Consider the following 54,728-nt stretch of genomic DNA (forward strand, 5'->3'; position numbering starts at 1 on the left):
TTTTGGCGGTTATGTGAGTGCGCCCGGTGGCATTGCTGCTCCTATTACCGGTACACCGCTGATTATTCATGAGCAAAATGCCATTGCTGGCATGAGTAATCGTTATTTGGCGAAGATGGCGACCAAAGTCTTGCAAGCATTTGAGAATACTTTTGGCAATAGTCAGCTTGATCGTAAGCTTGAAACCGTCGGTAATCCAGTACGTAATGCTATTAGTGGCGTTGCTGAGCCAAGTGTACGCTACGATATAAATGACCTGTCACCTTTAAAATTATTGGTCGTCGGCGGCTCGCTTGGTGCTCAAGCGTTAAATAATACTGTGCCAAAAGCGCTGGCGTTAATAGCGCATCCTCTTGAGATACGTCATCAATGCGGACGTAATAATGAAGCGGCGACGCAAGCGGCCTATGCCAGCGAAGATTTAAGCGCTCATCAGTTTACGGTACAGCCATTTATCGATGATATGGCTGCTGCGTATAATTGGGCCGATATTATTGTTTGCCGTGCTGGCGCCTTAACGGTCACTGAAATTCAAAACGTCGGTATCGCAGCGATTTTTGTGCCGCTGCCGAGTGCAGTTGATGATCACCAAACGGCAAACACGCGCACCTTGACGCTACATAAAGCAGCGATTTTATTACCACAAAGCGAATTAACGCCAAAACGCTTGAGTGATGAGCTTAGTGTGCTTGATCGATCTGCTTGCCTAGAGATGGCAAAAAAAGGTCATGCACTTGCCAATCGTCAGGCCTGCCAGCACGTTGCTGATATTATCTGGCAAACACTATAAATAACAAACACCAATTATTTTTTAATTACATTTTATCAGTCTTCTATAAAGAGAAAATGCTATGCCTACCTCTGCTAAAGCCCTAACGAAACGTTTGATTGAAATACCAGAAATGCGCCGTATTCAGCATTTGCATTTTATCGGTATTGGCGGTTCGGGGATGTGCGGTATTGCTGAGGTAATGAAGAACCAAGGCTATGAAGTAAGTGGTTCCGATATTGCTGAGAGTCTCGTTACTAAACGATTAGAGCAGATTGGTATCGATATTAATATTGGGCATGACTCAAAGAATATCGCCAATGCTGATGTCATCGTGGTATCGTCTGCGATTGACCGTAGCAACCCTGAAGTAACAGCAGCACTAGAAGCGCGTCTTCCTGTGGTACGCCGTGCAGATATGCTCGGTGAGTTGATGCGTTACCGTCATGGTATCGCTATTGCTGGGGCGCATGGTAAAACCACCACCACCAGCTTACTGACTACCATGATGGCTGAAGGAAATTTTGACCCCACCTATGTGATTGGCGGCAAACTTAATGCATCAGGTAAAAATGCAGCCCTTGGTAGTAGTCGCTTTTTGATTGCAGAGGCCGATGAGTCTGATGCCTCATTTTTATCATTACGCCCGATGGCAGCGATTGTCACCAATATCGATCAAGATCATATGGAAACCTATGGCAATAGTTTTGATAAATTAAAAGCGGCTTATATCCAGTTTTTGCAAAATATGCCATTTTATGGTCTAGCAGTGGTCTGCGGTGATGATCCAGAACTATATGCGATGATTGACGATATTGGACGTCCAGTATTGACCTTTGGTCTTGAGCCGTTTAACGATGTACAAGCCGTTGATTTGGTCACCGAAGGCACAAAAACCCACTTTACCGTATTGCGCCGTGATCATGAGCCATTGCATCTGACCCTAAATATTCCGGGTGTGCATAATGTCTACAATGCGCTAGCAGCTATCACTATGGCAACCGACGAAGGCGTCGACGATGCGGCAATTACTCGTGCGCTGCAGAAATTTGAGGGCGTTGGTCGCCGTTTTGAGCAGCATGCTTCTGTCACTATCGATGATGGAGATGTTTTACTGATTGATGATTACGGTCATCATCCTAAAGAAGTCGATGCCACCATCAAAGCGGCGCGTCAAAGCTTCCCGGAGCGCCGTTTGGTCATGCTATTTCAGCCACATCGCTATAGTCGTACGCGTGACTGCTTTGATGATTTTGTCGAAGTACTCTCAAGTGTTGATGAATTATTATTATTGGATGTCTATTCAGCCGGTGAAAGTCCGATTGCTGGTGCAGATACCAAAGCTTTAGCACGCAGTATACGTTTGCGCGGTGCTGTTGAGCCAACGATAGTTGATAAAGACAATATTGCCCCTGTCATGCAGCGATTATTAAAAGCAAATGACATGCTGATTACCCAAGGTGCCGGTAATGTGGGGCAGATAGCTATCGAATTGGCTGCCAACAATCTATATATCAAATAAGTCTTAAAAGAATGGCTTCAAAAATATTAGGAATATTACTTATGACCACGAATAACCCTCAAAAAAACAGCGACGATTTCAATAAAAACGCAGATAGTGCTCAAGATCATACTGCCCCTATCCTAAATCCAGAACCAGCATTGGCAGCGGCTGCACAAGCAGAACAAGACAAAACACAGACTACTAATGAAAGCTCTGATGCGCCACCAAAGATAAAAGTTAGTAACGTAAAAGAGGCGAGTGAGTTTGGTAAGGTTGCTGTGATTTACGGTGGCAATAGTAATGAGCGGAGCGTCTCTTTAGACAGTGGCGCTGCTGTATTACAAGCGCTACAAAACCAAGGCGTTGATGCCACGCATTTTGATCCTAAGCATCAAGACATTACCGAGCTACGCCAGTATGACCGTGTATTTAACGTATTGCATGGTCGCGGCGGCGAAGATGGTTTGCTACAAGGCGTATTGCAGTGGTTTAATATTCCACAGACAGGTTCAGGCATTTTGGCATCGGCACTTGGCATGGATAAAGTACGTACCAAGCAATTGTGGCAAGGCTGCGGTTTATCGACCGCGCCGTTCTCTATTCTTACGGCTGAAACCGACTGGCAGCAAGTGGTTAATATGCTAGGTCTACCACTTATTATCAAACCTGTTCATGAAGGATCTAGTATTGGCATGACCAAGGTGAATAACCTTGACGAGTTGCCTGCGGCGTATGCAACGGCGGTACAATGCGGAGATGTAGTGATGGCAGAGCGCTGGATCACGGGTCGTGAATTCACCATTGTTATCATCGATGACGAAGCGTATCCTGTTATTCGCCTAGAGCCTGCTGATATCACCAATTTTTATGATTTTGAAGCTAAGTATAACCGTAACGACACCAGCTACTATATCCCTTGTGGTCTAAGCATTAGTGATGAAAAGCATCTGCAAGACTTAAGTTTATCAGCGTTTCGTGCTGTTGGGGCCACAGGTTGGGGACGTATTGATGCCATGCAAGATGAAGCTGGCAACTTTTGGTTACTTGAAATTAATACCGTGCCAGGTATGACCAGTCATAGCCTAGTGCCAATGGCAGCTAAAGCTCATGGCATGGATTTTGAGAGCTTGTGCTGGCATATCTTAGCGCAAACGGTATAAGGCTCTATCAAATAGCCGTCTCTTATCACTCGTAATGTATCGCTAGAGATGCTATACCACAGCTTCCTGTAAAATTGTGTAAATTCATTATGAGTAGTAGGGGTTAGGCTATTGTTTGAAGATAAAATGCGTTAATATTGTAACTATCTCGCGGTTTTGGTGATAATTATGCAACGCTTTGGTAAGTCATTCATTAAATAAGAGAAATGTTACATTTAAAGGCAAATAAGTTCAGTTTATATCGCCTTTTAAAGTAGCAAATTGCTAGCATATCTATTAAATGAATTTTTACAAATACTAAAGTAATCAGTATATTTACATAAATAAAAAACATCATCGATTTTACGTAAATATAAATCGAATGGACAAAATATATAGATTATATGGATAAATATAGGGACGAAGTTTAATATGGCTCAAACTGTCAATGACGTCGCTGACTTGATGAGTGATAAAACCCGTCATCCAAAATCAAACTTCCAAGTACCGACTGCGGTCAGGTATTTTTTTACCGTATTGGTGCTTGGATTGTTAGTGCTGATATTGCTAATGGGCGGTAAGGCTTTACGTGACGCACCTCCAGCAGCTATTCATGTCAATCATCAAGGATTGACGGGCGCCGAATATCGGGCGCTGCAATATGTCATGAATCAGCAGAGTGTGAGCAGCTTTTTTACCTCTGATTTGCAAGCGCTGCGAGATATCACCACTGGTTTGGCGTGGGTTGATCAGGTCAGTATCAGTCGTGACTGGCAAAAAGGTATTGTGGTTACGGTATTGCCTAAGCAAGCAGTGGCAAATTTTGGTACGGAGCGTTTAGTGGATGCAACAGGCAATGTGTTTGTCCCTGCCGATAGCAGAGATTTAACGCAAGAGGAGTTTGCAACTTTGCAAGGCAATATGACTCAAGCGCCGGTCATTATGCAGCAGATGCAGCAAGTCAATGATTGGTATGCACCGCTTGGCTTGCAAGTTGCAGATATTATTTTGTCGCCAAGAATGACTTGGCTGATTCGTTTTGATAACGGGTTGCGTATCATCGTTGATAATGAGAATACGGCGCAAAAGTTGCTGAATTTGAGTCAGCTGTTGGGTAATCAATTAAAAAACCGCCGTGATGAGATGCAATCGGTAGATCTTCGTTACAAAAATGGATTTACGATTACATGGAATATAGCATCGCCAAAAGATAATGAAATACCTCCAAACGAAAAACCCCAAAGTGACATACCTCTATAAGTAATATATAGAGTAGCCAACACGCTAAACTTGTCTACTTTATTTTTTATACAGAGTAAACATACGCTATTATCAGATGATAATAGACTTATTTTAATGATTTAATGGAGACATCATTTGTTCTCCTGTTTAGCGATAATTTGTCTGGTACCATGAAAAATACTGAAAATCTGGTTGTTGTCCATTTAAGTGCCACGGCAGTTTATGTCGTTATTGGTAGCGTTGTGTCTGCAAGAGACATCCGTATTATGGGTGTGGGACAAGTTAAAAACAGCGACTTTTATCAAGGTCAAATCAAGCACCGTGAACGTTTGCAAGGCGCTATCAAACAGGCTATTCAAGAAGCGGAAGATACCGCCAATTGCCGTGTGCATAGTCTATGGCTCACGATGGCCACTCCTGAGCTATTGAGTAAAAATAGTGCTGGCAATGTCAGAGTAGAAGATGAGTTTGTCCGTGCTAAAGACATGGTCCAAGCGCTATCAAACGCCAAGTCGCAAGATTTGTCATCTGAATATTATTTAATGCATTGTTGTCAGCAAGGTATTTATATCGATAACCAAGAGTTTATGGTTGATGATGCCATTGACATGGTGGCACACAATATTACTGTGATGTATCACATGATGATGATGCCGGTTGCAGGTCGTCAGAATATCCAAAAACTATTGCAAAGCTGTGATGTTGGTATCGATCATATTGTGTTCGATGCGGTAACCAGTGCAGAATACAGCTTGATGAGCGAAGAGCGCCAACAAGGTGTTTGCTTGGTGGATATAGGTGCCAGTACCACGAGTATTTGTGTTTATAAAGAAAACAAGCTGATTTTTACCCATTGTATCGCAACGGGCAGTCATGAAGTGACGATGGATATTTCAGCTGATGTTGGTATCTCAATGATAGAGGCTGAAAAGCTGAAAAAATCGCATGGTACAGTGGATGTCAACAGTGTAGATCCAAGCTCATTTTTCTTGTTTAAACCTCAAGGTTCAGGCGATGAAATCAATATTGGTATCTACAACCTTGCTCGTATTATTGAAGCCCGTTACGTACAGATTTTCACTGAAGTGGTTCGTCAATTGCATGAAGCGGACTTATTAGGCTATATTGATAAGGGCATTGTGCTCACAGGCGGCGGCAGTGCGATTAAAGGCATGATACCATTTGCGAAAAAATTATTAAAAATGCCGGTGGTATTGAGCAATACCCACCCTGCGATTAGTGCTTATAATCATTTTGATAATGATGAATCTTTTAAGCAGCTGAATCTTCAGGTTAATGATCGGGCTTATCAAACGGCATTTGGTACACTTTTATACAGTCAAAGCGAGCAGTTTCGCCGCAGTGAAAAAAGCGAGCCTGAAGCGATTCAAAAAAATCGCGTGACGGGTGTTTTTCAAAGTGCTGGTCAACGTTTTGCCAGTGTACTAAAAAAGATATTATAATCGCCCTATAATCCTGCTGATAACCTACTTACCGCGATCAGATAGAGTTTTGTCAGCAAGACCAAGCAACAATATGAACAGCAATACCCTGTATAATAACGGCATATCTTGGTTAAGCGTTACTATTTAGTTAAGCATTACTATTTAAGCCATTGCTCTGTTTTATTCAAATACATTTATATATAGTAAGTCGATAGCGTGCCATATGCGTGTGTTACCACGTATCGACCATCACGCTATCTGCAACTGGAGAAACTTTTTTATGTCAAAATACACCATGCCAGATGATAATCAGCTTCAAAATAATGGCCAGGCAAGCTTCACTGTATTCGGTGTAGGCGGCGGCGGCGGTAATGCAGTTGAACATATGGTACAGCAAGGGATTAGAGGTGTAACGTTCGTCTGTGCGAATACGGACAAACAGGCGCTTGATCGTTTGACTGCCCCTCATAAACTGCAACTTGGCGCAAAAACCAATCGTGGTCTTGGCGCAGGGGCGAATCCGGAAGTGGGTCGCGAAGCAGCAGAAAGCGACGAAGAAGCGATTCGTGCACTGCTTGAGCACTCAGATATGGTCTTTATCACTGCCGGAATGGGCGGAGGTACGGGTACGGGTGCTGCACCAGTGGTAGCGCGTATTGCTAAAGAGATGGAAGTATTGACCGTTGCTGTAGTCACCACGCCGTTTAAGTTTGAAGGCGGCAAACGTATCAAGGCTGCCAAAGCGGGCATCGAGCAGCTGACCAATTTTGTTGACTCTATTATCACGATTCCAAATGATAAGCTGATGAGTGTCTACGGCAACATCTCTATGCAAGATGCGTTCAAAAAAGCAGATGACGTGCTATTGCATGCGGTTCAAGGTATTGCAGAGACAATCGCTAGCGAAGGTATGATCAACATTGACTTTAACGATATCCGTACAGCCATGACCGCTAAGGGTCATGCTATGATGGGTATCGGTCGTGCCAGCGGTGATGATCGTGCGCGTCAAGCGACTGAAAAGGCCATCAGATCGCCATTACTTGATGATTTACGTCTAGAGAATGCCAAAGGCTTGCTCGTCAACGTGATATCGTCTGAATCGTTATCCCTAGATGAGATGAGCAAAATCAGTGTCATCGTCGAAGAAATTACTGATATCGATGAAGCGCATATCTTCTATGGCTCAGTGATTGATGAAAAAATGGGTGATGATTTGCATGTGACGGTTATTGCAACAGGTTTGACCCTGGATGAAAATGCCGGTGAAGAGCCTGAAGTAATTGAGCAGCCTGTGCCTTCTGTAAACAGCACACAACCTGTTGACCCAAATTTGCATACCAGTGCATTAAACAGTCAAAAACAGTCTCAAGCTCAGTATCAAGAAAATCCGATTCGCTCGAATACGGTCCCTGAACAGACCAAAACCAAGACCAATAGTATTCAAGATTATCTAAAGCGTCAGCAGAATAAATAGATATCATGCGTCTAAATATTGCTCATTAAAAAAGTCAGCGCTTAAACGCTGGCTTTTTTGTGCCTATTGATAACATCTGCTATTGACCAACTGGCTTATATAGTCAGTGAAAAGTAATATCAATACATCACGTACTGCTGGTATCAATTTATCCTTCTTGCTGTGCCTACGCAGACAGAGGATGCAAAAAATTTATACCAGCAGTACCGTAGCGTCTTTAGAATATTTTGACTATATATAGTCACTCCTATTATATAGTCACTCCTATTTATCAGAAAATGCTCGCTCAAAATATTGATCTATAAACTATTTTTAGAGGTTGAAAACTTTTAGAGCTCAGTATTTTATAGCAATCTATCAGTTATTTCGACTACACAGTCACCGATAACAATACCTTGATAAGTGTTATCAATCAAAGAGATAGGTAAATTAACGCTTTTTATCGCTAGCGAACAGGGTTCGGGTAATGCTACACTATGGCAATTGTAACAAAATATGTGAGAAGACAGCCATGAACCAACGAACCATAAAAACAGCAATTGCCGTTACAGGTACTGGTCTTCATAGTGGTCAACCTGTTGATTTAGAGTTTCATCCGCAGCCTATTGATACTGGAATCCTCTTTGAGCGTTCTGATATTGCTGGCAGCACACCCATCCCTGCCAGTGCGTTTTTGGTACAAGATACCATGATGTCATCCAATTTGGTGTTCGGTGGTACCCGTGTCGGTACGGTTGAGCATCTGCTCAGTGCGATAGCGGGACTTGGCGTTGATAATCTATTAATTCGTGTATCAGCATCAGAGATACCTATCATGGATGGCAGTGCTGCACCTTTTGTAGGGCTGTTACTACAAGCAGGTTTTTGCGAACAGGATGCTTTAAAGAAGTTCATCAGAATTGCACGTACTGTGCGTGTTAAAGTTGATGATAAATGGGCAGAGTTACGTCCTTATGATGGCTTTGAGCTTAATTTTGAGATTGATTTTGACCATCCTGCCATTGATAAAAATTTCCAGCATGCTCAATTGCAATTTTCAACTCAAAACTTCATTGAACAATTGAGCTCAGCACGTACTTTTGGCTTTTTACGTGATATTGAAGCTATGCGTCAGAACAATTTGGCATTAGGCGGTAGTATGGACAATGCAATTGTCATTGATGAAGCCAATATTTTGAATGAAGAAGGTCTACGCTTTAATGACGAATTTGTTCGTCATAAAATTTTAGATGCGCTTGGTGATCTATATCTCATTGGCTATCCGATTTTGGGTCGTTTTAATGCCTATAAATCTGGTCACGCTTTAAACAATTTAGTGGTGCGTGAGATTTTATCTGACCATAATAACTTTGAAATTGTAACTTTTGATGACAATGTAACGTGTCCTATCGAATATTTACCTTTGACTGCTATAACTGTCGAAGGATGAATACAGGAATATACACGAAGTATCGAAACATTTACGCAATATTACATAAAATGGTTATAGATAGGATAAATTAGTATTTATATAAGTGGATATATCGTTCTTTATATTATAATAAATTGCCTGTATAGTAGATGAAATAAAAGCTGTAGCGAATAGAAAAATCATCTGTTAGTGATGTTCACAATGTGAATGACACTAACAGATGATTTTTTTTATTTTTAAAATTACAAAAACCCAGCCTTAAACGGATCATTTACTGTATTAATTTACATAACTTTACATTGTATAAGGCGGATTTTTAGGAATTGACGAGACGTAATAGGGCCTTTTTGAGGTTTTCATCAGTGGTGACATGCTCTGCTGCCTGTGATATAGTCCGCTTTGTGTTTTGGCTAAGAGCCTGATTTTCATGGGCTTTAACGGACATTGAGCGTGATGCTGACAAGGCTGATGGTGATTTAGAATAATGATTATCAGCAGATTTATTGGCTACGACGACGCGAATTTGCTTGAGTTGTTTAAATGTAATTGACTGCTCTGTTAATACCTGCAAATACGCGCTTTGTAGATAGCGAATATGATTGGCGGCGGTTACCGACTCGACACTGAGTGTCAATTGCTCAGACGTTAAGCCTACGACCCAGCAGCTATTGAGGATTTCCTCAGGTAGACAATCTACCAAAAGCGCTTTTATTTCAGTGGTCGCTTGCACATATAAACGCATACTATCAGATAGGCTTTGAGGTAGCGCACTACCAGCAAACGCTTGATGATCGATGAGAGTGGCAAGGCGGTTAGGGTTTTTTTTGGACATCGTGCTGACTCATCTAATAGGTGAAAAATCGATATTCATAACAAACAGGCTCCAAACGCTCATTTTCAAAGCAAGGTATGACGTAGCAAACGATTTATATAGTAGATGATTAAGCTGCTAATGATATCAGCATCAGCTACTTAAGAAGTAAAAGAGCGATTGTACTAAAGATTTTATCATGTTTATTTCATGATTATATTCTCTAAACTAATTCATGCTTTGTCACGGATGATGAGCAATTCTGTTTTCACAATAGGTAGTAAATTTATGAAACAAGCTTTATTAATTTTATCAGTATTGGGAATGGGCGTAGCACAAACAAGTGGCGCTGCCGAAACAACCTTTCAATCAAATAATACCTTGAGTCATACCATCACCAATATCACTACTTCTGCGAATTACGGTTCGAGTCGTAACATTTACAGCACCAACAGCGGTGCATATGTTTCTAGCAATGATGAAATCAGCCAAGCCATCGACAATTTAAGCGCGCATGCAAAACAAAAAGAATATCAGCTTGCTTCGCTAACCAATCGTTTGTCTTATGAGCAGCGTCAGCAGAAAGTAAGTTCAGTGCCAGATCGTTATTCGGCGCCTGCTATTGCAGCAGCGAATGCTTCACGAGTTGCTTTATCTAGTAGTACAGGCTATTGCGCTCGTTATGTCCGTAAAGCGTTACAATCAGCGGGCTACGAATTTACCCCTAATCCTTCAGCGTATCAATATGCCTCTCGCGGCACCCTGTCACAAGCAGGCTTTAGCAAAATTAGTAATAATATGCAGCCACAGGTTGGTGACGTGGTTGTTTATGATCGTAGCTCAAACCGCCCTCATGGTCATATTCAAATATTTGATGGCAATGACTGGGTATCTGATTTCCGTCAAAACGATATTAGCCCATATAGCGGTGTTCACAACTATACAACATGGCGCGATGCTAGATATGTCGATGATGCTTCAGATCGTGGTATCTACCTTGCTATGGCTGACAAATAAGCCTTAGCTAAGTACTCTCTCCGGACTCAGTAATGCGCTTTATGACATTGCTGAGTTTTTTTATGTCTTAAATAGAGCTAACTATTCATTTGATACTTTTATTTAGCGAAGGCTACCTACCCATCAAAACGTGCCCAATACTGACGATTGTGAAAGTCGGGCGGCGATGCATGTTTGGGCGCAAAGTATAAAGTGATTTTGCCAAAGGATAATATGACGCAAGGATGTATGTAGTCGATAATGCGTTCATAGCCATAATTATAGGCGTTATCATACCATTGACTTAAAGGCACTCTAAAACGGCGCTCATATTGATAAAGCTGAGGAGCTGACGTCTGAGAGGCAGTTTGCAGCTTTGAGATGTTATTCCAGTCGATAGAGGCGCGTGTCTGTCTATCAGCTTGCAAAAGAGGTTTTGGCGGTAATGTCGAAGGATAGCGATAGCTATCAAACTCATAAAGCGCATACTGCCCATTCGGACTGGCGTTTATCTCTATATAAGCCTTCGTTTTATTCGTAGCAGATGAATTATTATTGTCTTCTGAATGGCTATTTATGAAACAACCTGCCAAAAAGCACTCAAGGCAGGTTTGCTCCCACAGACAATCCTTAAAACCTACTTTATCTGCTTGCCACTTTGGCCAAGCCAATTGAGCCGCTAGTGATTCAGCGGGCAACGTCACACGATACTGTAGCTGTAAATACGCTTCTGGCTGCGCTACAAGCGTTGCGTTTACCTGTACGCTAATTTGCTGTAACGCTTTTACTGTCACGCCAAGTTGCTGCGCGTCATCTGCTAAGGTTTCAGTTGCTAGGTATAAATCAAAACTTTGGCTCATATTCTTATTATCTCAAAAATTATTAGCACCGTAAAACATGATATATAGTTAAAATATCTCAAAAACGCTACAGTGCTGCTGGTATAAATTTTTTGCAGCCTCTGTCTGCATAGGCACAGCAAGCAAGAAAAATTAATATCAGCAGTACTTGATGTATCGATATTACTTTTCCCTGACTATAGCTGCTAACGAATATCGCATATTAAATAGTGAACTATAAATGACATAAAAGCCGCGAGCAAAAGTGCATCGCGGCTTTTATTATTTACCCTTATCATCTGTCTAAAAATAAATCAGCACGCTATTTTAAGCCATTTCATTTTCAACAGACGATATGAAGCAAGTAATGACGCATTATGCATTACGAGCAAGGTTTGAAAGTTTAGGATTGGCATTTGGGTTTTTGCGTAGCAATAGCGCCATACGACCAATTGAGTGAATCAAAGTCGCCTTTGCAGTAGCAGCAAGCTCAGCGCCGATGACATCACGCTCTTCCTTGGTACCAGCAGGCAATTTTACTTTAATCAGTTCATGATCTGATAAGGCGCGATCAATCTCTTCAATGATGCTTGGCGTGACACCTTTATTGCCAATCATAACGATCGGTTTAAGATCATGACCAATGCCTTTTAAGCGTTTGATGGTTGCGTTATCAAGTTGCATAGAATTCCTAGAGGTTGGTAAAAATAAATGATAATAAAATTGAGAGCAATTAATGATCATTATAATTAATCTATGATCATCTTGCATGAGATCAGCAGGATTTTGCACGATTTTACGTGATGAAAATGTTAAACTGCAGTTATAGGTGCATTATAAACGCTACGCTCTTATAAAGCAGTGTTTTCACTAAGAAAATTTAGCAGTTTGGCCTTTTGACGTTGATAAGTAGCTCAATAATATGAAAAATCATGGCTAATGGTATTTTTGATGGCATGGTTGTAGAAAGTGATAGAAAGCAAAAAAGTCTATTAAGACGTTAGTTAATAAATACATATAAAAGTATAGAAAAGCACGTTATAGGAGCAGGAATTTTGGCCACACGTATTGAAAACAAAAAATTGTCAAAGAGCAGTAGTGCTTGGATGAAAGAGCATATTGATGATCACTATGTGCAAAAAGCCCATAAAGATGGCTACCGTGCCCGCGCTGCTTATAAATTATTAGAAATAAATGAAAAAACCAATCTGATCAAAAAAGGCATGACCGTTGTCGATTTGGGCAGTGCCCCTGGTAGCTGGTCTCAAGTGGCGGGTCAACTGGTTGGTGAAAAAGGCATTTTGATTGCTTCTGATATTTTGCCAATGGATACCTTGCCGGATGTTACCTTTATTCAAGGTGATTTTCGCGAGCCTGAAGTGTTTGATCGTATCATGGCTGAGGTTGGTGATAGACAAGTTGATGTGGTGCTGTCTGATATGGCCCCCAATACAGCAGGTAATAGTGCCATTGACCAGCCGCGTATGATGTACTTATGTGAGCTTGCGGTCGAGTTCGCGCTTGCAACCTTACCAGAAGGTGGCGCGCTCATTATGAAAGTGTTTCAAGGTGAGGGTATACAAGAATTACGCAAGCAGATGCAGGCGGATTTTAGTAAAATCCGTAGTATTAAGCCTGGTGCTTCTAGACCACGCTCAAAAGAGATGTTTTGGATCGCGATTAAGTAATCTGAAATAAAATTCTCATATCAAACTTAGCAAGTTAAAACCATTGAATGAAAACTGCTACAATCGTTAACTGAATAAATGTGAATGCTGCTTGAATTATTCAGGTTAATACCACATATCATGATATATTAACTTTGTTTGAAATCAATTCTTAAGCATGTTTTATAAGTGCTTATATGATATTTTTAGCAAAGTCGTCTGACAGTAAGCGCCTTATAAACTCAGTTATTTATCGTTATTACGCGGCTTATTTCTCCAATAAAAATATAAGGTTGTTTTTATACCCTGTATTTGCAACAAGAGATGATAGTTCGCCAATAGACCTTGAATAGCGAGACATACGTTTATATATAGACGTCACGTGTTTAGTAAACACACCAATAAGTATGGGATGGGAATAACTAGTGAGCGACATGGTAAAAAATACCTTATTGTGGCTGGTGGTAATCGGCGTTTTAGTGCTGGTATTTAGCGGCTTTGATAAATCATCTGAGCCCGATAACCTTAACTACTCTGAATTTGTGACCGCAGTGTCAGAAAACCAAGTAGCCAGTGTTGAGATCGATGGCGAGCAAATCACCGGCGAGAAGAAAAATGGTTCTGAATTTGAAACCATTCGTCCAGCTGTGATGGATGACGAGCTGATGCCATTGCTGCGTGAAAATAAAGTTGAAGTCCAAGGCACTGCACCGAAGCGCCAAAGCGTATTGATGCAATTGCTGATAGCCAGTTTCCCAATTTTGCTGATTATTGGTCTGTTTTTATTCTTTATGCGTAATATGCAAGGTGGTGCTGGTGGCAAAGGTGGCGGACCGATGAGCTTCGGCAAGTCAAAAGCCAAAATGCTAACGGAAGACCAAATCAAAGTAAACTTTGAAGACGTTGCTGGTTGTGAAGAAGCCAAAGAAGAAGTGGTGGAAGTGGTCGAATTCTTACGTGACCCTGATAAATTTACCAAGCTTGGGGCGACGATTCCACGTGGTATCTTGATGGTTGGCCCTCCAGGTACGGGTAAAACATTATTGGCTCGTGCCATTGCTGGTGAAGCTAAAGTACCGTTCTTCTCAATCTCAGGTTCTGATTTTGTTGAGATGTTTGTCGGTGTTGGTGCATCACGCGTCCGTGATATGTTTGAACAAGCGAAGAAAAGTGCGCCATGTATTATCTTTATTGATGAAATTGATGCTGTCGGTCGCCATCGCGGTTCCGGTATGGGCGGCGGTAATGATGAGCGTGAACAGACATTGAACCAATTGTTGGTTGAGATGGATGGTTTTGAAGGCAATGAAGGTGTTATCGTCATCGCAGCTACCAACCGTGCCGATGTCCTTGATAAAGCACTATTGCGTCCCGGTCGTTTTGACCGTCAGGTTCAAGTTGGCTTGCCAGACATCAAAGGTCGTGAGCAAATTCTTAAAGTACATTTAAGAAAACTACCCAATACAATCGGTGTCGATGCCAACGCTCTTGCCCGCGGTACGCCTGGATTTAGTGGTGCGCAGCTGGCGAATCTTGTGAACGAAGCGGCATTATTTGCGGCTCGTCGTAACAAGCGCAGCGTCGATATGAATGATTTTGAAGATGCAAAAGACAAGCTATATATGGGTCCTGAGCGTAAGTCAATGGTCATACGTGAAGAAGAGCGCCGCGCTACTGCTTATCACGAAGCAGGGCACGCGCTAGTTGCTGAGCTGCTACCGGGTACCGATCCTGTCCATAAAGTCACCATTATGCCGCGTGGATTTGCGCTTGGTGTTACGTGGCAGTTGCCTGAACATGATCAAACCAGTATGTACAAATCAAAAATGTTGAGTGATATTGCAATTTTATTTGGTGGTCGTATTGCTGAAGAAGTCTTTATCGACCAAATGTCGACAGGTGCTTCAAATGACTTTGAACGTGCGACAAAAATGGCACGAGCAATGGTAACCAAATACGGCATGTCTGACGCGCTTGGTATCATGGTCTATGAAGATGATGACAGCTCGCAAGGTTACTTTGGTGGTGGTACGCGCACCATATCAGAAGCGACGCAGCAAAAGGTTGATGAAGAAGTACGCCGTATGCTAGAGGAGCAATATGATATCGCTCGCGAATTGATTGAAGGCAATCAAGAAAAAATGCATGCGATGGTTGACGCTTTGATGAAATGGGAAACCATTGACCGTGATCAGTTGCAAGATATCTTAGCGGGCGAACAACCTCGTCCTCCAAGAGTTTATCAGCATCACGAAGTAAACTTATCAAAGGATCAGATAAAAACAACTGGATTAACCCCTCCGCCATTACCAGCGATGTAAAAGTTACTCTCACATTTTGAATAAAAAAAGCCCTTTTTATAAAGGGCTTTTTTGTTGTTGCCAACTTAGAATGGCATTAGATTTACTGGTATCATAAGTACTATGTGTTAGAGCTAAAATCAATTTTACGAATTCAAATTATCATGGATAAGTTATGTCATTATTCCAACCTTTACCTACTTATACTGTGACCTGCCGTGATAAAGTTTTAGATTTATCACAGCCTCATATCATGGGTATTTTAAATGTCACGCCAGATTCGTTCTCAGATGGCGGGCAGTTTAATACGATTGATGAGGCAATAGCGCACTGTATGGATATGATCGAAGCAGGTGCCACTATTATCGATATTGGCGGCGAGTCTACCCGTCCAAATGCTGAAGTGGTGGCAACGCGTGATGAGGTACAGCGTGTCGTGCCAGTCGTGACAGCCATTAGACAGCAGCTAGGCAATGACATATGGCTATCCATTGATACCAGTAGCCCTGAGGTCATGCAGGCAGCGTTTGAAGTAGGCGCGGATATTTGGAATGATGTACGAGCACTCAAGCGTGAGGGCGCGGCGGTGATGGCAGCTAAGCTTAATATTCCTGTTATGCTAATGCATATGCGCGGTGAGCCAACGACTATGAATAATATGGCGCATTATAAAGAGGTCATTCGAGAAGTGAAGGCGGAGCTAAATGCGAGAGTTGATGAAGTCATAAGTTTTGGTGTTAAGCGAGAAAATATCATTATTGATCCCGGGTTTGGTTTTGCTAAAAACTATGAGCATCACTGTGCATTATTAAGTCAGCTTAAAGACCTACAAACACTCGGACTGCCGATGATGTTTGGTATTTCACGCAAGCGATTTTTGGCAGAAGTGCTGACTAAAACAGGTGTGCAGGCGCTTGCTACCACCCAACCGCTTGAGCGTGATACCGTAGGTACTGCGGCTGGTATTTTCGCATTGCAGCAGGGGGCAAGTATCATTCGTACTCATAATGTCGCTATGATGCAGCAAGCCGTGGCATTATGGACCCAGCTCTCTGCCTACGATAAACGCTAATAGCTGTGGTTAGATGGCTGTGATTAAGCGGCTACAATTAGATGGTTAGGATCAAAAATAGATTTAGCTCTAATAGTGATTTCTAACCATAGAACTGCGGTACTTTGATATTTATTTAACTCCCTTTTAAACTGATGAGAATAACTCTATGACAATTAACAATCAGCCAGAGCCTACTAATGAGCAACGCCGCATTATTTATCAAGCACGCCGTGGTCTTAAAGAGTTGGATTTTTATTTTGAACCCTACATCAAAGAGCTTTATTTGACGGCTGAAGCTGCCGAACAACAAAGCTTTGCGCAAATGCTGACTCATGAAGACCCTGATTTGCTAGATTATTTTACCAATCAAAGCCGTCCAGAAGATGAGGCGATATGGGCATTGGTCAATAAAATTAAGACGTGGCGTCATAGTAAGCGTTTGAGCTAATGGTTGGGATTTCTCAACTTCATTTTTCGATTGTAATAGCAGAATTGAATATTCTTTATTAATCAGCCATATGCTTCGGTAGCTCATTATGACCCCATTAACCTCGCTACGTATCGATACTGCCATCAAGCCTTTAAGCTATTTATATCTGCTGTTTTATATCATTCTAGCCAGTGCCATTATTGTATTGGCATGGCTTGCTTCATTAGCATTATGGCAGTATGTTCTGATACTCATCATCAGCGCCGCAGTCATTGTCTATTTGGCATTATCACGGCCCATCTTATTACATCTAAGCCAGCCGCCACTTGATAAAAGCCTTTATCAAGATTGGCAGTTACTAATACGTACTGGTCGCGCAGATGACTTATGGCAAGCGCAACTAAAGGCCGTCACTCACTCTCACTGGGTTGTCTGTTTTGATTTTAATATCGTAGAGCCTTATCAACGCCGGTTTTCTGTGGCTATATTTCGTGATCAGGTCAATACTGATCAATGGCGTGAGTTAACCGTCTTGGCAAATATGGTTGCTAGCAAAACCGTTTAACTAAGCTTGGATTTTATTGTAACTATTTATCTGTTTCATCGTGTTATTCTAAATTATTTACTACATCTCATAACAAAATGTCTATCTAATCAGACAAATAGATTTGCTATATTAGGATGCCTCGTGACAGATTGGCTTGCGATATCTAGCAGATCAAGAGAGGTAGCAGTCATTACTTTTCTACATCAAGCCTTGTCACGACACATCTTATTATAATAAAAAGGATAAAATTATGAGTCTACTAGGGAATTTAGTCAGTCAAGTGGCACGCAGTGCAATGGATCCAGAAGACGCGCAGCGCAACCCTGTTAATCAACGTATCAACCCACGTCGTACTGGTGGACTCGGTGATATATTGGGCAGCGTACTTGGCGGTGGCAATCAGTCAGCAGGCTATAATCCGCAACAGTATGAGCGCCGCTCAGCAGACAATGGTTTTGGTTTAGACGATATTATCGGTGGGCTAACAGGTGGCAAGCAGCGCGGTGGTATGAGCTCAGGTTCCGGCGGTCTTGGTGATATTTTAGGTAATGTGCTCGGTGGTCAAACAACGAGAGGCGGCTTCGGCGGTAAAGGCATGCTCATCGCTGCCCTTATGCCTATGGTATTAAGCTGGATTAAACGCAATGGTGGATTGAGTGGGGCTTTATCGAAAATTACGGGTATGGGTTATGAAAAGCAAGCGCGCTCTTGGTTAAACAATAACGAGCCTAATGACAATCTTGATCCCAATGATATCAATCGTTTGTTTGATGATAGTGAAATTCAGCAAGTCGCTGCGCATACAGGCGCTAATGAGACAGAGGTTCGCCAAGGTTTGGCTGAGCTGCTACCTGAAGTTGTGAACCAGTTGACCCCCAATGGTAACTTGGATAATGAACCTGAAGCCAATGAAGAGATTGATCAAATTATTAGTCAGCTATCAAACCGTCTAACTGCATTAAAATAGTCAGGTTATTATTTATACTACTAAAAATAGAAAAAGAGCATATTTATATGCTCTTTTTTGTGTCTAGAATATGGCAATAAATGATGTAGATTAGGATTAAAATTAATAATTTATGAGCCACTAAAAACGCTCATCTAAAGTATCTAATGTATAGTTTAATGCGGCAAAGCAAATATCGGTATTAAAGCCACGATATTGCAAAAAGCGCAGCTGCCTTGCTTTGTCTTTTTGTTCGACAGGTATGCTATCACCGTATTTTCTAGTACGAGCGCTCACCGCTAATTTGAGCCAGTCTATACCTTCGACTAAATTGTCTGCGCTGTCATCGATAAATTCGCTAAACTCTTCGGATTCTGTATTAGCCATATCGATAAGCTCATCGATATTGTCTGGCATGACAATCTTTTTTCGATAGAATTCCTGCTTAATACGACCTCTACCACGTCCTTTTCTAATATTTTCCCGAATCAGCATCAGAGTGGTGCGATAGTCACTTTGATAGCCTTTTTCTTCGAACTCATCAAGTAGGGCATCAATTTTATCCGCCTCTTGTTCTTTATCAAGTAGCTTTTGTTTTAGCTCAGCCTTGCCATATTCGCGGCGTGACAAATAATAAAATGCCAGCCAACGCAAACGACTTTCTGCTTTAATGGCATCGACTTCTGCTTGCCGCTGCTCAGGCGTGCGCAAATATGCCTTTAGAGCTGCTGGTAGATTGTCGATTTGGCTGTTTTGGTTGTCTGCCTCACTATCATGAGCAGCTACCGATTGAAATGCTTGTTGTGAGTTTATACAAGCTGAGTCAATGCCAGTTTCATTAATAGAGGCGCTATATTCTTCATTGTCATGAACCGCCTGTTTAACTTCTGCGAGCATATCTTTAATACTTTGCGCAGCAGGTGCTACATAATCCGGCACGTTACTAGACTCGGCAGCAAAAGTAGCCGCCGGATGAAAGCGTTTTTTACGTTTTTTGGATTTGGAGGGTTTTTCTAGAGGGGTATCTTCTGATTCTACATTATCTATAGAGTTGTGATAGGAAGATTGATCTTGAGTTAAACGGGTCAAACGTTTGCCAGTTTTACTGGCGCTTTTAGGCTTGTCTTTATACGCATGCTTAGCCGTATTTTTTTGATTGGCATGGGTATGACTTGCTGAGTCGGTATCCGACTCAGCAAGTATTTCAGCTAATGTTTTAATTTTCATAATACATCATAGCGACGGATAATGATTCGAAAATAAACCGTTATTGTACAGGTTCAGAGGCTTGTTCTTCATTAGTCTCAGCTACGACTGCTGCTTTGCTATCATCCTTTATGCCAAGTTTTTCAGCACGGATTTTGGCTTCTATCTCTTCAGCAATAGCAGGGTTCTCTTTTAAGAACAGTACAGAATTTGCTTTACCTTGACCGATTTTTTCATCACCATAGCTGTACCAAGAGCCGGCTTTACCAACCGCACCAATCTCAACACCTAAATCAATCACTTCGGCTAAATGGTTGGTGCCTTCACCGTAAGTAATCTCAAACTCAGCTTGACGAAATGGTGGTGCCATTTTGTTTTTGATAACTTTCACGCGAGTTTGGTTACCGATGATTTCATCGCCATTTTTGACTGCACCGATACGGCGAATATCCATACGCACAGAAGCGTAAAATTTAAGCGCGTTACCACCGGTTGTGGTCTCAGGACTACCGAACATAACACCAATTTTCATACGGATTTGGTTAATAAATAACACCATACAGTTTGAGCGTTTGGCGTTACCAGTAATCTTGCGTAAGGCTTGGCTCATAAGACGTGCTTGTAGACCCATATGTGAATCGCCCATCTCGCCTTCAATCTCGGCACGCGGTGTCAAAGCGGCAACCGAGTCAATAACGATCATATCGATCGCCCCTGAACGTACCAACATATCGGTAATCTCAAGCGCTTGCTCGCCATTATCAGGCTGTGAGAGCAGCAAGTCATCCGTATTCACGCCAAGCTTGCGTGCATAGACTGGATCTAGTGCGTGCTCAGCATCGATAAAGGCACAGACACCACCTTGTTTTTGGCACTCTGCAATGGCTTGCAAGGTCATCGTCGTTTTACCTGAGCTTTCAGGACCATAAATCTCGACGATACGACCTTTTGGCAGACCGCCAATACCAAGCGCGATATCTAGACCTAACGAACCAGTAGAGACCACATCGACATCAAGTGCTGCTGAATCGTCACCCAAATGCATGATGGTATTTTTACCAAATTGCTTCTCGATTTGGGCTAGCGCAGCTTTAAGGGCTTTGGCTTTATTGTCGTCCATACAGGACTCCTTGTGATTGATCGTTCATTTATAAGAATAGGTATTGCCGCTATAAAGAACGGCTTTTAAAGGCTATTGACGATAATATCATCATACATAATAGTACTTTTTAAACAAGGGTAGAGTGAATAGAAAGATAAGGTTGATAGACAGTAATAGCGAACATATCACGCCACTATACAGTAAAACGGAATGCTGATAAAAGCAAAAAAAAGTTCATAATTTCTAATAGAGCTCATAATGACTCTGCTATCTTTCATTCACTTTTTATTTATTTCAACGCTATATCATTGTTTATTAGATAAGGTAATTATAACAAAATCCAAGGTCGATATTGACCATCACTGCATACTAGACGACAGTGAATGTCGTCTAGTATAAACATCAAATTTGTCTAAAGTGACATGTGTTCCATTCATTATTCGGACTTGATAATGATGTTATTTGTCAATAGGTTCAGGAGTTGTCCACAATAAATAAATGGATTTTAGTTAGCCGGTGTGAAACATTCGGTAAGATAAAATCAATATTAAAAATATTAAAAATAAATTATTTTGCTTTGAAATATCGATTAAATTATTGATTTTAATCGCTTTTTAAATTGTACAAAAAATGAACGATTTTACCTAAGCCTTTAAGCTATCTGGGGATATGCTTGTCAAGTAGCGACTTATACACAGGGTTATCCACAGCTTATGGGGAGAACTCACCAAACCCTTATAGTATCAATGCTTGCGCAAATAAAGGTTATCACTTAATTCATAAAATTTGGCTATTTCTGATTTTGCAAGTTTAAATTTAGCGGTATTTTAGTATTGGAGACGCTTATGTTTCACATCTGTATTGATAGATTTTTTTTCGAGTTAAATACTTTTGGTACTTATTGAAGGCATTTAAAGTAGGCTCTATCAGTCTTTAACCCTTATAAGTAAAAGGTTTGAAGACTGACAGGTATAAAAAAGCAGCTAAGATATTGATAAGTATCTTAGCTGCTTTAGGGGAAGCCAACGTAATGCGTTTGGTGTTAGTCTTTTAGATAGATTAAATCCCAAACCCCATGTCCGCTTGCTAGACCGCGGCGCTCAAATTTTGTCATCGGACGAAAGTCAGGGCGGTCAGTGAATTTTCCTGCACCTGCTTGATTGGTGAGCCCGGCAAAACCATCCAACACTTCTACCATCCAAAAGGCATAATGTTCCCAGTCAGTGGCTGTATGGAACCAGCCGCCTTGCTTTAAGCTGCGAGTGACAATGGCCATGCGCTCAGGGCTGACAAAGCGGCGTTTGTGGTGGCGCTTTTTCTGCCATGGGTCGGGAAAGTAGAGCTGGATACGGTCGATATGGTTTTCTGGTAATTGCTTGAGTAATTGAATAGCATCACCATTGATGATTTTGACATTACTCAAATTTTGAGTACCTGCCATATAAGCGCATTTACCAATACCTGGCTCATGGACTTCAATGCCAACAAAATTACGACTTGGCTCGGCTGCTGCCATCTCGATAAACGAATCACCAAGTCCAAAACCAATCTCAAGAGTCAAGGGTGCCTCACTGCCGTTTGGTAAGTGAGCAAACAGCGCGCGCAAATCGTTAATGCCTTCAAGGTTGCCGTCACCAAAGCTATTATTGACCAAGTAATGCGCAAACTCAGGCGCCGTCAATGCCAGTTCGGCATTTTTATTCATATGGGTGCGTCGTTTCATAAAGGTATTGACGATACGAATATGTTTACTGTCGTCAGACGTGGCTGCTGTATCGATGGTATCATTTCCAATGACCGAATTGGTATCGAGAGGTGCTTGCTCATTGGTAGGGCTACTGTCGCCAATGATAGCGTCAATGACAGCGTCGATGTTAGTATTGATATCAGGATGTTGACTCATAAGATTAACAAGGCTTAATAAATGGGTGGTGTGCGCTTATTATAAGTGAAATCTATACGGCTGTGAATGAACAATACTTTTTTAATAATCCTTGCGTGTCAGTAAGTTTAATAGTGAGGTTTTTATATCGTTTTGCTGTCCTATTTGGGGCTGTTAGCGTTATTATATAATCAGGATATGGTCAGTCCTAAATAAAAGAAATACATATGCTGTAAATCACTACTGGGATTAATTTTGCTTGCTTGCTTGCTTGCTTGCTGTGCTTATGCAGACAGAGGCTGCAAATAATTAATCCCACGAGTGCTGTGCTCTTTTAAAAGTGGATCAACTATAGTTAAGTTAAATGTCTTCTTAATCGCCTGTAAGGCTTATCACTATGTTATTTATTGAGACGGATTCGCCGCCCCCTTTTTATCAAGACAAACTGAGCCCTGCTAGACGCACGCAGTTGGACAAATGGTTTATCGGTCATCGTAGCCAGCGCTACTATCTGAAACGCTTTGAGCAATTTGATGAGCAAGGCCATCTGTCGCCAAAATGGCATTGGGCAGCATTTTTTGTGACTTTTCCATGGCTACTTTATCGTAAGCGTTATATGGATGCACTGGTCTACAGCGTGGCAGGATGGTCTTTTATTCAGCTTAATGTTGCGCTGATATTGGTGGCGGTTGAGTTCTTAGTAATGCCTTATATTGCCGATGCTGATCAGATGCCGATACGTGTTGGCATTACGGCGCTGATTTGGGTCTTTTGGTCGTTTATGGTGGCACGCTGGACGGACGCTTATTACTACCGGATGGCGCGGCGCGAGATTGCCGATGCGATCAATGACTATCCACAAGATGAGCGCTTGCAACAAGCGCATCTACGCCAAGAGGGTGGGGTTAGCGTATTTGGGCTGGGGTGGGGTTTTGGATTTTTTGCTTTTATATTAATGGTAATCAAAGTACAGTTTTTACCCATTATTGCCAAACCAAAAGAAAACGAGGTGCTGTTTGATGCTTATGATACCGTCAAAACCACACAAAACCATGTGGCGCTAGCGTATCGGCAAACAGGACAGTGTCCGCTGAACCTGCCTATTGATACCGGTACTGAACAGGTGCGTATTGAGGTCGACCGTAGCGCCGCTGGCGTTGCGCAAACTGATTGTGCAGTCATTGCCACCATTCAAAATGTTAAGTTCCCCATACGCTATCTCAATGAACAGACACTGGTCTTTTATCATCTGCCAAACAGTGATGATTGGGACTGCATAAGCTCATTAAATAAAAAGCAAGCGCCTGATAATTGTAATGCGAACTAGCGCTTTATTGCAATTAATGTTTAGATTCAGTCGTACTATTATCTTCATCATCGACTGGTATGGCTTGGCTTTTTAGCGCTTCATAAAAATCGCTCAAATCCATTTTACGTGCTTTGCCAATATCTTCATCAAATAAGCTTTCAAGTTCCGCCATCGATGATTGAGTAGATTCAATCATACTGGCTTCATCATCATAAATAGCTTGCTGGCGTTCGATCAAATCATCATCATAATCGCGGAAGGTTTGTACCGTTTCGCGTGCTTTTTCTGCTGAGATACCGAGCAGTTGTAATGACTCACGCGACATATCTAGCGATGACAAATACGTCTCACGCCAAATGTGACGAACGCCAACTTCACGCAATCGGTAGTAATGCTGGCGATCACGCGCACGTGCCAAGACAATCAAATCTGGATAGTTTTTACGTAAATACTGAGCCGTGGTGATAGAACGATCTAAATCATCGATGGCAAGAATAAAGACACGCGCTTTTTTGATACCTGCCGCACGTAATATTTCAGGGTTTTTTGGGTCACCATAATAGACTTGGTTACCGAACTTACGAACAAAATCAACGCGGTTTGCCGAGCGTTCAATCGCTGTAAACTCAATATTGTGCATACGTAGTACACGACCGATAATCTGACCGACTCGCCCAAAACCAGCAATAATAACCTGATGCTCGTGATCTGGAATCGTATCGTACTCGCGACTTGGTTTGCTTTTGGCAAATAACGGCTCGCCGACTTTTTCTAATAATAAGAATGCGAAAGGAGTGAGTGCCATAGAGATGGTGACGATCAGGTTTAGCGTATTGGCAAGCTCAGGCTGTAAGACGTTTTGGGCGCTCGCCACACTGAATAAGACAAAAGCAAATTCACCACCTTGAGCCAGTGTCACACCCAACCTGATACTGGTCGGCCAACGATTACCAGAGATTTTTGCAATCGCTGTAATCACTCCGAACTTGATAAACATCAATACCATTGCACAGCCGATGATAAAGATGGGCTTTGCTAATATTAACTTCACATCGGTCAGCATACCAACCGACATAAAGAACAGCCCTAATAACAAACCTTTAAAAGGCTCGATACTGGCCTCAAGCTCATGGCGGTATTCAGAATCCGCCAATAACACGCCGGTTAAAAATGCGCCCAACGCCATTGAGAGCCCGATTTGACCCATCAAAATCGACACGCCCATCACGATAAATAGCGCGACTGCCGTTAGTAATTCTGAGGCGCCACTTGAGGCGACAAATTTGAAAAATGGACGAACAACATAGCGACTGGCAAAAATAAGCCCAGCAAAAACCGCAAAAACTTTACCAAAATAAACCAAATTATAGCTTTGTTCGCGCACCCCTGACAAAAATGGAATGACTGCCAGTAAAGGGATAACCGCAATGTCTTGGAACAATAAAATCGTAAAGGCTTCGCGGCCATGAGTGCTCGACAGCTGCTGTTTTTCAGTCAGTATTTGCAGGACAAAAGCAGTGGATGAGAGGGCAAGACCGAAGCCGACGATAAAGGCAGTATCGAGCTGTAAGCCAAAAATCTGATGTAACACCCCCATCAATAAGACACCAGTCAAACCAACTTGCAAACCGCCAAGGACGAATATTGAGCGCCTGAGCGCCCAGAGCCTTGATGGCTGAAGCTCAAGTCCGATGATGAATAGTAGCATCACCACGCCAAACTCAGAAAAATGCAATAAGCTCTCAGCATCGCCTGCTACATCGAGTACGCTTGGACCCAATATCAATCCTGTGATGAGATAACCTAAAACCGTCGCAATACCAAAACGTTTACCAAGGGGTACAAAGAGCAGGGCTGCTCCTAAGAAAATTGTCGCTTGTAACATCAAATTTGGTGAGCCGGCGGCGGCAGCGAGCATTTGGAATCCTTAGCAATGATGATAAATGGGCAGTACAACAGCATTATTACAAATATAAAATAGCTTGATGATCGTTATTTTTTACGATAAATTTTCCACACGCCATTATCTGCCAACGGATTACTGTAGGCATCGTTACGGCGCTTACGCGGTGTTTGCCGACTGTCTACGATTTTAAAATCGGGTAGGGCATGGACAATAAGTCCAGTGCGATAAAATCGTACCCGCTCAGGCTCTAGCATCTCGCCCTTATTATCTCGGCAAAATATATAAGCACGCAAATCAATAAACTCACGGTGCGCGACCAAACGCGCGTCCTCATCATTATCAAACGCGGCTGTCATACGTGCCATATCATCAGCGCTATAATCGCCGCATTTATCCGTAAGGGCACCGACCGAGCCAAAGCTTTTTGATTCTTTGGCATGGGTTTTGGTCAGATGTAGGCGCTGCACATGATATATAAACTGCGGTATCTCAAGGCTGGCAGGCAGTGGCAAATAGTCAGGCGGCAGATTGGCAGCAGGATAAAAGCTCATGGCGCGCTCAAGTAAATTGTGCCAACGTTGCTGATAGGCTTGGACTTCTGCTAAGTTACCTTCATAAATAGGCATGTCACGAATTTGACGTAAGATATCAGGTGGAAACTGCGCGTCTCGAAAGCGAGCAATGTCTTCTTGCAGCGTCGATAATAAAACCTTGGCGTGTTTTTTGCCATCCTTTGAAATCGGGTCATCGATATAGCTTGGGGCAACAAATGGCGCTGAGCGTCTAGACATGGCAGAAGATCATCCATTGGTGGCAAATTGGGCGGTTCAGTTTTCAGTATACAGAATTTATATTAAAAATATGACAGCGAGGCTAAATTTCTCATCATTTTTAACAGGCGATTACATCGATAAAAATTGGCGTGATATTGATATGTTTAATATGGCTCACGCTGTGGCATTTTTATGTTTTGATTGCACGCCATTAACAATTGACGATAATCAAATAACTAATGAGGTCTAGATTGCAGGCAGCATTTTATTTTTATACCAGATTTTCTCAGTGATAGGCTATTTTAGTGATTGTGACCAATATGGCTATTGCCCTCAACAGCTTGCTCTGAGATATTACAAACGAGGGAATCGCTATGGGTCTTGGTTTGTGGGTGTGATGAGCTTTCAACCTGAATAGTCGCATGATGGATGCCGAGCTCAAGCAGGCTTTGTTCTAGATTGCCAATCAATATACTGGATTCACGAATGCTCATTTCACCATCGACGACCATATGACAAGATAAGGCATTTAAACCACTGGTAATACTCCAAACGTGTAAGTCATGTATTTTTTGCACCTGCGGGTGGGCAACTATTTTTTCCTCAACATTGCCTAGAGATATGCCTTCTGGTGTGCCTTCCATTAAAATATGTACAGAATCCCGTACGACACGGTAACCACTAAATAAAATAAGTATCGCAACAATTACGGACGCTACCGCATCTGCCCATACCCAGCCAAAGCTCATCATGAGTAACGCGGCGATAATGGCAGCCACTGAACCCATTAAATCACTTAATACGTGCAAATAAGCACTTTGCATATTGAGATTGACGGGCTCTTTGTCCTCCGATGTTTTGACTGTTTCTGTACTTTGATTGGCTCCATGATCATGACCGTGAGTATCGCCACTACGGCTACCTCGGTGCATAAGCAATGCAACCAAGATATTCACCAGCATACCGATAGTGGCAACGATCAGCATACCTTGGGTAGCAATTTCAGGTGGCGAATTAAAGCGTTTAATGGCCTCATAAAAAATCATTAGCGCAATAATGACAAGCGTAGCCCCATTGACCGACGCGACTAAAATCTCAAAGCGTTTATAGCCAAAGGTTTTTTGATGAGTGGCTGCTTTTTCGCCAATTTTGAATGCCATTAAAGTTGCGCCAAGTGCTATCGCATCACTTAACATGTGACCGGCATCGGACAATAGCGCTAAACTGCCGGTGAGCCAACCACCGATTGCTTCAATGAACATATAGCCTGTGATAATCAAAAAGCTTATAAGTAACGTGCGCTGATAGCCTTTGGTATCTCGCCGGGCGACTGTGTGCTCTAGATGTTCATCATGATCGTGACTGTCTTGATTCTTATAAGTATCATTACTTTCCTTACCTTCCTGAACGTGTCCATGCGTATCAGCCGATATACTCTGATGAGCATGGTCGCTTTTTTTAGGGTTTGGACGGTTTGGATTCATAACAACACTCAATTTTGCTGATAGTGGGTTTAATGATGAATATTTACTCTGTACAGAGTAGTGATAGATTTTGGATTACAACAATCAAGTTACTGTTATGAATTTACTATTATGAATTTACCATAGTTATAAACTTATCATAGTCCAATATTAGAAGCTGTGATAACGAAGTAAAAATAATAGCGGCATGTTCATTTGAAATAAAAGAAGTATATTATCAATTTTTTCTGATATCAAATGGTGACACTAATTCATGGTATTTAGGCTACCAGCCCACAGGATCAATATCTAAAGTAAGTTTAAGGTACTTAGCGCTTGGCAAAGCAAGTACGGGTTGCCACCACTGGCTCAATACATGGTGTAATTGTCGGCGATCTTTGGCCAATAGCAAAAGCTGGGCATGATAGCGGCTATTCTTTTTACTCATTGGTGCGTCGATAGGACCAAGAACAGCCAGATTATGCCCATTTGGTAAATTGGCAATGGCATCTTTGAGTGCTTGCGTCGTGGCAGCAAGGGTTTTACCTTCACAGCGTATCAGCGCGGCATGACTATGAGGGGGTAATCCCATCATCTTGCGTTCTTGTAATAGCTGGCGCGCAAATGATAAGTAACCATCTTTCACCAATTTCAACAATAACTCATTGTCCGGTTGCAGCGTTTGAATCAAGACACGTCCTGCTTTATCACCGCGTCCTGCGCGCCCTGCCACTTGAATCATCAATTGGGCGGTATGCTCTGGTGAGCGAAAGTCTGCGGACAAAAAGCCGCGATCAGCATTGGGTAAGCAAACGAGCGTGACATTGGGAAAATGATGACCTTTGGCAACCATTTGCGTACCGACCAATATGGCAGGTTTGCCTTCATTGATACGCTGATAGATATTTTCCCAGCTGTCTCTACGCCTTGTGGTATCGCGATCAATTTGAATAATGGGGTAAAGTGCTTTACTGGTTTGTGGATTGGCAAAGATAGCATGCAAATTTTCGCTGAGCCTTGTCGTGCCCATACCTTTGGCATCTAGGTTTTGGCTGCCGCAATCAGGGCATACAGTCGGAATATAGGCTTGCCAATCACAATGATGGCATTTCAAATAAGAGTTGCTCGAATAATTGCTCCGCTGGGCTTGGTTATTATAATGCACGGTTAAATGCGCATCACAACGTGGACAATCTGCCTGCCAGCCACACGCCTCGCACAATAAGACTGGCGCATAGCCACGACGGTTTAAGAATATCAAAACCTGATCGCCAGCTTCTAGGGTTTGCCTTATGGCGCCGATAAGCGCATCCGTCAGTCCGGTATCATAGCGCGCGCCATCATCTTGTGTTTGCTGATGGGTACTTTGCAGGCGTGCATCGATGAGCTGCATTTTCGCAATTTTCGCATTGCCAGGACGCGTCGATAATAGGCATTCTATTAGCTTGCCTTCATCGACCAATTTTAGATGCTCAAGAGAAGGGGTAGCCGTACCAAGGACGACTGGTATTTTAGCTTGCAGTCCGCGATATAGTGCGACATCAGCGGCATGATAGCGCAAGGTATCCTGCTGCTTATAAGAACCGTCGTGTGCCTCGTCAACGACAATCAAGCCTAAATTTGCAAAGGGATAAAGTACTGCTGAGCGCGTACCAATAATGATTTGCGCGTGACCAGTTCGGCAATCTTGCCAGCCTTGCAAACGATAGGTATTATTCATCCCTGAATGTAGTAAGACGATATGCGCCGCAAAGCGACTGGCAAAACGCGCGCGCGTCTGCGGCGTTAGCCCAATCTCAGGCACTAAAATAAGCACTTGCTTACCAGCCTCTAATACTGCCTGCATGGCTTGTAAATAGACCTCAGTCTTGCCACTACCGGTAATACCATTTAATAAAAAGCCTGTGTAGCGTTTGGCTTCATGCGCAGCAACAATCGCTGCTACGGCAAGCTGCTGCTCATCATTGAGATCAAGTGGCATTTTTGCTAATCTAACAGGAGTAGGTGCTTGTTTCGGCTGAATATAGCGCTCAATAAGTCCTTTTTCTTCAAGTGCTTTTAAAAATGTACGCTGCATACCTTCTAATAACAGAATATCTTCACTAGCGCCGTGCTGACCATGGAGCTTTAGCATATCGAACTGCTGCTTTTGCTTTTTTGCATTGGCGCGAAAGTCATCATCAGTGATATGTGGCAAAATGCGCCAATGGGTAATGAGCAAATCTAGCGGTTTACCTTGACGTACCAAAGTAGGCAAGATGACAGATAAGACATCCCCAAGGGGATAGTGATAATAACGCGCCAGCCAGTAGGCAAGCTTTAGCATACTGTCATCTAAAATAGATTCAGCATCTAAGCACTTATTAATGGGTTTAAGCTTCTTAATGGGTACGCTGCTATCCGCTTGAGCAATATGAGCGATTACGATTCCGATTAAGGTCTGACGACCAAATGATACTTCAACACGACTGCCAATTTGCGGTAGTTGTGTTGAGCTATTATTTGACGAAGCATTTGGCAAATCACTCATATCTGCCGGTAGGCTATAGTCAAACACCCGATAAAGGGGTACGGGCAGAGCAACTTGTACCAACATAAAAAGGCTTCGCAATATGATTGGGTTAATGTGAAATCAAAATAAAGAAGTAGAGACGAATAAGCTTAGCATGAAGCTAAGCTTATTTTGATTCAATGAAAAATAATATTATTTACGTCAGATTGTCCATCAGACTTATTCAATATATAGAATAGACTCAATCTCGACCACGCCGCCTTTAGGCAATGCTGCTACTTGGACGGCTGCACGGGCGGGATAAGGTTCGGTCAAATTGGCAATAAATACTTCGTTTAATGCTGCAAAATCATTTAAATCAGTTAGTGATACATTAAATTTAACCACGTCATTTAAGCTGCCACCAGCAGCTTCACAGATAGCTTTGATGTTTTCAAACACTTGCTTCGCTTGCGCATCAAAACCTTCTTTTAGCACCATGGTTTTAGGATCAAAACCTAACTGACCTGAAATATAGACAGTGTTGCCCACTTTTACGGCTTGCGAATAAGTGCCAACGGCTGCAGGGGCTTTATCAGTTTGGATGATTTGACGGGTCATAATATATCCTTATCATATTTTTGGGCGTTTGATGTGCTAAAGCGATTTGCTAAGAGATTACTAGGAGCGTTTAGCACGATTGAAAGTTTTACGAAGTTCGAAATGATATAGGCAATGAAAAGTAATATCGACACATTATGTACGGCTGGTATCAATTTTCCTTGCTTGCTGTGCCTACGCAGACAGAGGCTGCAAAAAATTTGTACCAGCAGTACCATCGCGTTTTTAAGGTATCTTGACTATTTTTTTTGGTAATTCCTTAAAAAACATAGGTTTAACAGTTACAATTATAAAAGTATTTATAGCTGATATAAGCGCATGATATTTGGGAAACCAAGTAACGAGCGTAGTTCACGAATACCTTGCGCTAAGTGATTGCGACTGCGAACCACAATTTGAATGATGGTATCACTGCTACGCACATCGACCTTTTCAACCCCTATATTTAACTGCCGCAGATTATAAATCACTTTACTGATTTGCTCATCGCTCAGCGCTACAGACAATTTTAAGTAAGCAGGAAAACGAATTTTGTTATCATGATCTTCTGAATCACTTTGCTTGATGGCTTTATCATTGCGCCAGCGCAGTTGGATGACTTGATAAGGATTGTCTTTACGAATATCGTCTAATGAAAAGCACTTATGTCGATGTACGACCAGACCATGACGAGATAAATGTCCGACGATAGGATCACCATAAATAGGGTGACAACAATTGGCAAAATCAAGCTCAACGCCTGAGGCATTGACGATAAGTTGCTGCGGTTGGGTCATATCATCAATACGTTCTTGCGATTGGATATCACTGACTTCATCGCTAAACAAACGTGTGACCACGAGTTGCGGTAATAGCGTACCAGAACTTATTTGTTCAAATAACGCCGATTTTTCGGTCAGTCCGCGCCATTCAGTGAGGTTTTTCCAGTCACTATCGGTTAAGTCATCCAAGCTTTTTTGATAAGTCTTTAGGGCGCGATCTAATGCTTGCCTGCCATGGTGTTGCTTGTCAGCGGCAGATAAGTCTTTGAACCAACGCAAAATCTCTACACGGGCTTTATTGGTCACCACAAATCCAAGCCATTCCGCTTTTGGTTCAGAATGACTATTTACTTCAATTTCAACCAATTGTCCATTTTGAACAACAGTGCCAAGCTTAGCAGGTTTGTTATCGATATTCGCCCCAACCGCGACATTGCCGACCATAGGACCAACGGCATAGGCAAAATCTAGCGCGGTTGCCCCTTGCGGCAATTCATAAGCACGACCTTTCGGGCTATAACAAATGATTTTGCTAGAGTGCAGATAGTCCATTAGCTCGTTAATAGTAGAAACCGCTGTGGCAAAGTCAGGGTTGCCTTGGTTTAAGCAGTCTTCATCGACCAAATCTTTCATATTGCGCAATGACGCCTGAATCACTGATTGACTGACATCAGAGGCATGTTCTGCACCAATGACCCCAAGCCTTGCCGCGCTTTGCATCTGCTTGGTCAAAATCGTCACTTTGACAAAATCATTGTCGCGCTCATAGATAAGGGTAAGCGACTGATTACCACCAGGCAAAGGTCTGCGAATATTATCTGCGATATGGCTGTCATCAATTTGATATTTTTTAATCAGATAATAAGCAAGCTTGTCGCAAGCTTCGATATTATCAAGCACAATTTCAAACGCATAATGGCGTAACAGTGCATTAATCTCGCCGCGATTACGGAAAAATTGCCGAAAGATGACCACGCGATTGTCTAAGACTTTGACCATGCCATCAAGCTCGAGATTGTTTAGAACAATACTTAAGTAGCGATGAATAGCTTCTCTCTGAAAATTACGCCCGAGCCCATGTTGTAGCAGTTTATCAGAGATCTTGTTATACATCTCAGAATCAAGGTTACGATAACAAAGCACTTCAATATAATCAGCAATGTCATTTAGACCCATGAGCCGTGCAAACGGGACATAAAAATCCAAGGTTTCTTGCGCCGTAGTGCGTTGTTTTTCAGGACGTACGGCATCTAGTGTCGACATATTGTGCAAACGGTCAGCAAGCTTAATAATCAATACCCGCGGGTCGGCGAGGGTAGCCGTCAAGATTTTATGAAAGGTCGCCGCTTTATTTTCTTGTTTATTATGCGTTGACGACTTTAATTTGGTAACCCCATCGACCAATTTAGCAACCACTTTGCCATAACGCATCTCAATCTGCTCATCGCTCACTTCCGTATCTTCAACCGTATCATGCAAAATTGCCGCAATGACCGTATCTCGATCCAAGCGAAAGCCGGCCAATATCTCGGCGACTGCAATCGGATGGGTGATATAAGGCTCTCCTGATTTGCGCTTGTCTTTGATATGCGCAATATCACCGAACTCACAGGCATCAATAATATCACGACGCTCAGCGGCAGTGAGATAACCTACTGAACGTATTAGATTGTATTGAGCGTCATCGACTAAAGGATGACTGAGTTTGGGTAAGGTTTGACTCATAAAGTAACGATCCTATTTTCCATTACCGGCTTACCTGACTATTTATTAAGATAAAGAATCTATCAAGGTGAAAAATGACTGAGTAAATAAATGTTGACCTGCTATAAAAGGCTTAAAAAAAGAAAGCTGAAAAACGGGTAGACCGCCCTCTAATTAATCGCAAATCGCCTTCAATGTCAACCGCTAAGGGAGTAGGTACTGCAAAAATCAAGAAATTCTCACTCAATGGTATGTTTTAAGTGCTGAGAGGTTACTAAAACAGTAAAGGCAGTATCATTACAACCAAAAAACCACAGCCTATGCTGTGGTCTCTATCGTCAGTCGATCTGTCTATGTATTTTGTAAAACCGTTAGGCGCTTTAGGTTTTTTATATAATAGACTTTATCGAGACGTTTTATTAAAAGCTGTGATCGCCTGATAATGCTAAATCCATCGAGCTAGTAGCAAAATTATGCTCTGGCTGGTTTAGGATATCGCGGGTGATTTTGCCCGCAGCAATTTCACGTAATGCCAATACGGTTGGCTTGTCGTTATCGACGTCAACCAGCGGCTCAGCAATACCTTTGGCCAACTGACGGGCGCGCTTGCTTGCGACTAAAACCAGCTCAAAGCGATTATCAACATTATTCAAACAATCTTCAATCGTCACTCGTGCCATAAATAGCTACCTCGGTTGTTTTTATTAGTAACGGACTCTGCCCGCCACTCAATAAAAATAATATCAAAAATATAAAGGGTGATAGCTAGGCATTATAGCATTTTTGCCTGTGCGCGTAATTGCTTTTTATGTCTAGTTGCTGAATGAGCCGAGAATAACAGTGGCTGCGTGACTTAATCTTCTGCTTTATTATTTAGCAAGTTGGTAATGGTGCGATGATAACGCTGCTGTTGACGACTAAGGGTTTGTCTGTCCGCGACGATAATGGCCTTTAGCTCAGTCAAAGCGACCTCAAAACTGTCGTTGATAATGACATAGTCAGAATTGACGTACTGTGCCATTTCATTCACTGCGCCGGCAAGACGCTGTTCTATCACTTCCACAGTATCTTGCCCACGCGTCGATAGGCGTTGGCGTAAAGTTGAGAGGCTCGGTGGTAAAATAAAAACCATCGTCGCATCGTTAAATATCTTTTTGACTTGTAGCGCCCCTTGCCAATCAATCTCTAAGATAACATCAACGCCTGCTTCTAACTGCGTGCGCACACTTCGCTCTGAGGTGCCGTAGTAATTGCCAAACACTTCAGCGTGTTCTAAAAACTTATTTTCAGCCACAGCGGTCACAAAATTATCGACGTCAGTAAAATGATAATGATGACCATCAATCTCGCCTGGGCGCGGCGTGCGTGTGGTGTGTGAAACACTGACAGTCAAGTCATTGGTGGTGGCAAGTAGTTGCTTTACCAGTGAGGTCTTGCCCGTACCTGAGGCGGCAGTGATAATAAATAATGAACCTGTCATACAGTGTGTCCTAGTGAATTGTGTCTTGATAAATAAATAAAAGTATTCGAATTAATATAAAAGGCTGGTAAAAAGAAAAAACACCATCATCTATGGTGGTAAAAATATTAATCGATGCCTCATTATAAACTGCTTTAAAAGCAAATTATGCTAAAGTAGGCTATTGATTTTATCCCAACTTTTGAATAAAAGTTTCGGTGGCTTAAGCTTTAAGCCTAGGCTTTTATATAAATTATCTAATGATAGGCCTTCTTATGCAAATTTATCTTGCCAATCCACGTGGATTTTGTGCTGGTGTGGATCGCGCGATTGCGATTGTCAACGAAGCACTGTTACGTTTTGAGCCACCTATTTATGTCCGTCACGAAGTGGTACACAATAAATTCGTGGTCTCAGATCTTGCCAACCGCGGCGCTGTTTTTGTCGAAGAGCTGCATGAAGTACCGGACGGCTCTATTGTTATCTTTTCCGCTCATGGGGTTTCAAAAGCCGTTGAAGATGAGGCAGAGCGCCGTGATTTGACGGTGTTTGATGCCACTTGTCCTTTGGTTACTAAAGTGCATATCGAAGTCGCTAAGTTTGCGCAGGATGGTATGGATGCGGTATTGATTGGACATGCGGGACATCCTGAAGTAGAAGGCACTATGGGACGCTTTAACCACCGTCATGGTGGACAGATTCATCTGGTCGAAAACGAGACCGATGTCGAAGCTTTGAGCGTACAAGATGCTGAGCGTTTGGCATTTGTGACCCAAACGACTTTATCGATGGATGATACCGCTCGCGTGATCGATGCGCTGAGAGAAAAATTCCCGCATATCCAAGGTCCGCGTAAAGACGATATCTGTTATGCCACCCAAAACCGTCAGGATGCGGTCAAAGATTTGGCCAGTCGCTGTGAGGTGGTTTTGGTGGTTGGCTCACCCAACTCATCAAACTCTAATCGTTTGCGGGAATTGGCAGAGCGCATGAATTGCTGTGCTTATTTGATTGATGATGCCACTGAAATGAATAAAAGCTGGTTTGATGGTATACAAAGTGTAGGCGTGACTGCTGGTGCTTCAGCGCCTGAAGTATTGATTCAAGAGGTGCTACAGCAGCTGCAAGAGTGGGGTGGCGATTTGCCAAGCGAGCTGTCAGGTATTGAGGAAAATGTTACCTTTAGCTTGCCAAAAGCCTTACGGATTCCAATGACGCAAGTTGGCAAGTAAAATAAGAGAGCTTTATATATAGCGTTAGATAGGTGACGTAAAATGAAAAATCAGAAAAAAAGATTTGTGTTGGCATAAGCCAGTCTTGATGAGATCAACAAGCAATTAAAGATCAATACATTTACGATTGTCATCCTGATAGGGATGCTGATGTTAAATGCAACCCAGTTTATGAGAGACTACAGTCTGTTATATGGCGCGCTTATTGCTGTTATGGTTTTTCTATTATTTATAATGGCCAAAAGCCGCACGCTGCTGACGGTGCAAAAACAAGCCCTCATGCGCTGAACAAGCCCTTATGCGATAAATAAAGAAGGCCTACTTTTATACATAATTCATATATAGTCGATTCAATTTAAAAAGAACACAGTACTGCTGGGATAAATTTTACGAAGCCTCTGGAGTGCTAAGCGCACAGCAAGCGAGAGAAATTTATCCCAGCATAGTGCTATTCTGAGCGTAACTCTTTTATACATAATTCATATATTTTAAAAAGCATTCGAGGACATTCATGTCAGCTTATTACACCTTTATAAAACGTGAGCAGCAAGCAGATGGTAGCAGTGTTGCTTATTATCAGCCAACCAAGCACGCACAAGGTGCTTGGAACGAGCATGAGCAACATATGGCGCCAGCCACTGGCTTGCTCACTGCTGAACTACAAAGTTTTGTACCACAAGAAAATATGCGTATTGCTCGTATCAGCTTGGATATTTTAGGACTGATACCGCTCGATGATTTTACTGTCACCACGCGATGTATTCGTCCGGGTAGAACCATTGAGCTTATCGAAGCGGTGATGAGCAGTCGTGGTCGCGATGCCATCATTGCGCGTGCATGGCGCCTTATTACTCAAGATACCAGTGTCATTGCAGGGCTTGAGGATCAAAAATCCATGCATAAGCCTGAAGCGTTACCCGTTTGGGATGGTATGAAAGGCTGGCCCGGCGGTTTTATTGAGACCGTACGTCTAGTCGCTGAACCTGACCGTCGTCCTGGTAAAGGTATGGTATGGATGACCAACGATATCGATATGGTAGAGGGTGTGCCTACCCATGATATGGTGCATTTATTGGGCATGGCGGATACCGCCAACGGGGTTGTACCAAGACTTGGACTGGGGTTGGCAAAATTGGAGTGGATGTTTCCGAATACTGATTTGCAAATTCATATGCACCGCGCGCCGCAAGGTCGCTGGCTTGGCATTGAAGCGGTGCAGCAGTACGGTACTGATGGAATAGGCGTTAGCAGTGCGATATTACATGATACGCAAGGACCTTTTGGTCGCAGTGAGCAAATTTTGACCATTCGTCCGATGCCGATCTAATGTAAAGATGTATTTAGTGGGTCTTGTCGGAAATTGCCCTATGAATGAAAACCATTTGGATGAGTCAAATAATATAGGTGGTTCTGAAAAACCAAACCAAAGCATGTAATTAATTAATTATACAAATCAATGGTAATCGGTTGTAATGATGTCTAACAAGGCAAGATTACTGGGTTTACAGATTACTATGAATAAAAATAGCCGTTTTTCAGAAACATTGACGACTATTCTGGAGCTCTTGATAGAAGCTTACTCAGAATAGACTCTATACTTTCATCCATTTGCCATTCAAAGGAACATAACCATGAGCGACAACAAGAGCGACAAAAACTGTCCTTATGCCCCGACCCGATTGACCATGAGTAATGGCGCACCAGTTGCTGACAATCAAAACAGTATGACCGCAGGTAAGCGTGGTCCATTATTGGCACAAGATATTTGGCTCAATGAAAAGCTCGCTAACTTTGCGCGAGAAGTGATTCCTGAGCGCCGCATGCATGCGAAAGGCTCTGGCGCATTTGGTACGTTTACCGTAACCAATGACATCACTAAATATACCCGTGCCAATATCTTCAATGAAATTGGTAAGCAAACCGAAATGTTCGCCCGCTTTAGTACCGTAGCAGGCGAGCGCGGCGCCGCTGATGCCGAGCGTGATATTCGCGGCTTTGCGCTAAAGTTTTATACTGAGGAAGGCAACTGGGATATGGTGGGAAATAATACCCCAGTATTCTTTTTACGTGACCCGCGTAAATTCCCAGATTTAAACAAAGCGGTCAAACGTGATCCGCGTACTAACATGCGCTCAGCAACCAATAACTGGGACTTTTGGACTTTGTTACCAGAAGCCTTGCATCAAGTTACCATCGTTATGAGTGATCGCGGTCTTCCAGCGTCATATAGAAATATGCATGGCTTTAGCTCGCATACCTATAGTTTTTGGAATACCGCCAATGAGCGTTTTTGGGTCAAATTTCATTTCCGCACGCAACAAGGTATCAAAAACTTAACCGATGCTGAAGCGGCAGATATCGTTGGGATGGATCGCGAAAGTCATCAAAAAGATTTGTACGATGCCATCGAAAGTGGCGATTTCCCGAAATGGAAAATGTATGTGCAAATCATGCCCGAAGCTGAGGCGGATACCGTTCCATATCATCCGTTTGACCTAACCAAAGTATGGCCAAAAGGTGATTATCCGCTGATCGAAGTTGGCGAGTTTGAATTGAATAAAAACTCTGATAACTACTTTGTCGATGTCGAACAAGCAGCATTTGCCCCAAGTAACTTAGTACCGGGTATCAGTGTATCACCTGATAAAATGCTACAAAATCGTTTAGTTAACTATGCCGATGCTCAGCGTTATCGTGTCGGAGTCAATCATCAGCAAATTCCAGTAAACAAGCCGCGCTGCCCTGTGATGAGCAATCATCGTGATGGTCAAGGTCGTGTCGATGATAACTATGGTAGCCGTCCGCATTATGAGCCAAACAGCTTTAGCCAGTGGCAAGAGCAGCCTGACTATGCTGAGCCACCATTAAAAATTGACGGCTATGCGGCGCATTATGATTTCCGTGAAGACGATAGCGATTATTTTAGCCAACCTAGAGCATTGTTTAATTTGATGAGTGCTGAGCAGCAGCAAGTGCTGTTTGATAATACCGCGAGCAACTTGTCTGGCGTACCTGATTTCATTCAGTATCGCCATATTCGTAACTGCAACTGGTGTGATGCTGCTTATGGTGCAGGCGTTGCCAAAGCATTAGGATTAAGTGTTGAGGATGCAATGGCAGCCCGTGAGACTGATCCTGCTCGTCACTTGCCTAGCTGCTTATAATGGATAAAATTTATACATAAGCAGTTAATCAGCTAAATATCATTACAATGACACTGCTTTAGGAAACTAGGGCGGTGTTTTTTACGAATCAAGTTTTTACGCTTGAAATTTTCTGCCGCGCCCCTATTAGTATAAACAGCTTAGCAGTATTCAAAGATTGACTTCTCTACTATGTACTTGAGCCAAGTTTATTTTGATTGCGGCTATTTTATAATAAATTTTTAGCATAAATTGAAGGAGTTTTTATGAGTGAACAAACCCCAGTTGATAACCCGACAGTCGATAGCATCAACTCTAATAAAAGCAGTCCAGAATTAAAAAAACATACCTTTGAAGCGGAAGTGGCGCAGCTGCTGCATTTAGTCACCCATTCGCTATATTCTAATGCTGATATTTTTGTCCGTGAGCTGGTTTCAAACGCCTCTGATGCCTGCGATAAATTGCGTTTTGAAGCGACCAATGACGACAGCCTGTATGAAGACGATGGCGAGCTACGTATTCGTATCGCCGTCGATGAAGACGCTAAAACCATTACCTTTACCGATAATGGTATTGGCATGAATGAAGCCGATGCGATTGAAAACTTAGGCACGATTGCCAAATCTGGCACCAAAGCATTTTTAGATAAATTGTCTGAATCACAAAAGCAAGAAGGTCAATTAATCGGGCAGTTCGGTGTTGGTTTTTACTCTGGCTTTATCGTTGCTGATACGATTAGCGTTGAATCGCGTAAAGCAGGCGATGCCGCGGACAAAGGCGTGCGCTGGGTATCTGATGGTACCGGTAGCTTTACCGTTGAGCCTATTACCAAAGAGACGCGCGGCACCGCTATCACCTTGCATTTAAAAGAACAATATTCTGAAGGCGAAGACAGCTATCTTGACCGTGGCAAAATCAAACAGTTAGTGAATAAATACTCTGACCATATCAGCCTGCCGATTCAGATGCGTAAAGAAGTCTGGCAAGAAGATGAGGTTGAAGAAGGAAGCGATACGCCTGCCAATGGTCAAATGGTCTTAACGGACGAATGGGAAACCATTAATAAAGCGAGTGCCTTATGGACACGCTCAAGCTCTGAGATTGAAGATGAAGAGTATGTCGATTTTTATAAAAATATCAGCTATGACATGGATGCGCCACTGACTTGGACGCATAACCGTGTCGAAGGTCGCGTACAGTATACGCAGCTATTGTATATTCCAAAAAAAGCGCCCGTCGATTTATATACTCGTGACCAGCAGCATGGGCTAAAGCTATATGTCAAACGTGTGTTTATTATGGACGAAGCTGAGCAACTACTGCCAATGTATCTGCGTTTCGTCAAAGGTGTGATTGATTCGGCAGACTTGCCATTGAACGTCAGCCGTGAGCTATTACAAGAATCACGTGATGTAAAATCTATCCGTGATGGTAATGCTCGTCGTATTTTGACGTTGCTGGCAAGCCTTGCCAATAGTGAAGATGCCGATAAGCAAGAAAAATTTGCGCAGTTCTACGCTGAATTTGGTGATGTCATCAAAGAAGGCGTTGGCGAAGACATGGGCAATCAAGAGCGTATTGCCAAATTACTTCGTTATGCGACCAGTACCCAAGATGGTGAAACCACCAGCTTTGAAGACTATAAAGCCCGTATGAAAGACGGTCAAAAAGCCATTTACTACTTAACGGCTGATAATCTAGTAGCAGCAAAAAATAGCCCGCAACTTGAGCTGTTTAAGAAAAAAGGTATCGAAGTTATCTTGATGACCAGCCGCGTTGATGAGTGGGCGATGAACTTCTTAACCTCATTTGATGAGACACCGCTACAAAACATCGCTAAAGGCGCGGTAGATTTGGGTGATTTGCAGGATGAAGCCGAAAAAGCTGAAGCTTCAAGGGCACAAGAAACTTTAAAGCCTGTCGTTGATAAGCTAAAAGCGGCATTAGGTGAGCGCGCCAAAGACGTCAAAGTATCGACGCGTCTAGTCGATAGTCCTGCTTGCTTGGTCGTGGGGGAAGGTGAGCTATCGCCGCAAATGATTCAAATGCTTAAGCAAATGGGTCAAGATGTACCAGAAAGCAAACCGACGTTAGAGGTCAACCCTGATCATCCACTCATTAAAAAGCTTGAGAGTAGCGATCAGTCTGCCGAAGATTTTGACAAACTTGCACAAGTCATTTTTGACCAAGCATTGTTAGCTGATGGCGGTCAGTTAGATGATCCAGCGGCTTATCTGAAACGCGTCAACGAATTGTTATTGAGATAATCGGTCGCATTTGTTAAAAAAAGAGGTCTTGTACGCAAGGCCTTTTTTTATAGGGATGGTTCGGTCAGATTTTACAATTCAGCCTTATGCTCTTGACCGACAATCCGTTACAATCGCGATAGATTAGCGAGCTAAACTATCAAGTTATACTTTTTGCTCGTTAAAACCATTTTTTCGTCTATTTACTCTAAAATACAATTCGATCTGCCCTACTAATAATGTATATCTTTATTATAATAAACGGCACTGATTTCAATATATTTAGTATGAATTTACGTTATTTCTCTCGACTGGCTAGAGGTCTAAGTCTTTGTCACTTGCGTCGTTAAAAACCGTCTCGCTTCAGCGTTTTTCGCTCAATTTCGCTGCCAATATTATTGCAACTTTGTGGATGTTAGTAGGGTCAACACGGGCATTCTCTTGGGTTAAACCTACCTTTGTTCAGTTCGCTGTCTTTGCGTTATTGGCTCTGGGTAGCAACGTCCTATTTTCTTGGCTCGCCGCCCCAGACGGCAGTATCTTTAATGAGCAAGGATTGGTCAGCTATCTCATATGGCCGATGATTATTTTGCTTGGCGGTATCATTCTAGCGCGCCGAGCAGGTAATCAAGCGCTGGTTTTTGTGCCGGTAGTGCTGTGGTTGGTTGCTGATACTTTGTCCGCTCTATTGCAAAGCTTAGTACAGTTTTTGGGTAGTTATAGCTGGTTGCCCGATTGGAGTTATTCGTTTTTACCAACGCTATTTTTGGTGCTGTTTTTATGGCAGACCTTGGCATTGTTATGGATATTTTCTCGTCGCCTGCGTATACCCTGGTGGGAGCGTATCATCGTCCTCATCGGTGCCGTTGCACTATTGACGATTTGGCAGCGTAACGTCGCTGACCAGCCCATATTTAAGCAGATACCGGTAGAGCCAGTATTAGAAGAGGCCGCCTTATATGAGCAGCCGCGTTTACTACAAGAGGCGCTTGCTCGTATAGACCCTAGTATAGCGGGCAAAAGTGATTGGTACTTTATGGGTGTGGCGGGATTTTCTGACCAAAACGTCTTTCGCTCTGAGATTAATAAAGTACGTGAGCTGTTTGATGTGCGTTTTGGTACCAGCGGGCATTCATTGGCACTGATTAATAATAACTATACTTGGCTAGATGAGCCGATTGCTACCAAAACCAGTATCTTACGCGGCTTAAAAAGAATTGGTCAGCAGATGAATGCTGATGAAGACGTGCTGTTTATGACGCTATCATCGCATGGCGATCAGGACTTTATCCATTTATCTAACCCGCCACTTGCGATGGATAATTTGGATGCGACATGGCTGCGAGAGGCTTTGGACGCGTCAGGCATTCGCTGGCGTGTTATCGTGGTATCGGCGTGTTATTCAGGCTCGTTTATTGATGAATTGGCGTCGCCGACGACGGTGGTGATTACCGCTTCGGCAACGGACAAGATGTCGTTTGGCTGTACCAATAGCGCTGAGATGACCTATTTTGGTCAAGCATTTTTTGCGGAAAGCTTGCGGGGAAATACCAGTTTTTCTGGCGCCTTTAAAGACGCTGCTTATCGAGTAAAAGAGCGTGAGCTCTCTATGGGTTTTGAGCCATCAGAGCCGCAAATGGTGATTGGTAGTTTGATGGAAACGGCGTTGCCAGCATTTGAGCAAGTGTTATTTGATAAAACACGACTGCCACAGGCTAGCATCTTTGAGAATTCTAATGCGACCACCGTTATCAATATTTCACCGGATACGGGCGCCGATACAGCTGTAAATGCTAACAACACTAAAAATTGAGTACTGAACACTGTTTAAAAGTTTGTTAATGTGCCGCTCTTTTAAATAGGGAATTCTTATAAATCATTGTTATTCTACCTTGGATAAAAAGGATAATGCTCATGAATAATTCTTATAATCACAGTCTTTCAGCCAATACACAGCTCACACAAAAAAGTGTCAATCGCTGTTTTGATGGTGAGCAGCATTATTATAGCCATCAATCAACGTCTACCAAGACGCCAATGACCTTTAGTATTTATCTGCCTGATGAAGCACTAGCAGGGCAGCGTTGTCCGGCGATTTTATATTTATCAGGTCTCACCTGTAATGCAGATAATGTTACGCACAAAGCGCATTTTCAACAAAAATGTAGTGAGCTTGGTATGATATTTATCGCACCGGATACCTCTCCTAGAAGTAGTGACGGCAGTGATAGCGTTGACAGCAATGACGTAGCAAACGATGAGCGTTATTTTGTCGGTCAAGGTGCAAGCTATTATGTCGATGCGACTCAGGCTCCTTGGTCTGAGCACTTTAATATGCAAAGCTATATCGTTGATGAGCTATATGATTTATTACGCTCAGAGTTTCCGATTAATAGTATCGGTATCACAGGTCATTCGATGGGCGGTCACGGTGCTTTGCTATTGGGCTTTAAATTCCCAGGCAAGTTTGTGAGTGTGTCAGCTTTATCGCCTGTGTGCGCCGCTAGTGAGTCGGCATGGGGTCAAGCAGCTTATACAGAGTATTTCGGTGATGACAAGAGCTTGTGGGCGCAAGCAGACGCATCGCAAGTCATTGAAGAGGTCGGTCAGCAGTACTCAAGCATCTTGGTTGATCAAGGCGCGGCTGATGAGTTTTTAGCCGATGGTCAGTTGCAAACGTCAAAATTACAACAGGCGTGTACAAGTGCCAAGCAGCCATTAACATTGCGCTATCAAGCGGGTCACGATCATAGCTATTATTTCATCCAGACAGTAATCAATGAGCATATTGAACATCACTGGCGTATGGCACAGCTTAGCTAAAATTCGGTCTCATATGGTTTATTCGTTATAGCGTTTCAAGTTTAAAAGGTTAGATCTATGACAAGTTATCAAGATTTAAGTACCGTTACTGCCGATACCCAGTCAGCAGATGTTAGTTCTGTTGCTGCTAAATCTACGCTTGCTACCATGCAAGCGGATATGGATGCCGCTTTAAAAAATAAACAGCGAGACCATACCAGTACCAATTTAAACAATCCTCAAAATCATGCAGTAAAATCAAGCTCAGCTATCGCAGTTATCGCCGCTTCCATCAATGATATGACTACTCACGCCCTCGATGAGTCACAAATGTCGCGTGTGATAGAGATGGCGTGGGAGGATAGAACACCGTTTGAGGCGATAGAGCATAGCTATGGTCTCAATGAGTCTGGCGTCATTACACTGATGCGTCAGGTGCTAAAACCATCCTCGTTTCGCTTATGGCGTCAACGTGTGAGCAATCGCGCTACCAAGCATGAAGCGATACGAGGTTTTGCGGTAGGTCGTGCTTATTGCAAAACCCAATATAAACCGTGCTAGTTGGCGGCATATAGTTGATCCACTTTTAAAAGAGTACAGCACCGCTGGGGTTAATGATTCGCAGCCTCTGTCGGCTAGCTACAGCAAGCAAGAAAAATTAACCCAAGCAGTGCTTTATAAGGTTTGTATTTCTTGTATTTAGGACTGACTATATATCTGTATCTGCTGAGCGCAGCTATAATATCGATACTCAGTGCCCATCATAAATCTCGATTATCCGTTATAATAGACATACGTATTATTCGTGCTATGTCTACATTTATATATTAAATCCTTGGTCAAATCCCAATTAGGTAGCTCAATTATGATCAGTCCCTCTAAGCCGTATCTAATCGCCCCTTCTATATTATCTGCTGACTTTGCCAAATTAGGCGAAGAGGTAGAACGTGTATTGGCGTCTGGTGCTGATGTCATCCATTTTGATGTGATGGACAATCATTATGTACCCAATTTGACGTTTGGTAGCATGATTTGTAAGGCGCTACGTGATTATGGGATTGAGGCACCAATCGATGTGCATCTGATGGTCAGCCCTGTTGATAGTATGATTGAACAATTTTTGGAGGCCGGTGCCAGTATTATCACCTTTCATCCAGAAGCAAGCTCGCACATCGATCGCTCTTTGCAGCTGATTAAAGATGGCGATGCTGAGTGTGGTTTGGTCTTGAATCCAGCGACCCCATTACATTATTTAGACTATGTCATGGATAAAGTAGATCAGATCCTCCTGATGAGTGTCAATCCTGGCTACGGTGGTCAATCATTTATTGAAGGGACGCTAGAAAAAGTTCGTCAAGTACGTCAACGTATCATTACCAGTGGTCGTGATATTAGATTAGAGGTCGATGGTGGTATTAAAGCCAGTAATATCCGCGCCATTGCCGAAGCAGGCGCTGATATGTTTGTCGCCGGTTCAGCGATATTTAATCAAGAAGATTATAAATCGGCAATCGATGCCATGCGTGCAGAGCTTGCCTTGGCAAATGGGGAGTAACGCCCCATATAGTAAGCTATATGCTATTAAAGCTGCATACTATTAAAGCTACCTATTATTTATAGCCGCTATATGACTAATTATATTAAGCGACACATCATCTAAAGGTAAAACATGAATACGCAAAACGAAAAACATCGAGCTGAAACCCAGCAAGACTCGCAATCACGTAGCTTAGTACCTAAAGGTATTACCATTGGCTTAGCCGTGTTTGCCCTTGTTTTAAGCTTGGCAGGTTATGGCTTTCGCTTGATGGTTGGTGAAGATGTCGGTGAGGTATTACGCCACGCGGCAGTGATCGTACCTGCATTTATGCTAGGTGTTCCTTTCTTATTTTGGCTCGGTTCACGCCTACTGAATAAGGTTAAAGGTATGCATATAGAGAGCTGGAATGCCATCAGCTTGGGGTATTTAACCTCTTGTATCTCGATGCTCTGGTTAATGGGTACTTACAGTTAAATTTTTATTAGCAGAGATAAAGCTCATTAATAAATAGTGCACTGAAATATTTACTATAATCTGTTTTTTGACACACTTTTTCACCGTTAAGTCATGCTCTATAAGCGTGACTGGAATTTTACATGAGAATCATACCGACCAGTATTGCCAATATCATTTATCCAAAAGAGTTACCAAATGGTTTATTTACCAGCTTAATTATTGCTTGTCTACTGCTAGGACTGTCTTCGCTTCGGCATGGTACGGATTGGCAAGGCTGGCTGCACGTCTTTGAAAACTGGCTGCTGATGTTATTGATACTACCAACCGCGACCGCGACAGTGGCATTACCGTTCAAATATCGCGATCCGACATTAGAGTTAAAGCTCATGTATTATCTGGGTATGTTTGTTGCTTTCTTATTTACCTTGGCAAAACTGCGCTACTGGCGTTAACGAATGGCAGTTTTCTATAAAGTCAAGACCATCGAACCTAAGTTGTGCAAAAGACTTATATAACAACCCTTGAATTATAGCGCCAAAGCGTCCATTGTATAAATAAGATAGTTTTGCCCGCATGACTGTAAGACAGTAGCTTTAGTAAGTGGAATCAGCGCGTTTTTTACAGGTATAAATCGGGATAATAAGGATACAATGAATGCCATACGATATCGATAATGAGATTGAAGTAGATAATGACAGTACCGATCAGTTTGCAGGGTTTGCCAAAGAGACGACCCTTGAACTGGTAGAAGCAGACGATGGCAAATTGCTCTTACGTGACGCTGAACAAGATGATGCGCCGCTGATGACCATTGATTTTTCTGATAAGTTAAAAGAGATACTCGGCAGTGATACCCAAGCGATTGGTCAGCATATGATTCATGCGGCAATCCAAGTCATTATGCAAAAGCAGATGAGCCAATGGCATGCGCATGTCTATGATAAAGAGCCGACGCATTATAGTTAATGATGTATAAATCAATAGCAAATAGATAAATAGTAGGCAGTCTAAATAACGACAATAAAAAAGGGTTTATCAATTGATAAACCCTTTTTTATGTTCAAACAAAACCATTGATAAAAATGGGGATTATTTGATTTTTGCTTCTTTAAAGATCACATGCTGGCGTACTTTTGGATCAAATTTTTTGATTTCCATTTTGCCAGGCATAGTGCGCTTGTTTTTGGTAGTGGTGTAGTAATACCCAGTACCAGCGGTTGATACTAATTTAATTTTGTCTCTCATAATAGCTTTCCTGTAAATGAGCGGTCTTCAATCGATAGGTATGGGTCTAAAGTAGTAAGTTGCTGTAGATAATAGCCAGTCATAGATATATGAGCGAGTAAATCTTTTGCACAACGGCAGCCTAAATAGCGACAATCATCGATAGATTAGGCTGCCAATGTTGACTTAAACTTTTTGACCTTGTGCGCGTAGATCTACTAGCACTTTATCGATACCCAGTTTGTCAATGATGCGCATACCTTTGGTAGACACACGTAGACGTACAAAACGATTTTCCGACTCTACCCAAAAACGATGGTGATGAAGGTTTGGTAGAAAGCGACGACGGGTTTTGTTGTTTGCGTGCGAAACATTATTACCCACCATAGGGCGCTTTCCAGTCACTTGGCAAACTCTAGACATGGCGAACTCCTAATCTATGAGGTATGAGGTTTTCTCATACCAGTCTGGGCAAGTTGCACGTATTTGCGGCATGGACACAGCAAGCGGCAGCTTTGCACCAAACAAAACTATATGAATGTTGAGCTGATTTACTGTCATTAAAGGCAAATAACAGGCAAACCAATTCAGAAAATTTTAAAGCCGACATTTATACCATAAAAGTAATGAATACTCAAATATTTTTGTGATAGTTGTTGGTTCAAAGGGTGGTTATTATACCCTGAATTGAGCGCGCTATGTTATTGATTATTTAATAATAAGGATTCAATTTTTAGTTGTAAGTTATCACAAAAGTCAGTAAAGTCTCAGTTATATATTTAATACAATCTGTTAATACTATTGGCATTATTGTAAATGTATGTATCATTACCAATCTATTAGGATTCTATGTAATGATTTTGCTTATTTACTTACATAAATGATTGCCGCTGCGGAGTTCCAAACATGTCATACAGCTCATTACCATTCACTTCTAAGTTATTTCAACTCACTACTTTAACTGGCGCCTTGGCATTAGCAGGTTGTGGTGGTGGTGATGGCACAGACATAATTGCGCCTGCACCTGATTTGGGTGTTAAGCCAGATACTGGTGGTGGGAGTAATAATGGCGATGGTAATGGCGGAACACAGACTCCAGTCATTGAACCAGATTTTTTTATCCAAAAACTTAGCACAGCACCTACCATTATTGAGTTGTCAGATGAAGAAGCTATCTTTACAGTTACTGTCAAAGCTGCTGAAGTGGGCTCTGGTGGGGCAATGGTTGGTAAAGCAGTCAGCTTACAAGTAAAGAACTCTGAAACCAATGGTATTACGATCGAAGGTCAAAGTGTACAAACTACCGATAATGATGGTAATGCTGTTTATAAGCTTAAGTTAAATCCAAATGCAGTTACTGATAAGGCTGCCCTGATTGAAAGTGGCTTTACATTAGTAGCAAGTGCTAAGAAAGCTGATGGTACTGCTATCGCACCGCAAGAACTAAAAGTTTCAGTAAATAGAAAAGGCAGCGGTGATGGCACGCAGGTAATAGTGAGCAAGCTTAGTGTGAAGACTAACATCAAGACGAGCTCTGTCTCTAATGGTATTTTAAATCCTTTTGGTGATACAGGCTCATTTAGTGTTGAAGTCCAAGATGAAAAAGGTACTTTGACTCCTGATGTAACAGTAGGTTTAGGGATTATACCTTTAGAAGGCGTATCTATTAGTCCTTCTAATCAAGTAACTGATAGTAAAGGTATTGTAAATTTCAATATCAAAATAGATGAGAATCTATCAGAAACTGCACGCGAAAACCTATTAAAAGGTATTACTTATACTCTTAATATTCGAGAAAAGAGTGGGGCAAGCAAAAGCGTAACTAATAGTTTAAAAGTGGGATTGCCTGTTTCTGACTATAATTTAAAGGTTACAGGAAATTCAAATAAACTTAGCGCTTATGGTGATACACAAAGTCTTACGATCACGGCTGCTGCTATTAGTGCAGCTGTTCCTACCAAAATTGAAGGCGCTAAAGTCGCTTTTAAACTGAATAATGCTCCTACGGGCGTAAGCTTAGAAAGTAATCAGTTGACTCTAGATGGTAAAGGTCAAGCAGTTGTTACTTTGTCTCTAGCACCTGGATTAAGTGACGTTGTGCGAAAGGAGCTTGCAGAAAACGGCATTAGCTATACTGCTACTCTGTCAGAACCTAATCGTTCTGTGACAGCCAGAACGTTTGAAAGCTCAGTTGAAATACCGCTCGCACAGAATATTGTTAGTTTCGAAGGAAGTGATAAGAAACAAATATCAAGCTCTGGTGGTAGTGCAGTTATTAGCTTTAGGGTAAATAACCAAAATGGTGGAGCAGTAGCCAATCAATTAGTTTCAGCGACGCTACCAACTGCTTTGACAAGTAAAGGCTTACTAACTATTGATGGTAGTACTGAACAGACTACTAATGACAAAGGTATTGTAAGCTACGTAGTACGTGTGCCTGCAGGACTAAGTGAAGCACAGAAAGCAGCATTAGAACAGGCTAGTAATTTTGTATTAGCTGTTAACGCTGTTGAAGCTTCTGGTGCTAGTAGTATGGCGAGTAGCAGTCCAATTGTTATTGGTTCAGAGATTGGTCAAAGTGATATTACGTTAACTGCCCAAAGCGTTCCTACTACTGTAAATATCTTAGAAAACCAATTTAAATTGCAAATTGCAGCCAAACGTAAAAATGGTAGTGCTGCAGATGGAAGAATCGTAAAACTAGTTCTTAATGAAGGTTCGAGTACAGGTGTTACTATTCAAGGCAATCAGCAAACTACTAACAGTAGTGGGATAGCAGAATTCAATATTAGTATTAGCCAAAGTCTAACCCAAGCCCAACGTGATCAACTTATCAAGACAGGCATTAGTTATACTGCTATCGTAACTGATCAAGATGGTACTCAGTCTAAAATTATTCAAACTATTCAGGTGGAACAACCGTTAAGCGCCATCCAATTTGCATCTATCGAAACACCAACTATTAGCGAGCTTGGTGGTAAAGGCACCGTTAGTGTCAAGCTATCGACCAAAGATAAGCAATTACCTGTTACAGGACAAGCAATTGCTATCCAGTTAGGTAAAGTGGCAATTGACTATGGCGTTACCATTAATGCAGTATCGGCAATAACTGATTTTAATGGTGAGACAACCTTTATAGTTAGTATTCCTAACACACTAACAGCGGAAGAGCGGGCAAAGCTTAAGCTTACTGGTATTAACTATCAGCTGTCATATGTCGAAAAAGGCATTACTTACTCTAAAATCGGCAAAGTTAATATTTCAACTCCTGAAGTTGACTTAAGTATTCTTAATGAAACTAATAACATTGACAATCAAGCTGGCTATATTCTTAACAATGTAGGTAGTAATGTTACGATACAAGCCCAGCTTAATAACCAGTCAACTGATGAGCAAATAGCCAGTCAGCCAGTTAAATTAGTATTTGAAAATAAGTCATTAGCTAGCTTATTGACTATTAATGATCAAATTGGCTCAGCAAATATTGTTGAAAATACAGATGCCAATGGTTTAGTCAACTTTAATGTTGTCGTCCCAAGCAATTTAACCGATGCGCAAAAAGAAGCGCTTAGCAAGGAAGTCTTAACTGCTACCTTGACCGAGACGCTAACAGGTAAGCAGCAGCAAGTTAAAATCAAAGTACAGTCTATGACTGCTGCAATCTCTTTGATTGCTAAACAGACAAACCCACTGAATCTAAATGGTGGAGAAACTCAAATTGAAGTTACTGTTGCAGACAAATCAGTAGAGCCAAAAGTTGTTGCAGGCCAAAAAGTATTCTTAGCGCTGCCAGCAGCTATCGCCAGCCAAGGCGTCACACTAGTATCAGGTAGTAGTCAAACTACTGATAATTCGGGTAAAGCTATTTTTACTGTCGCTGTGCCTAACAACTTGACTGATGCACAGAAAGCAGAAATTGCAAAAAATGCCAACAGCTTTTCTATTGGATTATCAGCAGCTGATGCTAATGGTAATATAGTAACCCAAGCCAGTTCAGTGACTACAGTGACCCCAGATCCAAGTGGTACTAAAGAAAGCCTTAGTATTGGCGCAAATAAAGTTGTCAATACCAAAGGTGATACATTTAAGGTATTCGTTCGTTTAGAGAATGAAGATGGCGCGGTTGCCAATCGTGAAGTAAGTTTGAATGTTGATGATCCTCTAAGAACAGGCGTTAGCGTTTCCAATGGTACTGCTAACACCAACAGTGATGGAGTAGCGACATTTAACCTAACACTTGAGTCTGGTGCTAATGTTAATCAAGCTATATTAGAAGCTGGTATTCGATTAACAGCCTCTACAACGACTGCTGAAAACGTTAAATTACAGCAAAACTACATCGTCGCAGTAGATGTCGCTACGATTGATAGTTATCAGCTAATAGCATCTTCTGATAAATCTACTTTAAATACTGGTGGTGATCAGACCAATGCGACTTTCCGTGTAACGGACAGTAATGGCGGTATCTTGGCAGGAGTGCCCGTACAGTTAAGTATCGAAGATTTAGAAGCCAGCGGTGCGGCTTTAACCACACCAAGCATGGTGACAACTGATGCTAATGGTCAGATAGATGTCGGTGTCATCTTAGCGGCCAGCTCTATCAATTCGCGTCTAAATCATAGCGTCGTTATAAATGCTAAAATCGTCACACCGCAATATGATGCAGATGGCAATGTCAGCATGCAAGTACGTGAAGAAAACTCTCTAAGCTTGTCAGCAATTGGTACGCAAATTACCCTTGCAGCTACAGAGACCAAGCTTAAAGATGGTGAGCTAACTACTATTAGCACTACTTTAGTAGATGGTGCAGGGCGTGCTATTGCCAATGCTGGTATGGAACTGGTGAATGAAGACGGCGATGTTATTGCTACAAATGCTACCGCGACTACTGATGCGGATGGACAAGCGAGCTTTAGTGTCCGTGAGAGTGCTTTATCATTCGATAGCAACGGAAACCTACGTGTATTTGCCCGTGCCTTGGGTGAGAATAAGGTAAATACTCAGCGAAGCTTAAACAGTATCGTTCTGGTCAAAGTCTCACAAGCAGGTATCAGCTTCATAGATATTAAAGACGTTTATGATGTCAATACAGCGCAGACTATCAATGTTCAGATACGTCGTGATACAGCTGCTCAAGCAGCAGAACTAATTGGTAAGCAAGTTGAAGTACAAACGACTATTGGTACGTTTTCTGATAGCAATGATGTTATCGTCACAAAACCCATTACCGCTGCTAATATAAATGGCAATATTGTTACGATACCTGTTACCTTAACATCGCAGCTTGCTGGTATTACCGCACTACAGGCGACTGTATTAGGTGAAACGTTACCAAATGGTGAGCCGCGCTATCGTGCGACAGTGGACGCACGTTTCCGTGCTACAACACCTGCTAAGATGCTATTTCAAGCAGTGAAATCAGTTATCACACCAGGTACGAGTACCGAAGTTGTTGCTACAGTCAAAGATAAAAACGATGTGCCAGTCGAAGGTCAAACGGTTGTATTTAGCCGTGCGGCAGACTCATCAGCAGGTCGCTTATCTGCAGCTACCGCCATAACAGACCGTAAAGGTGAAGCACGTGTGGTTTATACAGCCAATGCCAGCTCTCCTATCGGCGGTGTGAAAATCAATGCGCGTTTATTGGATGAGACATTTGGCAGGTTTGAAGCATCAACTAACATCACTGTCTCAAAAGAAGCGGTATATACTACTTTAGCATTTAGCAATGTAGTATCTTCTGATACTATTTATTATACGGTACGTGGTTCTATATCTGTCATGGATGGTTCAGGACGTGCAGTTGCTAACAAAGAAGTATCGATCAAGTCTTATGCTATTGAGTACGCGCAAGGTAAGGTTTGTCTGTTAGATAGTACAACAACTTATCAAGCAGCTAATGAAGTGGAGCGTAACGAAAAAGGTGATATTATTAAGGTTACGACGCCAGAGCCGCAAGTCTTTTCTGAGCGTACACCTAATTTCTTACAGTCAGGCTGGAAACCAACAGAGGATAGCAACTATAACTATACTTTAGATAAAGATAATGACCCTATCTTGAATGAAGATAAAAACAACAATAATCGCCTAGAAGCTATCAATCCTGTTGCGATTATCGGTGGTACATTATCTAATGATGGTTATACATTTGTCACTGATAATGAAGGTCGGGCTGACTTTGAGATTCGTTATCCACTGAGCTACTCAAATTGGGTAAAAGTACGTTTTGATGCATCAACCTTTGTAAATGGTAGTGAAAATACCCAAAGTATTAATTATCGATTACCGTCAGCAGAAAGCGATTTATCCATTACTGGCTCTAGTTTGATAACACCTTGGATAGATAATACTAGTCCATTTGGCGATGGTGGTGCGGTCTGTACGAATAGTATGAGCGTAACCATTAACGAAAATACGTCACGTACTAGAGTTTCTTTATCACCTTACTCACCAAATTATAGTGTATTCATTAATGGTGAGTCATCAAGCAATGCGCCAACTTCAGGCTTTAATTCCTATATCATAGATTTCAATAAAGCATTTGAATTGGGATCGACTATTGATGTAAGTAATAATGGATTTGGTTTTTCTAGAACGCTAAAAGTTAATTAAAAGCCTAGTAATTTCCTAATTATTATTATCTAAAACCCCCAACCCTCGAGTTGGGGGTTTTTGTATTTATAATCCCAATAACCAAAAACAACGTAAGCATCCGACCATCCCCTATTGCGGTGGCACCCAGCGATGAGGCAACAACTCATCCAGATCATCTTGAATAGGCAGGCGTCTTAGCACGTCTGTCAAATAGGCAGACACATCCAAGCCGTTTAA

General features: G+C 42.2%; 45 protein-coding genes (1 of these 45 cut by a window edge). 28 read left to right on the top strand and 17 right to left on the bottom strand.

Annotation, left to right across the window (positions count from 1 at the left end; genetic code table 11):
* The 7 genes from murG to lpxC all read left to right on the top strand — a co-directional run.
* Positions 1-790, top strand: the 3' portion of a protein-coding gene (murG, locus tag JMW90_RS05440) for an undecaprenyldiphospho-muramoylpentapeptide beta-N-acetylglucosaminyltransferase (protein ID WP_201562046.1). It extends 296 nt beyond the left edge of the window; only the last 790 of its 1,086 coding nucleotides appear in the window; its start codon lies beyond the left edge, outside the window; the stop codon is at positions 788-790.
* 61 nt (positions 791-851) lie between these two features.
* Positions 852-2,291 (top strand): UDP-N-acetylmuramate--L-alanine ligase, encoded by a 1,440-nt coding sequence (gene murC / locus JMW90_RS05445; RefSeq protein ID WP_201562047.1) that lies wholly within the window; start codon positions 852-854, stop codon positions 2,289-2,291.
* Between the two features lie 41 nt (positions 2,292-2,332).
* Positions 2,333-3,433 carry a D-alanine--D-alanine ligase gene (locus JMW90_RS05450; RefSeq protein WP_227691869.1) on the top strand — a complete coding sequence of 367 codons (1,101 nt, stop codon included), beginning with the start codon at positions 2,333-2,335 and terminating at the stop codon, positions 3,431-3,433.
* A gap of 411 nt (positions 3,434-3,844) precedes the next feature.
* On the top strand, positions 3,845-4,672 hold the full coding sequence (locus tag JMW90_RS05455; protein WP_201562048.1) for a cell division protein FtsQ/DivIB: 828 nt from the start codon (positions 3,845-3,847) through the stop codon (positions 4,670-4,672).
* Between the two features lie 152 nt (positions 4,673-4,824).
* Positions 4,825-6,117, top strand: coding sequence for a cell division protein FtsA (gene ftsA, locus JMW90_RS05460; protein WP_201562049.1), 1,293 nt, complete (start codon positions 4,825-4,827; stop codon positions 6,115-6,117).
* Positions 6,118-6,379: 262 nt separating this feature from the next.
* The gene (gene ftsZ / locus JMW90_RS05465) at positions 6,380-7,576 is read left to right on the top strand and encodes a cell division protein FtsZ (RefSeq protein WP_201562050.1); all 1,197 of its coding nucleotides are present in this window, start codon (positions 6,380-6,382) and stop codon (positions 7,574-7,576) included.
* Positions 7,577-8,087: 511 nt separating this feature from the next.
* A complete protein-coding gene (gene lpxC / locus JMW90_RS05470; protein ID WP_201562051.1) occupies positions 8,088-9,005 on the top strand; it encodes a UDP-3-O-acyl-N-acetylglucosamine deacetylase in 918 nt (305 codons plus the stop codon).
* Between the two features lie 298 nt (positions 9,006-9,303).
* Here the strand turns inward: lpxC and JMW90_RS05475 are convergent, their stop codons facing one another.
* Positions 9,304-9,819, bottom strand: a complete 516-nt coding sequence (locus tag JMW90_RS05475; RefSeq protein ID WP_201562052.1) for a DciA family protein — start codon at positions 9,817-9,819, stop codon at positions 9,304-9,306.
* 267 nt (positions 9,820-10,086) lie between these two features.
* Here JMW90_RS05475 and JMW90_RS05480 point away from each other — a divergent pair, with 267 nt between their 5' ends.
* A complete protein-coding gene (locus JMW90_RS05480) occupies positions 10,087-10,815 on the top strand; it encodes a CHAP domain-containing protein (RefSeq protein WP_201562053.1) in 729 nt (242 codons plus the stop codon).
* 116 nt (positions 10,816-10,931) lie between these two features.
* Here JMW90_RS05480 and JMW90_RS05485 read toward each other — a convergent pair whose 3' ends face one another.
* Both JMW90_RS05485 and JMW90_RS05490 read right to left on the bottom strand, forming a co-directional pair.
* The gene (locus JMW90_RS05485) at positions 10,932-11,654 is read right to left on the bottom strand and encodes a DOMON-like domain-containing protein (protein ID WP_201562054.1); all 723 of its coding nucleotides are present in this window, start codon (positions 11,652-11,654) and stop codon (positions 10,932-10,934) included.
* A gap of 354 nt (positions 11,655-12,008) precedes the next feature.
* Positions 12,009-12,317, bottom strand: coding sequence for a YhbY family RNA-binding protein (locus JMW90_RS05490; protein WP_201562055.1), 309 nt, complete (start codon positions 12,315-12,317; stop codon positions 12,009-12,011).
* Positions 12,318-12,688: 371 nt separating this feature from the next.
* Here JMW90_RS05490 and JMW90_RS05495 point away from each other — a divergent pair, with 371 nt between their 5' ends.
* The 6 genes from JMW90_RS05495 (at position 12,689) to JMW90_RS05520 (ending at position 18,598) form a co-directional block, all read left to right on the top strand.
* On the top strand, positions 12,689-13,321 hold the full coding sequence (locus JMW90_RS05495) for an RlmE family RNA methyltransferase (RefSeq protein WP_201562056.1): 633 nt from the start codon (positions 12,689-12,691) through the stop codon (positions 13,319-13,321).
* Between the two features lie 404 nt (positions 13,322-13,725).
* Positions 13,726-15,621 carry an ATP-dependent zinc metalloprotease FtsH gene (gene ftsH / locus JMW90_RS05500; RefSeq protein WP_201562057.1) on the top strand — a complete coding sequence of 632 codons (1,896 nt, stop codon included), beginning with the start codon at positions 13,726-13,728 and terminating at the stop codon, positions 15,619-15,621.
* A gap of 154 nt (positions 15,622-15,775) precedes the next feature.
* Entirely contained in the window at positions 15,776-16,672 is an 897-nt protein-coding gene (gene folP, locus JMW90_RS05505; RefSeq protein WP_201562058.1) for a dihydropteroate synthase, read from the top strand.
* A 148-nt stretch (positions 16,673-16,820) separates the two neighbouring features.
* Positions 16,821-17,102 carry an FAD assembly factor SdhE gene (locus tag JMW90_RS05510; protein ID WP_201562059.1) on the top strand — a complete coding sequence of 94 codons (282 nt, stop codon included), beginning with the start codon at positions 16,821-16,823 and terminating at the stop codon, positions 17,100-17,102.
* An 88-nt stretch (positions 17,103-17,190) separates the two neighbouring features.
* Positions 17,191-17,649: a protein YgfX gene (locus JMW90_RS05515; protein WP_201562060.1), complete on the top strand. Its 459-nt coding sequence runs from the start codon at positions 17,191-17,193 to the stop codon at positions 17,647-17,649.
* Between the two features lie 232 nt (positions 17,650-17,881).
* Positions 17,882-18,598 carry a YidB family protein gene (locus tag JMW90_RS05520; protein ID WP_201562061.1) on the top strand — a complete coding sequence of 239 codons (717 nt, stop codon included), beginning with the start codon at positions 17,882-17,884 and terminating at the stop codon, positions 18,596-18,598.
* A gap of 120 nt (positions 18,599-18,718) precedes the next feature.
* On the opposite strand, the gene JMW90_RS05525 is transcribed toward JMW90_RS05520, so the two are convergent.
* From JMW90_RS05525 to trmB, 3 genes are all read right to left on the bottom strand, one after another.
* Positions 18,719-19,804, bottom strand: coding sequence for a regulatory protein RecX (locus tag JMW90_RS05525; protein WP_201562062.1), 1,086 nt, complete (start codon positions 19,802-19,804; stop codon positions 18,719-18,721).
* A gap of 40 nt (positions 19,805-19,844) precedes the next feature.
* Positions 19,845-20,903, bottom strand: a complete 1,059-nt coding sequence (gene recA, locus JMW90_RS05530; protein WP_201562063.1) for a recombinase RecA — start codon at positions 20,901-20,903, stop codon at positions 19,845-19,847.
* A 1,024-nt stretch (positions 20,904-21,927) separates the two neighbouring features.
* Positions 21,928-22,788, bottom strand: coding sequence for a tRNA (guanosine(46)-N7)-methyltransferase TrmB (trmB, locus tag JMW90_RS05535; protein ID WP_201562064.1), 861 nt, complete (start codon positions 22,786-22,788; stop codon positions 21,928-21,930).
* A 376-nt stretch (positions 22,789-23,164) separates the two neighbouring features.
* Between trmB and JMW90_RS05540 the strand changes: the two genes are divergently transcribed.
* Positions 23,165-24,094, top strand: a complete 930-nt coding sequence (locus tag JMW90_RS05540; RefSeq protein WP_201562065.1) for a DUF2628 domain-containing protein — start codon at positions 23,165-23,167, stop codon at positions 24,092-24,094.
* A 13-nt stretch (positions 24,095-24,107) separates the two neighbouring features.
* Here the strand turns inward: JMW90_RS05540 and JMW90_RS05545 are convergent, their stop codons facing one another.
* Together JMW90_RS05545 and JMW90_RS05550 are read right to left on the bottom strand one after the other, a co-directional pair.
* Positions 24,108-25,994, bottom strand: a complete 1,887-nt coding sequence (locus tag JMW90_RS05545; protein WP_201562066.1) for a monovalent cation:proton antiporter-2 (CPA2) family protein — start codon at positions 25,992-25,994, stop codon at positions 24,108-24,110.
* A gap of 74 nt (positions 25,995-26,068) precedes the next feature.
* Positions 26,069-26,773, bottom strand: coding sequence for a hypothetical protein (locus tag JMW90_RS05550; RefSeq protein WP_201562067.1), 705 nt, complete (start codon positions 26,771-26,773; stop codon positions 26,069-26,071).
* On the opposite strand from JMW90_RS05550, the gene JMW90_RS05555 reads away from it, so the two are divergent.
* The gene (locus JMW90_RS05555; protein WP_201562068.1) at positions 26,772-27,005 is read left to right on the top strand and encodes a hypothetical protein; all 234 of its coding nucleotides are present in this window, start codon (positions 26,772-26,774) and stop codon (positions 27,003-27,005) included. The two genes, JMW90_RS05550 and JMW90_RS05555, sit on opposite strands and share 2 nt — an antisense overlap.
* Positions 27,006-27,057: 52 nt before the next feature.
* On the opposite strand, the gene JMW90_RS05560 is transcribed toward JMW90_RS05555, so the two are convergent.
* The 6 genes from JMW90_RS05560 to gmk form a co-directional block, all read right to left on the bottom strand.
* Complete coding sequence (locus JMW90_RS05560) at positions 27,058-28,239, bottom strand: cation diffusion facilitator family transporter (RefSeq protein WP_227691870.1); 1,182 nt, start codon at positions 28,237-28,239, stop codon at positions 27,058-27,060.
* 265 nt (positions 28,240-28,504) lie between these two features.
* Entirely contained in the window at positions 28,505-30,814 is a 2,310-nt protein-coding gene (locus tag JMW90_RS05565; RefSeq protein WP_201562069.1) for a primosomal protein N', read from the bottom strand.
* A 135-nt stretch (positions 30,815-30,949) separates the two neighbouring features.
* Positions 30,950-31,330 (bottom strand): RidA family protein, encoded by a 381-nt coding sequence (locus JMW90_RS05570; protein ID WP_201562070.1) that lies wholly within the window; start codon positions 31,328-31,330, stop codon positions 30,950-30,952.
* A 299-nt stretch (positions 31,331-31,629) separates the two neighbouring features.
* On the bottom strand, positions 31,630-33,816 hold the full coding sequence (locus JMW90_RS05575; RefSeq protein WP_201562071.1) for a RelA/SpoT family protein: 2,187 nt from the start codon (positions 33,814-33,816) through the stop codon (positions 31,630-31,632).
* Between the two features lie 398 nt (positions 33,817-34,214).
* Positions 34,215-34,475 carry a DNA-directed RNA polymerase subunit omega gene (gene rpoZ / locus JMW90_RS05580; protein WP_201551567.1) on the bottom strand — a complete coding sequence of 87 codons (261 nt, stop codon included), beginning with the start codon at positions 34,473-34,475 and terminating at the stop codon, positions 34,215-34,217.
* A gap of 173 nt (positions 34,476-34,648) precedes the next feature.
* Positions 34,649-35,275, bottom strand: a complete 627-nt coding sequence (gmk, locus tag JMW90_RS05585; RefSeq protein WP_201551565.1) for a guanylate kinase — start codon at positions 35,273-35,275, stop codon at positions 34,649-34,651.
* A gap of 254 nt (positions 35,276-35,529) precedes the next feature.
* Between gmk and ispH the strand changes: the two genes are divergently transcribed.
* The 11 genes from ispH (at position 35,530) to JMW90_RS05640 (ending at position 47,639) form a co-directional block, all read left to right on the top strand.
* Positions 35,530-36,486, top strand: a complete 957-nt coding sequence (gene ispH, locus JMW90_RS05590) for a 4-hydroxy-3-methylbut-2-enyl diphosphate reductase (protein WP_201562072.1) — start codon at positions 35,530-35,532, stop codon at positions 36,484-36,486.
* A gap of 511 nt (positions 36,487-36,997) precedes the next feature.
* A complete protein-coding gene (locus JMW90_RS05595) occupies positions 36,998-37,813 on the top strand; it encodes a thioesterase family protein (RefSeq protein WP_201562073.1) in 816 nt (271 codons plus the stop codon).
* Between the two features lie 304 nt (positions 37,814-38,117).
* Positions 38,118-39,650, top strand: coding sequence for a catalase (locus JMW90_RS05600; RefSeq protein ID WP_227691871.1), 1,533 nt, complete (start codon positions 38,118-38,120; stop codon positions 39,648-39,650).
* Positions 39,651-39,895: 245 nt separating this feature from the next.
* On the top strand, positions 39,896-41,896 hold the full coding sequence (gene htpG, locus JMW90_RS05605) for a molecular chaperone HtpG (RefSeq protein WP_227691872.1): 2,001 nt from the start codon (positions 39,896-39,898) through the stop codon (positions 41,894-41,896).
* A gap of 310 nt (positions 41,897-42,206) precedes the next feature.
* Positions 42,207-43,688 (top strand): C13 family peptidase, encoded by a 1,482-nt coding sequence (locus tag JMW90_RS05610; protein ID WP_201562074.1) that lies wholly within the window; start codon positions 42,207-42,209, stop codon positions 43,686-43,688.
* Between the two features lie 101 nt (positions 43,689-43,789).
* Entirely contained in the window at positions 43,790-44,698 is a 909-nt protein-coding gene (gene fghA / locus JMW90_RS05615) for an S-formylglutathione hydrolase (protein ID WP_201562075.1), read from the top strand.
* A gap of 279 nt (positions 44,699-44,977) precedes the next feature.
* Positions 44,978-45,238, top strand: coding sequence for a TIGR03643 family protein (locus JMW90_RS13980; RefSeq protein WP_201562097.1), 261 nt, complete (start codon positions 44,978-44,980; stop codon positions 45,236-45,238).
* A gap of 304 nt (positions 45,239-45,542) precedes the next feature.
* On the top strand, positions 45,543-46,232 hold the full coding sequence (gene rpe / locus JMW90_RS05625) for a ribulose-phosphate 3-epimerase (RefSeq protein ID WP_201562076.1): 690 nt from the start codon (positions 45,543-45,545) through the stop codon (positions 46,230-46,232).
* 114 nt (positions 46,233-46,346) lie between these two features.
* A complete protein-coding gene (locus JMW90_RS05630; protein ID WP_201562077.1) occupies positions 46,347-46,691 on the top strand; it encodes a hypothetical protein in 345 nt (114 codons plus the stop codon).
* 122 nt (positions 46,692-46,813) lie between these two features.
* A complete protein-coding gene (locus JMW90_RS05635) occupies positions 46,814-47,125 on the top strand; it encodes a hypothetical protein (RefSeq protein WP_201562078.1) in 312 nt (103 codons plus the stop codon).
* A gap of 202 nt (positions 47,126-47,327) precedes the next feature.
* Positions 47,328-47,639 (top strand): hypothetical protein, encoded by a 312-nt coding sequence (locus JMW90_RS05640; protein WP_011514309.1) that lies wholly within the window; start codon positions 47,328-47,330, stop codon positions 47,637-47,639.
* A gap of 123 nt (positions 47,640-47,762) precedes the next feature.
* On the opposite strand, the gene rpmG is transcribed toward JMW90_RS05640, so the two are convergent.
* Both rpmG and rpmB read right to left on the bottom strand, forming a co-directional pair.
* Complete coding sequence (gene rpmG / locus JMW90_RS05645) at positions 47,763-47,918, bottom strand: 50S ribosomal protein L33 (protein ID WP_010201403.1); 156 nt, start codon at positions 47,916-47,918, stop codon at positions 47,763-47,765.
* Between the two features lie 165 nt (positions 47,919-48,083).
* Complete coding sequence (rpmB, locus tag JMW90_RS05650; RefSeq protein ID WP_201562079.1) at positions 48,084-48,320, bottom strand: 50S ribosomal protein L28; 237 nt, start codon at positions 48,318-48,320, stop codon at positions 48,084-48,086.
* A gap of 483 nt (positions 48,321-48,803) precedes the next feature.
* Between rpmB and JMW90_RS05655 the strand changes: the two genes are divergently transcribed.
* Positions 48,804-54,509, top strand: a complete 5,706-nt coding sequence (locus JMW90_RS05655; RefSeq protein ID WP_201562080.1) for an Ig-like domain-containing protein — start codon at positions 48,804-48,806, stop codon at positions 54,507-54,509.
* A gap of 111 nt (positions 54,510-54,620) precedes the next feature.
* On the opposite strand, the gene JMW90_RS05660 is transcribed toward JMW90_RS05655, so the two are convergent.
* Positions 54,621-54,728 (bottom strand): transposase domain-containing protein (locus JMW90_RS05660; protein ID WP_201561682.1); only part of this gene is annotated, 108 nt, incomplete at its 5' end.

Source organism: Psychrobacter glacincola (assembly GCF_904846215.1).
GTDB classification, from domain to species: Bacteria; Pseudomonadota; Gammaproteobacteria; order Pseudomonadales; family Moraxellaceae; genus Psychrobacter; species Psychrobacter glacincola.

What these genes read in the sequence shown, in the direction of transcription:
- JMW90_RS05630 (WP_201562077.1), top strand. Translation starts at nt 46,347, where the DNA reads ATGAATACGCAAAACGAAAAACATCGAGCTGAAACCCAGCAAGACTCG.
- JMW90_RS05640 (WP_011514309.1), top strand. Translation starts at nt 47,328, where the DNA reads ATGCCATACGATATCGATAATGAGATTGAAGTAGATAATGACAGTACC.
- trmB (WP_201562064.1), bottom strand. Translation starts at nt 22,788, where the DNA reads ATGAGTCAACATCCTGATATCAATACTAACATCGACGCTGTCATTGAC.
- JMW90_RS05635 (WP_201562078.1), top strand. Translation starts at nt 46,814, where the DNA reads ATGAGAATCATACCGACCAGTATTGCCAATATCATTTATCCAAAAGAG.
- gmk (WP_201551565.1), bottom strand. Translation starts at nt 35,275, where the DNA reads ATGACAGGTTCATTATTTATTATCACTGCCGCCTCAGGTACGGGCAAG.
- JMW90_RS05565 (WP_201562069.1), bottom strand. Translation starts at nt 30,814, where the DNA reads ATGTTGGTACAAGTTGCTCTGCCCGTACCCCTTTATCGGGTGTTTGAC.
- JMW90_RS05515 (WP_201562060.1), top strand. Translation starts at nt 17,191, where the DNA reads ATGACCCCATTAACCTCGCTACGTATCGATACTGCCATCAAGCCTTTA.
- ftsA (WP_201562049.1), top strand. Translation starts at nt 4,825, where the DNA reads ATGAAAAATACTGAAAATCTGGTTGTTGTCCATTTAAGTGCCACGGCA.
- htpG (WP_227691872.1), top strand. Translation starts at nt 39,896, where the DNA reads ATGAGTGAACAAACCCCAGTTGATAACCCGACAGTCGATAGCATCAAC.
- rpoZ (WP_201551567.1), bottom strand. Translation starts at nt 34,475, where the DNA reads ATGGCACGAGTGACGATTGAAGATTGTTTGAATAATGTTGATAATCGC.
- fghA (WP_201562075.1), top strand. Translation starts at nt 43,790, where the DNA reads ATGAATAATTCTTATAATCACAGTCTTTCAGCCAATACACAGCTCACA.
- JMW90_RS05560 (WP_227691870.1), bottom strand. Translation starts at nt 28,239, where the DNA reads ATGAATCCAAACCGTCCAAACCCTAAAAAAAGCGACCATGCTCATCAG.
- JMW90_RS05510 (WP_201562059.1), top strand. Translation starts at nt 16,821, where the DNA reads ATGACAATTAACAATCAGCCAGAGCCTACTAATGAGCAACGCCGCATT.
- rpe (WP_201562076.1), top strand. Translation starts at nt 45,543, where the DNA reads ATGATCAGTCCCTCTAAGCCGTATCTAATCGCCCCTTCTATATTATCT.
- ftsZ (WP_201562050.1), top strand. Translation starts at nt 6,380, where the DNA reads ATGTCAAAATACACCATGCCAGATGATAATCAGCTTCAAAATAATGGC.
- JMW90_RS05485 (WP_201562054.1), bottom strand. Translation starts at nt 11,654, where the DNA reads ATGAGCCAAAGTTTTGATTTATACCTAGCAACTGAAACCTTAGCAGAT.
- JMW90_RS05570 (WP_201562070.1), bottom strand. Translation starts at nt 31,330, where the DNA reads ATGACCCGTCAAATCATCCAAACTGATAAAGCCCCTGCAGCCGTTGGC.
- JMW90_RS05600 (WP_227691871.1), top strand. Translation starts at nt 38,118, where the DNA reads ATGAGCGACAACAAGAGCGACAAAAACTGTCCTTATGCCCCGACCCGA.
- JMW90_RS05550 (WP_201562067.1), bottom strand. Translation starts at nt 26,773, where the DNA reads ATGTCTAGACGCTCAGCGCCATTTGTTGCCCCAAGCTATATCGATGAC.
- JMW90_RS05525 (WP_201562062.1), bottom strand. Translation starts at nt 19,804, where the DNA reads ATGAAAATTAAAACATTAGCTGAAATACTTGCTGAGTCGGATACCGAC.
- JMW90_RS05595 (WP_201562073.1), top strand. Translation starts at nt 36,998, where the DNA reads ATGTCAGCTTATTACACCTTTATAAAACGTGAGCAGCAAGCAGATGGT.
- JMW90_RS13980 (WP_201562097.1), top strand. Translation starts at nt 44,978, where the DNA reads ATGACTACTCACGCCCTCGATGAGTCACAAATGTCGCGTGTGATAGAG.
- murC (WP_201562047.1), top strand. Translation starts at nt 852, where the DNA reads ATGCCTACCTCTGCTAAAGCCCTAACGAAACGTTTGATTGAAATACCA.
- JMW90_RS05480 (WP_201562053.1), top strand. Translation starts at nt 10,087, where the DNA reads ATGAAACAAGCTTTATTAATTTTATCAGTATTGGGAATGGGCGTAGCA.
- JMW90_RS05450 (WP_227691869.1), top strand. Translation starts at nt 2,333, where the DNA reads ATGACCACGAATAACCCTCAAAAAAACAGCGACGATTTCAATAAAAAC.
- JMW90_RS05455 (WP_201562048.1), top strand. Translation starts at nt 3,845, where the DNA reads ATGGCTCAAACTGTCAATGACGTCGCTGACTTGATGAGTGATAAAACC.
- JMW90_RS05475 (WP_201562052.1), bottom strand. Translation starts at nt 9,819, where the DNA reads ATGTCCAAAAAAAACCCTAACCGCCTTGCCACTCTCATCGATCATCAA.
- JMW90_RS05520 (WP_201562061.1), top strand. Translation starts at nt 17,882, where the DNA reads ATGAGTCTACTAGGGAATTTAGTCAGTCAAGTGGCACGCAGTGCAATG.
- JMW90_RS05490 (WP_201562055.1), bottom strand. Translation starts at nt 12,317, where the DNA reads ATGCAACTTGATAACGCAACCATCAAACGCTTAAAAGGCATTGGTCAT.
- rpmG (WP_010201403.1), bottom strand. Translation starts at nt 47,918, where the DNA reads ATGAGAGACAAAATTAAATTAGTATCAACCGCTGGTACTGGGTATTAC.
- recA (WP_201562063.1), bottom strand. Translation starts at nt 20,903, where the DNA reads ATGGACGACAATAAAGCCAAAGCCCTTAAAGCTGCGCTAGCCCAAATC.
- JMW90_RS05555 (WP_201562068.1), top strand. Translation starts at nt 26,772, where the DNA reads ATGGCAGAAGATCATCCATTGGTGGCAAATTGGGCGGTTCAGTTTTCA.
- ispH (WP_201562072.1), top strand. Translation starts at nt 35,530, where the DNA reads ATGCAAATTTATCTTGCCAATCCACGTGGATTTTGTGCTGGTGTGGAT.
- JMW90_RS05545 (WP_201562066.1), bottom strand. Translation starts at nt 25,994, where the DNA reads ATGCTCGCTGCCGCCGCCGGCTCACCAAATTTGATGTTACAAGCGACA.
- lpxC (WP_201562051.1), top strand. Translation starts at nt 8,088, where the DNA reads ATGAACCAACGAACCATAAAAACAGCAATTGCCGTTACAGGTACTGGT.
- folP (WP_201562058.1), top strand. Translation starts at nt 15,776, where the DNA reads ATGTCATTATTCCAACCTTTACCTACTTATACTGTGACCTGCCGTGAT.
- JMW90_RS05655 (WP_201562080.1), top strand. Translation starts at nt 48,804, where the DNA reads ATGTCATACAGCTCATTACCATTCACTTCTAAGTTATTTCAACTCACT.
- JMW90_RS05575 (WP_201562071.1), bottom strand. Translation starts at nt 33,816, where the DNA reads ATGAGTCAAACCTTACCCAAACTCAGTCATCCTTTAGTCGATGACGCT.
- rpmB (WP_201562079.1), bottom strand. Translation starts at nt 48,320, where the DNA reads ATGTCTAGAGTTTGCCAAGTGACTGGAAAGCGCCCTATGGTGGGTAAT.
- JMW90_RS05540 (WP_201562065.1), top strand. Translation starts at nt 23,165, where the DNA reads ATGTTATTTATTGAGACGGATTCGCCGCCCCCTTTTTATCAAGACAAA.